The sequence below is a fragment of the Microbacterium sp. Ag1 genome (assembly GCF_001005635.1).
In the GTDB taxonomy this organism is placed as follows: Bacteria; Actinomycetota; Actinomycetes; order Actinomycetales; family Microbacteriaceae; genus Microbacterium; species Microbacterium oxydans.
The window spans coordinates 1-52,150 of the sequence record NZ_LBCR01000019.1 but is presented as its reverse complement, the minus strand read 5'-3'; the positions used below and the strand labels follow the sequence as shown (position 1 = coordinate 52,150).

At 69.4% G+C, this 52,150-nt stretch carries 34 protein-coding genes; 9 read left to right on the top strand and 25 right to left on the bottom strand.

Features of this window, described 5'->3' with window-relative positions; all coding sequences use genetic code 11:
- Positions 1–100: 100 nt before the first annotated feature.
- The 5 genes from AAY78_RS01670 to AAY78_RS19130 form a co-directional block, all read right to left on the bottom strand.
- Complete coding sequence (locus AAY78_RS01670) at positions 101–2,497, bottom strand: transglutaminase family protein (RefSeq protein WP_046746639.1); 2,397 nt, start codon at positions 2,495–2,497, stop codon at positions 101–103.
- Positions 2,494–3,756, bottom strand: a complete 1,263-nt coding sequence (locus tag AAY78_RS01665) for a DUF58 domain-containing protein (RefSeq protein ID WP_046746638.1) — start codon at positions 3,754–3,756, stop codon at positions 2,494–2,496. The genes AAY78_RS01670 and AAY78_RS01665 overlap by 4 nt, the downstream gene beginning before the upstream one ends.
- A complete protein-coding gene (locus tag AAY78_RS01660) occupies positions 3,756–4,727 on the bottom strand; it encodes an AAA family ATPase (RefSeq protein ID WP_046746637.1) in 972 nt (323 codons plus the stop codon). The genes AAY78_RS01665 and AAY78_RS01660 overlap by 1 nt, the downstream gene beginning before the upstream one ends.
- Before the next feature lie 61 nt (positions 4,728–4,788).
- Entirely contained in the window at positions 4,789–10,854 is a 6,066-nt protein-coding gene (locus AAY78_RS01655) for an Ig-like domain-containing protein (RefSeq protein ID WP_156172588.1), read from the bottom strand.
- Between the two features lie 203 nt (positions 10,855–11,057).
- Positions 11,058–13,898: a metallophosphoesterase family protein gene (locus AAY78_RS19130; RefSeq protein WP_052748600.1), complete on the bottom strand. Its 2,841-nt coding sequence runs from the start codon at positions 13,896–13,898 to the stop codon at positions 11,058–11,060.
- Positions 13,899–14,096: 198 nt separating this feature from the next.
- On the opposite strand from AAY78_RS19130, the gene AAY78_RS01645 reads away from it, so the two are divergent.
- Complete coding sequence (locus AAY78_RS01645) at positions 14,097–14,843, top strand: GntR family transcriptional regulator (RefSeq protein ID WP_046746635.1); 747 nt, start codon at positions 14,097–14,099, stop codon at positions 14,841–14,843.
- Between the two features lie 18 nt (positions 14,844–14,861).
- On the opposite strand, the gene AAY78_RS01640 is transcribed toward AAY78_RS01645, so the two are convergent.
- From AAY78_RS01640 to AAY78_RS01605, 8 genes are all read right to left on the bottom strand, one after another.
- Positions 14,862–15,431: a DNA-3-methyladenine glycosylase I gene (locus AAY78_RS01640; RefSeq protein WP_046746634.1), complete on the bottom strand. Its 570-nt coding sequence runs from the start codon at positions 15,429–15,431 to the stop codon at positions 14,862–14,864.
- Between the two features lie 68 nt (positions 15,432–15,499).
- Positions 15,500–16,543 carry an NAD(P)-dependent alcohol dehydrogenase gene (locus AAY78_RS01635; RefSeq protein WP_046746633.1) on the bottom strand — a complete coding sequence of 348 codons (1,044 nt, stop codon included), beginning with the start codon at positions 16,541–16,543 and terminating at the stop codon, positions 15,500–15,502.
- A gap of 108 nt (positions 16,544–16,651) precedes the next feature.
- Positions 16,652–18,718, bottom strand: a complete 2,067-nt coding sequence (locus AAY78_RS01630; protein ID WP_046746632.1) for an acyl-CoA dehydrogenase family protein — start codon at positions 18,716–18,718, stop codon at positions 16,652–16,654.
- A 120-nt stretch (positions 18,719–18,838) separates the two neighbouring features.
- The gene (locus tag AAY78_RS01625) at positions 18,839–20,074 is read right to left on the bottom strand and encodes an HTTM domain-containing protein (protein WP_046746631.1); all 1,236 of its coding nucleotides are present in this window, start codon (positions 20,072–20,074) and stop codon (positions 18,839–18,841) included.
- Positions 20,071–20,907 carry a DUF5819 family protein gene (locus AAY78_RS01620; RefSeq protein ID WP_046746630.1) on the bottom strand — a complete coding sequence of 279 codons (837 nt, stop codon included), beginning with the start codon at positions 20,905–20,907 and terminating at the stop codon, positions 20,071–20,073. The genes AAY78_RS01625 and AAY78_RS01620 overlap by 4 nt, the downstream gene beginning before the upstream one ends.
- 79 nt (positions 20,908–20,986) lie before the next feature.
- A complete protein-coding gene (locus AAY78_RS01615; protein ID WP_046746629.1) occupies positions 20,987–26,182 on the bottom strand; it encodes a choice-of-anchor G family protein in 5,196 nt (1,731 codons plus the stop codon).
- 261 nt (positions 26,183–26,443) lie between these two features.
- Positions 26,444–28,198: a glycoside hydrolase family 3 protein gene (locus tag AAY78_RS01610; protein WP_046746628.1), complete on the bottom strand. Its 1,755-nt coding sequence runs from the start codon at positions 28,196–28,198 to the stop codon at positions 26,444–26,446.
- A 2-nt stretch (positions 28,199–28,200) separates the two neighbouring features.
- Positions 28,201–29,499 carry an MFS transporter gene (locus tag AAY78_RS01605; protein ID WP_046746627.1) on the bottom strand — a complete coding sequence of 433 codons (1,299 nt, stop codon included), beginning with the start codon at positions 29,497–29,499 and terminating at the stop codon, positions 28,201–28,203.
- Between the two features lie 119 nt (positions 29,500–29,618).
- Here AAY78_RS01605 and AAY78_RS01600 point away from each other — a divergent pair, with 119 nt between their 5' ends.
- Complete coding sequence (locus tag AAY78_RS01600; protein ID WP_231589631.1) at positions 29,619–30,911, top strand: TetR/AcrR family transcriptional regulator; 1,293 nt, start codon at positions 29,619–29,621, stop codon at positions 30,909–30,911.
- Positions 30,912–30,927: 16 nt separating this feature from the next.
- Here the strand turns inward: AAY78_RS01600 and AAY78_RS01595 are convergent, their stop codons facing one another.
- The 4 genes from AAY78_RS01595 to recQ form a co-directional block, all read right to left on the bottom strand.
- The gene (locus AAY78_RS01595; protein ID WP_046746626.1) at positions 30,928–31,548 is read right to left on the bottom strand and encodes a dihydrofolate reductase family protein; all 621 of its coding nucleotides are present in this window, start codon (positions 31,546–31,548) and stop codon (positions 30,928–30,930) included.
- Positions 31,548–32,024 carry an SRPBCC family protein gene (locus tag AAY78_RS01590; RefSeq protein WP_046746625.1) on the bottom strand — a complete coding sequence of 159 codons (477 nt, stop codon included), beginning with the start codon at positions 32,022–32,024 and terminating at the stop codon, positions 31,548–31,550. The genes AAY78_RS01595 and AAY78_RS01590 overlap by 1 nt, the downstream gene beginning before the upstream one ends.
- 3 nt (positions 32,025–32,027) lie before the next feature.
- Positions 32,028–32,369, bottom strand: a complete 342-nt coding sequence (locus AAY78_RS01585) for an ArsR/SmtB family transcription factor (protein ID WP_046746624.1) — start codon at positions 32,367–32,369, stop codon at positions 32,028–32,030.
- Between the two features lie 84 nt (positions 32,370–32,453).
- Positions 32,454–34,505, bottom strand: a complete 2,052-nt coding sequence (recQ, locus tag AAY78_RS01580) for a DNA helicase RecQ (RefSeq protein ID WP_046746623.1) — start codon at positions 34,503–34,505, stop codon at positions 32,454–32,456.
- A gap of 207 nt (positions 34,506–34,712) precedes the next feature.
- Between recQ and AAY78_RS01575 the strand changes: the two genes are divergently transcribed.
- Both AAY78_RS01575 and AAY78_RS01570 read left to right on the top strand, forming a co-directional pair.
- A complete protein-coding gene (locus AAY78_RS01575; RefSeq protein ID WP_046746622.1) occupies positions 34,713–35,057 on the top strand; it encodes a GNAT family N-acetyltransferase in 345 nt (114 codons plus the stop codon).
- The gene (locus tag AAY78_RS01570; RefSeq protein ID WP_046746621.1) at positions 35,054–35,971 is read left to right on the top strand and encodes a pirin family protein; all 918 of its coding nucleotides are present in this window, start codon (positions 35,054–35,056) and stop codon (positions 35,969–35,971) included. The genes AAY78_RS01575 and AAY78_RS01570 overlap by 4 nt, the downstream gene beginning before the upstream one ends.
- Before the next feature lie 101 nt (positions 35,972–36,072).
- Here the strand turns inward: AAY78_RS01570 and AAY78_RS01565 are convergent, their stop codons facing one another.
- The 7 genes from AAY78_RS01565 to AAY78_RS01535 form a co-directional block, all read right to left on the bottom strand.
- The gene (locus AAY78_RS01565; protein ID WP_046746620.1) at positions 36,073–37,530 is read right to left on the bottom strand and encodes a sodium/solute symporter; all 1,458 of its coding nucleotides are present in this window, start codon (positions 37,528–37,530) and stop codon (positions 36,073–36,075) included.
- A complete protein-coding gene (locus AAY78_RS01560; RefSeq protein ID WP_046746619.1) occupies positions 37,527–37,907 on the bottom strand; it encodes a hypothetical protein in 381 nt (126 codons plus the stop codon). The genes AAY78_RS01565 and AAY78_RS01560 overlap by 4 nt, the downstream gene beginning before the upstream one ends.
- Positions 37,904–38,641, bottom strand: a complete 738-nt coding sequence (locus tag AAY78_RS01555) for a LytR/AlgR family response regulator transcription factor (protein WP_046746618.1) — start codon at positions 38,639–38,641, stop codon at positions 37,904–37,906. Before AAY78_RS01555 ends, AAY78_RS01560 begins: the two co-directional genes overlap by 4 nt.
- Positions 38,638–39,828 (bottom strand): sensor histidine kinase, encoded by a 1,191-nt coding sequence (locus AAY78_RS01550; RefSeq protein ID WP_046746617.1) that lies wholly within the window; start codon positions 39,826–39,828, stop codon positions 38,638–38,640. Before AAY78_RS01550 ends, AAY78_RS01555 begins: the two co-directional genes overlap by 4 nt.
- A 28-nt stretch (positions 39,829–39,856) precedes the next feature.
- Positions 39,857–40,102, bottom strand: a complete 246-nt coding sequence (locus AAY78_RS01545) for a YbdD/YjiX family protein (RefSeq protein ID WP_046746616.1) — start codon at positions 40,100–40,102, stop codon at positions 39,857–39,859.
- 15 nt (positions 40,103–40,117) lie between these two features.
- Positions 40,118–42,403, bottom strand: coding sequence for a carbon starvation CstA family protein (locus AAY78_RS01540; protein ID WP_046746615.1), 2,286 nt, complete (start codon positions 42,401–42,403; stop codon positions 40,118–40,120).
- A 279-nt stretch (positions 42,404–42,682) separates the two neighbouring features.
- Positions 42,683–45,892: a S8 family serine peptidase gene (locus tag AAY78_RS01535; protein ID WP_197077659.1), complete on the bottom strand. Its 3,210-nt coding sequence runs from the start codon at positions 45,890–45,892 to the stop codon at positions 42,683–42,685.
- A gap of 167 nt (positions 45,893–46,059) precedes the next feature.
- Here AAY78_RS01535 and AAY78_RS01530 point away from each other — a divergent pair, with 167 nt between their 5' ends.
- Entirely contained in the window at positions 46,060–46,605 is a 546-nt protein-coding gene (locus AAY78_RS01530) for an ECF transporter S component (RefSeq protein WP_045264328.1), read from the top strand.
- Here AAY78_RS01530 and AAY78_RS01525 read toward each other — a convergent pair.
- On the bottom strand, positions 46,577–47,914 hold the full coding sequence (locus AAY78_RS01525) for a heparan-alpha-glucosaminide N-acetyltransferase domain-containing protein (protein WP_082108534.1): 1,338 nt from the start codon (positions 47,912–47,914) through the stop codon (positions 46,577–46,579). The genes AAY78_RS01530 and AAY78_RS01525 overlap by 29 nt on opposite strands.
- Positions 47,915–48,096: 182 nt before the next feature.
- Here AAY78_RS01525 and AAY78_RS01520 point away from each other — a divergent pair, with 182 nt between their 5' ends.
- The 4 genes from AAY78_RS01520 to AAY78_RS01505 all read left to right on the top strand — a co-directional run.
- Complete coding sequence (locus AAY78_RS01520; protein WP_046746614.1) at positions 48,097–49,824, top strand: ABC transporter ATP-binding protein; 1,728 nt, start codon at positions 48,097–48,099, stop codon at positions 49,822–49,824.
- The gene (locus AAY78_RS01515; RefSeq protein ID WP_082108532.1) at positions 49,821–50,639 is read left to right on the top strand and encodes an energy-coupling factor transporter transmembrane component T; all 819 of its coding nucleotides are present in this window, start codon (positions 49,821–49,823) and stop codon (positions 50,637–50,639) included. Before AAY78_RS01520 ends, AAY78_RS01515 begins: the two co-directional genes overlap by 4 nt.
- A gap of 11 nt (positions 50,640–50,650) precedes the next feature.
- Complete coding sequence (locus tag AAY78_RS01510) at positions 50,651–51,526, top strand: siderophore-interacting protein (RefSeq protein WP_046746613.1); 876 nt, start codon at positions 50,651–50,653, stop codon at positions 51,524–51,526.
- On the top strand, positions 51,523–52,150 hold a 628-nt coding region (locus AAY78_RS01505; protein WP_231589630.1), incomplete at its 3' end, for an ECF transporter S component. The genes AAY78_RS01510 and AAY78_RS01505, both read left to right, overlap by 4 nt.

Below are 52,150 nucleotides of genomic sequence, written 5' to 3'. Positions count from 1 at the left end.
CCGCCGAGCACGATCGCGAGGCCCCCGGCGATCAGGGCGTCGATGAGGTAGGCGACGGCGCGACGGGAGACCGGCGCGATCTGGTCGGTCGCGGGCTGCGTCATGAGGTCTCGCTCTCGGAGGACGGGGGCGTCGTGCTGTTCTTGATGGTGCCAGGTTCACGGCGGACGCGCACGGCCGCCGCTTCCTTCAGATTCTGGAATCCGTTCGAGATGGCCGTGCCGCCGACCAGCGAGCGGATGCTCAGTCGCGCCTGAAGACGCTTCCAGAAGCCGGCTTCCTTGCCGAGGCCGCCCACGATGTCATCGACCTCGTGCCAGAAGGAATCGACGTCCTCCTGGCTCGGCTCGGCGGGACCGAACACGTCGGCATCGGCCCGCTCGGCGAGGGCGGTGACCTGCGGAACCGTCAACGAAGACGCCACGACCACCGCCTCCTCGATCCGCGTGCCGCCGGGAGGGATGCGCGCGCCGTAGTCCACGGCACGGTCGGTGAGCTCGTCCCATCCCCCGCTGATGCGGTCGGCGGTGCGTGCGGCCGCGCGTCGGGAACGACGCTTCGCCGCCTTCCACGCACCGATCACGATGAACGGCGATGCCAGGAGTGCGATCACTCCGAGGGAGATGCCACCGATCACGAGGATCGCGCCGATGATGCCCGCGATGTTGAGACTCTCGTCCTCGCCCTCGCGGTCGTCGGGCAGCGTGGGCGGCAGGTCGACGGGCTCCTGCGGCGGAGGCGGGGGCTGCAGCACCTGCGGCTTCGGGTCGACGCGCGGCTTGGTGTTCTGATCGTTCGGCACCTGGTCTTCGGGAGGGGTGGGGTTGAAGGCGATCCACCCGAGCCCCTCGAAGTTGACCTCGACCCAGGCATGCACGTCGTCGCCGGTGGCAGCGAACGTGGCTTCTCCCGCGTTCTCCTCGTCGGGGTAGTAGCCCATGACCACACGAGCGGGGATGTCGACCTGTCCGGCGAGCAGGGCCATCGCCACGGCGTACTGCTCGTCGTCGCCGATCATCTGCTCGCCGCCGACGAGGGTCGAGATGCGCTCGGCGGTGTGTCCAGCCCGGGAGATGACCTCCCCCTCGAGCCCGTGGCTGAAGAAGCCCTCCTTCGCCAGGAAGTTCTCGAGGGCGCGCACCCGCTCGATGGGCGTCTCCGCGCCGACCACCGTCTCGGCGGCGAGGGCTGTGAGCTCCTCCGGCACGTTGCTCGGCTTGGGCATCGAGACCTTGCCGAACGGCACCTCGGCGAGCTGCTCGTCGTCGGGAATGTTCGGCATCACGGCGTCCACCGTGTACTCGTCGCCCTTCGTCAGCTTCGTGGTGGAGACGGCAGTGCCCGTCTCGGTGTTCACGTAGGTGCCGCGGCGCAGCTGCTCGGCGTCATCGCCGGAGAACCTGATCTCGGACAGCTCGCCCGCGGTCGGCATCCACACACCGCGATAGGCACCGATCTCGACGTTGAGCGTCACCGGGACGCCCTCGGCATCCGGTGACATGTTCGAGCGCAGCGGGCTGAAGGCGCTCGACGAGGTGGGTCCGCGGTCGGTGACGTTGTAGACCATGCCGTCGAACTGATCCATGACGGCCGTGCGGATCCGCGCGCCCTTGGGCAGTCCCTGCACCGTGAAGAGCGTCTCGTCCGCCTCATCGCGCACGTTCTTGCGGAACGCCTGCAGGGGGCTCGGGTAGTCCCGGATGTCGAACGGCGGGATGATCACGTCGCGGAACACGTGCCGCGGCTGCGCCGGGTTCGCGACCGCGCTCGTGGCCACCCCCGCACCACCGGCGATCGCCAGCACGGCCACGCCCGCGAGCAGACGACGCGTGCGCATGTGCGAGGCCCTGGAGGGGTCGACCTCGCTGACGGAGATCGCCGTGTTCTGCGGCGCCCACAGCTGGCGAAGCGCGAGCCAGGACATGCTCACGACCGCGAACACGAGTCCCTGCACCAGCGGGAACGCGGGTTCAGGGGTGCCGAGGGCGATCACGAGCATGAGCAGCACGCCGGCCGGGATCAGCGCCCAGGCCACCTGCGACAGGCGCAGCGCGAGCGACGCGGTCACCGTCGTGAACACCAGCGCCAGGAGGAAGGGGACCACGAGGTGACCGTCCGCCGCGGCCACGGGCGCCACCGTGGTGAGCATCTGCTTCCACGCGGTGACCGTCCCGAGCGCGAGCTTCTGCAGCGTCTCCAGCGTCGGGATGAAGCCGAGGATCGAGGTCTGCGGCAGGGCGAACGCGCCGCCGAACACGAAGTAGGCGGCGAGCGTGAGGCCCGCGATGATCAGGATGCCCCAACGGCGCCAGGTCGTGACCGCCGCGATCGCGAGGCCGAGCACGACGCCGCCGATCACGGCGGGGAGGCAGGACGGACCGGCGAACGTCGGCCAGAAGCCGACCAGTGCGGTGACCACCAGGAGAGCGGAGGCACCGAGATCGAGGATCCAGCGACGCACGGGAAGACCGGCGAACGCGGCGGAGGATGCGGTCATGCGAGCACCTTCTGCAGGGCGAGGGGGATCTGCTCCAGCGCACCGACCGTCACGACGTCGGCATCGCCGATGCGGCGCAGGGCCGGAGCGGAGGCGGTGGTGTCGGCGACGACCACGAGCACGCGGGCGCCGAACGGAAGACGCGCACAGGCGAGACGGAGGTCGTCGGGCTTGACCCGCGCCCCGCACACGAGCACCACGACGCTCGCGAGCGGCATCGTCGCCGACACCACTCCGGCGAGCTCGGCGATGCCGCCCTCCTTGGGCTTGCTGTTCTCGACGGCCGAGAGGGAATCGAGCAGCTGCTTGCCCGTGCCTGCCGGCAGCTCGCGCCCCTGCACCCGCATGTCGACGCGCTGCGAGTCGCGGAGAGCACGCAGGCCGATCGACCCTGCGGCCGAGACTCCCAGCTCGAAGTCGTCGGGGGTGGCGTAGTCGGCGAGGGAGCGCGACAGACCGATCACGAAGTGCGAGCGCCGGGTCTCCTCGTACTGCCGGACCATCATGGTGCCGGTGCGGGCCGTCGAGCGCCAGTGCACGTGGCGGAGGTCGTCGCCCGGCTGGTACTCGAGCAGGGCGTGGAACGACACGTCGTCGCGGGACAGGTCGGCGGCGGGAAGACCCTCGAGGTCACGCAGGTATCCGAGGGACTGGCCGTCGAACAGCACCGTGCGCGGGTGCACGAAGAGGTCGACGGGGTCGTCGCGACGGTGCGCCCGCTCGAACAGGCCGAGGGGGTCGCCGCGCACGACGCTCACAGGGCCCACCTTGACCACACCACGCTTCTGGGTCGGGATCGCGAAGAGCTCCTCCGCCTCCTCCCCCGGCGCGAGCCGCTGGATGCCGAACTCGCCGCGCCCCGAACCGACAGGGAGCACCACTCGCGACGGCAGGATGGCCCTGCTGCCGCGGTTCGCGAGGGTCAGGGCGCCGACCGCGCGCTCTCCCACGACGACGCGGGTGCGGGCGAGGTCGAGGGCGACGTCGTAGGCGGTGCGGCCGATGAGGAACAGCGCGCACAGGGCGACGGCGATCGCGATGACGACCGCGGCGATCGTGAACTCCGACCACCCGGCGATCTGCCCGAGCACCCAGAAGCCGACCGCGAGCGCCATCAGCACCCACGCCAGCGGACGGATGGCGGAGGTGATCTTGCGGAGGCGCGTCAGGGCGCGCGCACCGAGGACGGCCGCGATGTCACGCCATCCGGCGTCGCGCTCCGTCTGCGGCGTCGACGCCGGAAGGGCCTCCGCGGTCATCAGGCCGCCGCTCGGGCCTGGGGGGCCGCAACGGCGTCGAGCACGCGGGCGATGACGGTGTCGCTGCTGGTGCCGGCGAACTCTGCCTCGGCGTCGAGCAGCAGACGGTGCTGCCACACCGGGCGGGCGAGCACCTTGATGTCGTCCGGGAGCACGAAGTGGCGTCCCTGAGCTGCGGCCCAGACCTTGGCGATGCGGATCATCGCGATCGCACCGCGCACCGAGACGCCGAGGCGGATGGCGCCGTCTTCGCGAGTCGCCTCGGCGAGCTCTGCCACGTAGCGGAGCACGGCGGGCTCGACGTGCACCGTCGCCGCGAGGTCGGCCATGTCGGCGACGGCACTGGTCGTGATGATCGCGGACAGACCTGCCGACGGGTTGCGGTCGGAGGCGCCGGCGAGGATGCTCTCGGTCACCGCGAGGTCGGGGTATCCGATCGAGGTCTTGATCAGGAAGCGGTCGAGCTGCGCCTCGGGCAGCTTGTAGGTTCCCGCCTGCTCGATGGGGTTCTGCGTGGCGATCACGAGGAACGGGCGCCCGGTCTCGTGAGTGACGCCGTCGACCGTGACGCGCGACTCCTCCATGACCTCGAGCAGTGCCGACTGGGTCTTCGGCGACGCGCGGTTGATCTCGTCGGCGAGCACGATCGACGCGAAGATCGGGCCCTTGTGGAACTCGAAGCGGTGCGACTGCTGGTCGTAGATCGTCACACCGGTCACGTCGGACGGCAGCAGGTCGGGGGTGAACTGGATGCGCGTGCTGGTGCCCTGCACGGTCGCGGCCAGCGCCTTGGCGAGGCTGGTCTTGCCCGTACCCGGTGCGTCCTCGAGGAGCACGTGCCCCTCGGCGAGCATCGAGGCCAGCACGAGGCCGACGATCTCCTGCTTGCCCTGCACGGCCTTGTCGATGTTCTCGACGAGGCGCTGGAAGGTGCCCTGGAACCAGGCGGCCTGCTCGGGGGTCATTGTCATGAGTGTGTCGTTCCTTGTTGTTGTTCAGAACCGGTGTTCACAGCGCGGATGGGGAGACGGGTCATTGCCAGAGGCGGTGCTCGAAAGCGGTGCCGTTGACCATCACCCAGGCCTCGATCACGCCACGGCGGTTGCCGAGGTAGCAACTGAGCCGGCCGCCGTAGTTGCCGTTGCCGTCCATGGTGATCGAGTACGGTCCACCCCAGACTCCGCCGTACGTCGCGTCGTTGTTGTTGCACCGCACGGAGATGGTCTGCCCCGGATCGAAGTCCTGAGCGTTCAGGTAGAAGTACGCGCAGGTGCCGTCGTTGCAGTTCGGCTGGCCGTTCGCGTTGCCGGTCGAGGTGATCCAGGCGCGCGGATTGGGCTTCGGGCCCGACGTGCCTGCTTCGCTCCGCGTGATCTTCTGCCCCGCGTCGTCCGTCACCTCGACGTCGATCGTGTGGCGCTGGCTGTAGCCGTCGCCCACGGTGGTGCTTCCGTTCGCACCGACGTGCGTCCACCCGCCGCCGTCGATCCGGATGCGCACGACCTTGATCCCCCGTCCGTTGGCCGAGACGTTCGCGTTCCATCCGAACGTCACGCTCTTCGGGTTCGAGTTCACCGTCACTGAGGGCTGCCTCAGCGGTCCATAGGGATTGCCGGACATCTGGTTCGAGGCGTCGCTCGAGTAGGTCTGGCCGTCGACCGTCGAGACGGCACGGACCCGCACGTTGTAGTTCGTGCCGTTCGAGAGGCCGGTGATGACGTTGTTGCCCGGCATCGCCGCCCAGTTGCCCCCGATGGAGTACTGGTACTGCACCTCGTTCGACCTCGCACCGTTGAGCGCGCCGGGAGACCAGGTGAGCGTGAGCGACCGATCGCCTTCGGCGACGTTCGACAGCGAGGGCGCACCCGGCTTGTTCACACCGCGGCGCGGTGCCGACATCGGGCTCCATTCACCCCAGCCCGCCTTGTTGTTCGCACGGATGCGGTACGTGTACGGCGTCTCCGAGGTCGGGACCTTCACCGCCTGCGACCTGGCGTCGGCTCCCGGCGTGATGGTGTTCCGCAGCGTGCCGCCCTCCCACACCTGCAGCTGGAACGAGTCGATCGGGTCGCCGTTCGCGTTCCCCGGCACCCAGTTCACCTGCATCTGCGCCTCGGTGCCCACGCCCTGCAGCTGTGTGACGGTGGGCGCCGCAGCGGGCATCGGCGGACCCGCCGGAACCTCGGACGCCGACCAGCCGCTCCAGCTCGACGGCTCGGGCGCGCGGTTGTGGGCCTGCACGCGCACCTGGTAGATGCCGCCGTTCTCGAGGCCCTCCCAGGTCATCGAGTTCCCGGTGGCCTGCTTCTGCGAGACCCCGGACGGCGGAGCCGGCGAGATCTCCAGCGTGTAGCTCTCCACCGGAGAGCCGGGAGTGGTCGGGGTGGCCCACGCGACCTTGAGCGACTTGTCGCCGAAGGTCAGCGTCGGCGGGGTCGGGGTGTCGGGACGGGCATCAGGACGGGCGACCGCCGAGGTGCCGGACGGCTTCGACTCGCCCACCCGGTTGGTCGCGGTCACCTGGAAGGTGTATTCCACGTTGTTGGTGAGGCCGTCGAGCGTGCACGTCGTCGAGCGGCATTCCTTCGAGTACGGGCTGCCGCCGACCGACTTCACCGTGTACTTGGTGATCTCGGCGCCGTTGTTCGACGGTGCGCCGTAGGAGACCACGACGGTGCGGTCCTGCACGCTCGACACCAGCGGGGTGCCCGGTGCCTCCGGCACGCCCTGCACGGTCACGATGATCTGGCCGTTGGCCTCGCGGTCGGGGTCCTTCGTCGCATCCTGGATGCGGTAGCGCACGACCATGGTCCCGACGAAGCTGGCGTCGGGCGTGACGACCACCTGATCGCCCTTCACGGCCGCGCCGCCGGAGCCCGACTCCGTGGCAGCAGTCATCAGCTTGAGCGGCGTCTCCGGGAACGGGTTGTAGTCGTTCGCGAGCACGGGCACCGTGATGCTCTTGCCCTGATCCGCTTCCGAGATCGTGTCGGTGTTGGCTGCCGGCAGCGGGCGGGTCGAGGCGCCGACGCGCACGGTCACCGTACCTTCGACGGCTTCCGTCGTCCCGTCGGTGATCTCCAGCTTCAGGGAGGACACCGTGCCCTTCTCGACGTCGGACGAGGCCTCGACGAGCAGCTTCGAGCCGTCGATCTTGGCGGTGATGCCCTTGCCCGCGCCGCTGACGTACTTGTACCTGTGCTTGCCCTCGTCCTCCGGATCGGGGTCGGCCGTGAGAGCGGCCAGGTCGAGAGTCGATGCCTTCTCGCCCGGAGCGACGATGACCTCTGCACCCGTGAACACCGGCTGCTGGTTCTCCGGGGGCAGCACGTTGATCGGGATGCTCAGCGTCGCCGTGCGGCCCTCGGGGTCGTCCGGCCCCGTGCCGTCGGTGACCTCGAACGTGAGCGAGTCCTGCCCGAAGTATCCCTCGGCCGACGTGTACACCAGGGTGGTCTCGTCCTTCACGAGGTCGTCGCCGTTGGCGTACACGGCGTTCACCTTGGCATGCTCGGTGATCCGCGCGGTCCCCCCGCCGGCGACGGTGACGAACTTCGAGAGCGGGATCTCCCTGGTCTCGCCGCTCATGACCTCGAGCGGCTTGGTCGAATCCAGGATCGGCCGCAGGTCGGACTCGGCCGGCACGAAGATGAACGCGGATGCGGCCAGATCGTCCTGATCGGTGATCGTGTAGCGGATGAGCTGCAGCTGCTCGGTGACGGTGACCCGCACCTTGCCGTTCTCCAGCTGGGTCGCGCCTTCTCCGAGCACGAGCTTCAGGCGATCGGTGGTTCCGTCCGGGTCCTCGTCGTTCTTGAGGATGTCGAGGTCCGCACTCATCGTGCCGTCGGTGAGGTCGGTCGGCCGCACACGGTCGTCACGCGCGACGGGCGCCTGCAGCGGGACGTCCTCGTCGACGGTGATCTGCAGCGCCGCGGTCGCCTCGGCGCCCCTCGCGTCACGGATCGTGTACTGCAGCGACGTCTCGAGCTCGCGGTTCGGCGCCTGCACCAGCACCCGATCACCCGAGACGCGGGCCGTGATGCCCGTCTCGGTCGGAACTTCGAGGCCGTCCTTCACGAGGATGATCTTGTCGCCCTCGGGGTCGGAGTCGTTCAGCATCACCGGCACCGAGATCTCGCGACCCGGCCGCACGACCACGGCATCCTTCACCGCGAACGGTCTCTGATTGATCTGCTCGCCCGGTGCGATGCCCACCCGGATCGTGGCGATGCCCTCCTTGCCGAGGCGGTCGCGCACGCGATAGCGGAACACGTCGACACCGGAGGAGTCGTCGAACGCCTCGTACGTGAAGTAGTTCTGCGCCGTCTCGGTGATGCGCCCCTTCTGCGGGCTGGAGGCGATATCGATCAGCTCGACCGAGTCGCCGTCGGCGTCGATGCCGTCGAGAGGGACGGCGATGTTCGCGGTCGACCCGGCGAGCACGCGGGCCACCAGGTCCTGCGGGCGCGGAGCGGCGTTCGTCTCCTCGTCGACCGGAAGGATCTGGATCGTGACGTAGCCGGCGTCCTTCTGCTGGCGCGAATCGACCGCCTCGTAGGTGAGGTAGACGGTCTTCGCGACGGGTCCGGCCTTGAACCGGATCGTGTCCTGCGAGACGAACGCCTCGCCGTCCTCCGGGTCGACCAGCGGCTCGACCAGCTCGGGAACGACGTGCATGACGTCGTCGTTCGGGTGCGTGTCGTTGTCGAGCACCGGGATGGTCACGACATCGCCCGCACGCACGATCGCCGTGTCGTCGTTCACGACGGGTTGCAGGAGCTTGTCCGGCGCGGGGATCGGGATGACCACCACCTCGCCCTCCGCCGACTTGGAGCCGTTGGAGATGCGGTACTTGATGCGCGCCTGGTCGGTGAGCGAGCCCTGATCGGTGATGCGAAGCGTCTCGTGGTTGATGACCGACACGGAGATGCCCGAGTCATCGTCGATCGAGACGGACTGCACCACCAGGATGCCGCCGGCGGGGTCGACGTCGTTCGCGAGCACGCCGATGAGCACATCGCCGCCCGTCGGCAGCAGCGCCACGTCGCGCACGGCGACCGGAGGGAGATCCGTCTCGCTCGCCTCGAGCACGTCGACGCGCACGATCCCCTCGCCGTTCTCGGGGCCGGCGGTCGCCAGGTACAGCACGTAGTAGGTGCCGGGAGCATCAGCGGTGAAGGAGAAGGTCTTGTTCGGCCCGTCCGTGACGATGGTCGCGCCGGGAACCTCGTTCACGCGGCCGAGTCGCAGCAGCTCGCGCCCCGAACTGGTGTCGTTGGCCAGCGGTGCCACGGTGACCTGCTCGCCGACGCGGGTCACGACGTGATCGGCGTTGGTCTTGGGCTTGGTCGAGCCCTCCGGTCGGACATCGAGGGTCACCGTCGCGGTGGCGCTCTCCCCGTATCCGTCGGCGACGGTGACCTGCACGTCCTTGCGTCCCTGCTGGCTCGCGGTCGCCTTGTACGTGATCTGGCCGTCGGTGCTGAAGTCGACCTCGTCGCCCGGCGCGGGGACGACCTCCTTGAGGTAGACATCGTCGCCCTCGGGGTCGATCCAGTCCGGGAGGATGTTGTACGAGATCGTTCCGCCGGTCTCCACGGTGAGACTGGTGTGCCGTTTGGGCACCGGAGCGGTGTTCACGCTCTTGTCGTACACGGTCAGCGTGACCGCTGCCGTGTCCTTCCCGCCGCGACCGTCATCGGCCTCGTAGGTGAAGGTGGTCGACCCTGTCGCGTCCTCGTCTACCGCGATCTGCAGGGATCCGCCGTTCTGCACCTGCTGGATCGTGCCGAGGGCGGGCTGGGCCTCGGCGAGGGTCGCGACCAGGACGTCGCCATCCGGATCGTTGTCGTTGTCGAGCACGGGGAGCATCGTCGTCACGCCGGGGCGCACACCGAACGTGTCGTCCTCGGCGATCGGAGGGGTGTTCTCCTCCTTGCGCTCGGGGAGCGTGGTCTCGACGGTCTCCTCGGTCGAGTCGTCCTCGTTCTCGGTCTCGCCCTCCGGCGGGGTGAGGTCGTTCCAGTTGTCGACGCGCTGCAGGCTCTCGTTCGCCAGCCAGGCCGCTCCGCCCACCGCGTCGTTGAGGATGATGACGTCGCGGTTGACGCGGAACACGAGGCTCTTCGAATCCTCGGCACCGTCGACGTTCGCGTTGACGTCGTTCGCCGACCCCGGGCATTCCCGGATGAACGTGGCCGTTCCTGCCCATGCGCCGTAGGTGCAGCCGCGCAGCCACACCGGCGCCGCCGGCACGCCGTCGCCACCCGCCTCGACCTCTGTCGGCTCGCCGCCGTCGAGGGGAACGCTCACCAGTGCGTTCGCGGTCGAGACCGCCACCGCGTCGGTGTTCTCGGAGGCCTGCTGCAGAACGGCCTTGTCCGCGCCGGGGATCTCGGTGCGGACGCCGCCCGGGGAGGTCACGACGCCGGCAGCGCGATCCAGCACGACCGGGGTGCGACCCACGGCGGTGATCGCGGGCTTGGCGGACGCGTCGAGTTCGCCGACCGACGCGGCGGAGGCGTCGAGCGCCTCCCCCTCGTTGTCGACGGGGACGGTGACCACCTCGCCGCGCTCCGGGGCGAGTCCGAAGACGGTGCCGTCCTTGGCCACGGCGACATCGGCGCCAGCGCCCAACTCGGCCACCGGCTCGTTGACCTCGGCCTCGAAGGACGCGACGCCCTGCGCCGGCACGACCCAGAGCTCGCCGGTCTTCTGATCGAGGATCGCAGCCGTGCGGTTGCCCAGTGCGACCTTCGAGGAGGACGGGACCTTCGCCGAATCGCCGAGCGAGACGCGTGCAGGATCGACGGCTGTGAGTGTCGACGCGTTCTCGTCGACGACCAGGATGTTGTTCGTGTCCTGCAGGATGTCGTAGTTCTCACCCGTGGTGCGCAGCCCGCCGTCGAGCACCGTCGACTCGTGGTTGAAGTGCCCCACGAGAAGGCTCGACGTCTTGGTGATCCAGACGCCGCCGTCGTTCAGATCGACCTTGGTGGTCGGGAACCCCTCATAGGTGAAGGCCATCGTGGTGATGGCGATCACGCCGACGGTGACACCGGCCGCTGACGCCAGCGTCTTCGGTCGTGCGCGCATCCATGACAACGCCTTCATACCCGGTTCCCCCCCAGGGTGACACTCTCTGTTCTCCTCGATCGCGACCCGACGGGCCCACGAAGCACCCGTTCATCCTAACTGCGTCCTGGAATACCGCTCGATGGGGAGTTTTGCCCATCGAGCGGGGCGACGTCGAGAAGACCTCGAAGCCGCCCCGCCGATGGAGCATGAGGGCGCGTGCGTCAGCTGCGACCTCGACGCCGTCGGAGGACGAGCGCGCCACCGAGGCTCAGAAACAGCAGAGCGCCGCCGACGAGGTACCAGCCGGGTGCACCGCCCGTCGTGGCGAGGTCACCGCCCGTGGACGATGCATCCGCTCCGCCACTGGATCCCGAGCCGGGGGCTGTGCCCGTCCCCGTTCCCGGTGCGACGCCGCCGGAGCCGTCCCCGGCGCGGGTGACCGTGATCGGCGCGGTCGCCTCGGTCCCGTCGGGGAGGATCACCGCCAGTGTGTGCGCACCGGCCGGCGTCTTCGCGGGGATCGTGACAGCGGTCCGGAACGACCCGTCGGCATCGGCGGTCGCGACGCCCACCCGTACCGGTGTGGAACGCAACTCGATCGCGAGCTCCGCAGCCTCGGGGAATCCGGTTCCGGAGATCGTGACCCGGCCTCCGGCCGCGACCGTCTGCGTGCTCAGCGCCACAGCCGGGTCGACGGGATCGACCGGGTCCACCGGGTCCACCGGATCCACGGGGGCGTCGGTGGGACGCGGGATGTCGACGTGCTTGATCTCCGTCGCTCCGGCCGTCGAGAAGGAGTACACCGTGACGCGCACGCGGTCGTCGTACAGTGCGGCGCGCAGCCCGACGGGGTCGGCACCGCCGACGGCCTTCTCCTCCCAGTCCCCGCTCGGTCCGTACATCGTGGTGACGGCTCCGGTGTTCACGACCGTGGGGCCGCTGGCGCGCGTCGGATCCGGCCGCAGCTCTGTACTCCAGTCGTTCAACGTCGGCGACCAGTGCGTGTGGCTGTTGAACATGATGACGTTCGGGTTCTGTGCGAGCAGGGCGGCGAACCGGGCCTCCTCCTGCCCGAAGTCGTTCTCGTAGAACCGCGCGTACGATCCGGAGACCGAGTACGGCAGCAGGTGGTGCGAGAAGAGCAGCACCGGCTGGTCCTGGGCGCGCCAGTGGGCGAGCCGATCACGCAGCCAGGTGAACTGCTCCTCGCTGAAGTCGACGAACGGGCCTGCGCCGGTCTTCGCCGTGTAGTCGTAGAACTCGCTGCCGATCCAGATCAGGGGAAGCTGACCGTCCACGAGCACCTCACCCCACAGCCCACCCTGGCCACCGATGTCGCGCATCCCCGTCGAATCGAGGAAGCGCTCCCGGTACACCGCCGATCCCTCGCTGCCGTAGTACTCGTGATTGCCGATCGTCGAGACGACCGTGCCGTACTCGCCGCCGCCACCCGCCGCGAGCGCCGACAGATAGGAGGTGTAGTTCGCGGTCGATCCGTTGCTGACCAGGTCGCCGTTGGACACGAGCACGTCCGCCGTCTGCGCCATCGCGCGGAACCCCGGCAGCACGTTCTGGCTCAGTCTCGTCGTCGCCCCCTGCACGTCGCTGAAGATGTCGACCACGGTGTTGGCCTCGACTCCTTCGGCGAGTGCCGCGAGCGGGCGCACCACCTGCACGTCGTCGAGCATCCACGATCCCGCGGCGCCGGGGGCGTCGAAGACGAACCGCAGGGTCATCGCGGATGCGCCCGCCGGCACCGTGACCGGCAACCGGAGCTGCGCTGACTCCTCGTCGGCATCGGAGAGCTCGCGCAGCACGGTCTCCGTTCCCTCGTCGAACACCGCCGTCACGGTGCCATGTTGGGTTCCGCCCCTCTTGCGGTAGTGGCTGTCGAGGCGCACCTCCAGCGCATCCCCCGCCTTCACGGCGATCGGAGAGGAGGCGAGGCTGCCGGCGAATGCCCCGCTCGTCGCCTCCGCCACGGCGATCCGCCCCGAAGCGCGGGTGAATGCGTGTCGGCGATCGGTGCCGTACTGGGCGATCACGCTGTCGAGGTTCGACAGCGTCCACGCCCCCTCGCTCGTCCAGCTGTCCGTCTCGAAACCGTCGAACCAGAGCAGCTGCTCGGTGGTCGAGGTGTCCGGGTCATCGGCGGCGAGCACGGTGATCACGAGCCGGGTCGACACGATGCCGGCGCCACCGAGAGACAGCGTCACCGAGCCGGGCGCGAGGTCAGCGGGCAGCGCGACCGAGAACGACGTCTCCCCCGCGGCGTCAGCGACCGGGATACCGGGAACCGCCGCCCCGGCATCGCCGAACGACGCCGTCAGCTGCTGACCGGGGCGCAGTCCGCCGACCTTCACCGGAACCGTCGCACCTGCTCTGGCGACGGGCTTCGCGGCGGAGAGGATGCGCGGTGCTGCGTCGGCCGGCGGGGCTTCGCTGATCTGCACGTCGTCGATCATCCAGAACCAGTTGTTGCTGCTCTCGGCGTATGACCAGCCCACCGTGACGGCATCGGTCCCCGCAGGCACCGGGATCGAGACGTCCACCTGCTCGTCGAGACGGTTCCGGGCGAACGACTCGACCACCACCGGCGCTGCGTCGTCGAAGCGAGCGACGAGCTGCGCGGTCTGCGGCGACTGCCCCTGCTTGTAGTGGCTGTCGAAGCGCACCCGCACCGCCCCGTCCTGACTCTGCAGGTCGACGGCGGGTGCCCACAGCACGGAGCCGAAGCGCCCGTCCGTCGGCCGGTTGGCGTCGGAGTGCACGACCGCGGTGACACCGTCCGCACGTGTGAAGGAGCCGCGATCGCCGCTGTTCCCCCAGGTCGACACGACCTCGGCCGAGGTGTGGAACGACCAGCCCTGCCAGTCCGCCCGCATACCGGTCACGTTGGTGTTGTCGATCGACCATCCGGCAGGGGGCTGCGAGGCCGTCGCGTCGGTGAAGCCTTCGGTCAGCGGCGGGGCTGCAGCGAAGGCGGGCGTCGCCGCCGCGCCGACGAGCAGCGTGAGGGCGCACGTCACGGCGATGGCGCCGATTCCGTGTCTGGTTCTCATGTCTCTTCCTAGGGGTTGGTCGACCGCTCATGTCGGCCGAGGCAGGGGGATTCCGTCTCTTCCGAGCATGAGGAGCGAAAGTAGTCATGACAACTTTTTCTACGGAAATTCCCCGATTGTTCACCGATGTGCGTCAGAGTGAACATGTCGCGGTCGCCGCGGGGATGAGAAGTCACGACAACAGGAGCACGAACGAGAATGCCCAGACCTCTGCACGAGCAGCTCTACGAGCGGATGCTCGATCGCATCAGAAGCGGCGAATGGCCGGAGGGCGAACGTGTGCCGAGTGAGCACTCCCTGATCGCCGAGTTCGGGACCTCTCGCGGACCGATCAGGCAGGCTCTCGCGACGCTGCGAGCCGAAGGTGCTGTCGACGGCGGGAGAGGCGCACCGCCTCGGGTGCGGCGAATCGTGCCGACGCAGTCGTTCCAGACCTTCGTCTCGTTCACCGACTGGGCACGTTCGATCGGACGACGCCCCGGCCAACGCGTGCTCGAGGCCGCACGCCGACCCGCCTCGGAAGCGATCGCCGATGACCTCGGAATCGAGACGGGCGCCGCGATCGTGGAGATCGTACGGCTGCGACTGCTCGACGACGAACCGGCGATGCTCGAACGCTCGGCGTTCCCTCTCCCCGTCGGCAGACTGCTGCTCGCCGCCGACCTCGACGCGGGGAGCATCTACCAGGCGATGCAGGAGCATGGCCTGGCGCCCGTTCGCGCACGTCATGTCTTCGACGCGGTACCGGCGGACGAGATCGATGCGGCGGCACTGGCGGTGTCCGTGTCCACACCGCTGCTGCGCGTACGACGAACGGGATGGGCGGCCGACGGTTCCCTCGTCGAGGTGGCGGACGACCGCTACCTGCCGACGATGGCCACCTTCGCCGTCGAGAACACCTCCGACGCGCGCTCAGCGCTCACCCGGGAGGCTGCCGGGCACTGAGCGCCGACGGAGCCGACATCACGCTCTCCAGCACCCCGCGATGTGGTCGTCGACCATCCCACCCGACTGCATCAGGGCGTACATGGTGGTCGGCCCGACGAAACGGAACCCGCGACGGCGCAGTTCTTTGCTCAGAGCGGTCGATTCCGGTGTGACGGCCGGGACGTCGGCGAACGATGCCGGGCGCTCACCGGAGACCGCAGGAGCGAACGACCACATCAGCTCGTCGAACTCGCCATCGGCCATGCCACGGACGATGCGGGCGTTGCCGATCGTGGCCTCGATCTTCGCGCGGTTGCGGATGATGCCGGCATCCCCCATCAGACGTTCGACATCGGACTCGTCGAACTCCGAGACGATCTCGGGCACGAACCCCTCGAACACCTCCCGGAACCGCGGACGCTTGCGCAGGATCGTGATCCAGGAGAGCCCGGCCTGGAACCCCTCCAGCGCCATCTTCTCGAACAGCGCGCGGTCGCCGTGCAACGGCGTGCCCCACTCCTCGTCGTGGTAGCGGCGGTACTCGTCGTCGTCGCCCACCCAGGCGCAGCGGTCGCGGGCGTCGGGGCCCGTGAGAAGAGAGGTCATGCGCTCAGGCTATCCGCGGCGACCGACACCGGATGCCCTCGCGCCTCGCGGCTGCGAACGGCGAACGCTCAGGCGAAGGTGGCGGCGTCGATCACGAACCGGTACCGCACGTCGGAGGCCAGCACGCGCTCGTAGGCGGTGTTGATGTCGGAGGCGGGGATGACCTCGATCTCTGCCGCGATGCCGTGCTCGGCACAGAAGTCGAGCATCTCCTGCGTCTCGCCGATGCCGCCGATGTTGCTGCCGGCAAGCGAGCGCCGACCACCGATCAGCGACATCACGCCCACCTCCAGGGGTTCGCCGGGAGCGCCGACGCACACCATGGCTCCGCCGACGTCGAGCAGGCTCAGGTAGGAGCGCAGATCGATCACGGCGCTCACGGTGTTGAGGATCACATCGAACGATGAGCGCAGCTCGCGGAAGGTCTCCCGGTCGCTGGTGGCGCGATAGTGGTCGGCGCCGAGCCGCAGACCGTCGTCCTTCTTGCTCAGGGTCTGCGAGAGCACGGTCACCTCCGCGCCGAGAGCATGGGCGATCTGCACTCCCATGTGCCCGAGGCCGCCGAGCCCGACGACCGCGACGCGTGTGCCGGGTCCGACGTTCCAGTGCCGCAGCGGCGAATAGGTCGTGATGCCCGCGCACAACAGCGGTGCGGCGACGTCCAGCGGCAGAGCGTCGGGGATGCGCAGCACGAAGGCCTCGGTCACGACCACCTGCTCGGAGTAGCCGCCCTGGGTGACGGTGCCGTCGCGATCGATGCCGCCGTAGGTGAGCACGGCCCCCTGGGTGCAGAACTGCTCTTCACCACGCAGACAGTTGCGGCACTCCCCGCAGGAGTTCACCAGGCATCCGACGCCGACACGATCGCCGACCGCATACCGGGTGACGCCCTCGCCGACCGCAGCGACTGTGCCGGTGATCTCGTGCCCGGGAGCGAGCGGATACTGCTGCGGACCCCAATCGCCGCGGACGGTGTGGATGTCCGAGTGGCAGATCCCGGCGAAGGCGATGTCGATCAGCACGTCGAGCGGGCCGAGTTCGCGTCGCTGGATGACGGTCTTCTCCAGCGGGGCTGCTTCACGGGGTGCGGCATAGGCGTTCACGGCAGGCATCTCGGACTCCTCGGATCGGGTACCTGCCGAGACTACCCAGCGCGGGAGGTGAATCAGCCGTGCCGCGCGAGTCGACGGTCGTCGAGAGGAGAGCGAGCCGCGGGCGGGTCAGCGCTGCTTCTTCTTGAGCGCCTTCTCCTGGATGGGGGCCTGTCCGCTCGCCTCGAGGTCGGCGTAGTACGCACGGGCCTCGTCCTGCCGCCGCTTCTCCAGGCCGCTCGCGATGGGAGCGCGCACGTGCTCGGGCTCGTAGCCGAACGCGTTCACGAGGTCGAGGGAGTACGGGCGCAGACGGGCGCACAGGCGGTCGATGTAGCTCGACACCGCCGCGCCGCGCTGCATCGACAGACGTCCGTGGATCAGATGCCAGGCGAGGTGCTTCTCGATGAGCTGCAGGCCGAACAGGTCGCGCAGCCAGGTGAGCACCTTCTTGGTGTCCTCGTCGTCGATCTGGTGCACGGCGTCGGTGAACGCCTCCCACTGCAGCAGCTCTCCGTGCGCACGGGCGGCCTCGATGAGCTCGGCCTGGTTCTCGTTGAACAGGCGAGCGCCGAGGGCCTTGTCCTTCGCACCGGGGCGGAGGCGCGAGGCGATGTCGGCCACCATCTGCTGCACACGTCCGGCGAGCAGATCGTGCTGCTGCTCCTCGCGCAGGCCCCGCTCGACCGATCGGCTCACCTGACCGAAGTCGGAGACGGCCTGACCGAGCTGACGCAGGCCCGCACCGTGGAACAGCTTGCCCGCGGTCATGCCCACGGCGAACTTGGCGAGGGCCGCCGCATCCTTGCCCTGGAACTGCTTCGCGTAGTCGGTCAGCAGACGCTTGCCCACCAGCTGCAGCAGCACGTTGTTGTCGCCCTCGAAGGTGACGTAGATGTCGAGGTCGGCACGAAGCCCGACCAGACGGTTCTCGAACATGAAGCCGGCACCGCCGGTGGCCTCTCGGGCCTCCTGGAGGGTGTCGAGCGCATGCCACGTCGACAGCGGCTTGAGGGCGGCGGCCAAGGTCTCCAGGTCTTCCCGGTCCGCCGGGGTGTCGGTCCGGCCGGAGAAGACACCGTCGAACTTCTGCAGGAACTCGTCGTGCGCGAAGATCTGCGCGTAGGTGGTCGCCAGGCGCGGCAGCAGACGGCGCTGGTGCTTGCCGTAGTCCATCAGCACCACCTCCTGCCCATCAGCACCGTCGAACTGACGGCGCTGGGTGGCGTAGGTGATCGCGATGTGCAGACCGAGGGCGGAGGCCCAGGAGGCCGCGCCGTCGAGGGACACCCGCCCCTGCACGAGGGTGCCGAGCATCGTGAAGAAGCGGCGGCCAGGGCTGTCGATCGCACTGGAGTAGGTGCCGTCAGCCGCGACGTCGCCGTAGCGGTTGAGCAGGTTGGTCCGCGGGATCCGCACGTGGTCGAAGGAGAGGCGCCCGTTGTCGATGCCGTTGAGTCCGCCCTTGAGACCGTCGTCCTCGCGGCCGATGCCGGGGAGGTCCACCCCGTCCTCACCGCGCAGCGGCACATAGAAGCAGTGCACGCCGTGGTTCACGCCGTTCGTGATCAGCTGCGCGAAGACGGTCGCCGCTACGCCGTGCAGTGCGGCGTTTCCGAGGTACTCCTTCGTCGCCCCGCGGAACGGGGTGTTGATGACGAACTCCTCCGTCTCCGGGTCGTACGTGGCCGTGGTGCCGACCGCAGCGACGTCGGAGCCGTGGCCGATCTCGGTCATCGCGAAGGCACCGGGGATCGAGAGGTCCATCACTCCGGGGAGCCACTTCGCGTGGTGCTCCTCCGTACCCAGCTGCAGGATCGCCGATCCGAAGAGACCCCACTGCACACCCGACTTGATCTGCAGGCTGGGGTCGGCCACCACGAGCTCCTCGAAGCCCGCGATGTTCGCGCCGTTGTTCTCCTCGCCGCCGAGCGACTTCGGGAACGCGCGATGCACGGCCTTGTTCTCCACCAGCAGGTGCAGCTGGCTGAGCACGCGCTCGCGGTGCTCGTCCTTGCCGAGTTCGTCCTTGCGCCAGAACGCCGAGTCCTTGATCATCTCGCGGGCCTGACGACGCACGTCACCCCACGTGCCCATCAGGGCGTCGTTCACGCGGGCGACATCGAGACGCGGGGTGGCGTCAGCGTTGTCGGGGGAGGTGCGGGTCGTCTTCGGACGGACGGCGGCGTCGACCATGAGCGTTCCTCTCAGAGGGAAGTGGGAATACTGCCATGGTAGGTCTGCCACAACGGGAGTCCTACTGCCCTGTCCACTTCCTCCAATGCGCTGCGGGGGCATCTCCCCGTCGGCTTGTCGTCAGACCACAGTCCGGACCGGCGGCGCATCTTCCGGCACGGTAGGCGGTGGCGCTCCTGCCTCCCGCCAACGCCGCTTCGTCCCCGCGCTCAGACGCGCCCACGTGCGATCGCGGATGAAGATCGCATCGATCGCGATCATCGTCAGCGAGAACCACGGCAGCCCCATGAGCACGGCGATGCCGATGTGGAACGACAGGATGCCCAGCAGTCCGATCAACCGCGTGGGACGGGTGAGCAGCATGAGCGGGAACGCCACCTGCAGGATGATCGAACCCCAGCTGGCGACGGTGACCATCGGTCCCCATGTCGTGACGAGGTCGCTCAGCACCGGCCAGGTGCCGAACCGGGCGGTCTGCAGCGGGTTGTAGACCGCATACCCCTCTTCCCACGGCGCGCCGCCCGCCTTGTAGAGAGCGCCGGAGGCGTAGACGAAGCAGACCTGGGCCGTGAGAGCCACGAGCGCCAGGTTGTGGAACATGGTTCCCAGCAGCGCCGGCTGGCTGTTCGGGGCGAACCACTCCCCCGACTTCGCCCGACGCCGGGCATCCAGCGACCAGCGCGCCGCCGGGTCGGCGAAGAACAGCAGCAGCAGAGCGATGCGGAACATGTTGTCGCCCTGATCGCCCACCATGTCGTTCGCCTCGATGAACCCCACCCAGAGGCAGAAGAAGATCGGCAGCACGATCCGGAAGCGCCACCCGAGCACGAACAGCACGGCGAGCACTCCGAGCAGAAGGTAGAGCGCCGTGTAGAGCGCATCGTTCCCCATCGCGGCATGGAACGCACTGAACACCCAGATCCTGGGGAACTCGCTCACCGGCTCCGCGAGCTCGCCGTTCCAGGCCGACCCCGATCCGAACGTGTAGAGCCGGGTGCTGAAGTTCGAGATCAGCAGGCCGATCGCGGTGAGTCCGAAGAGGATGCGCGTGACCGCGAGTCCGTAGAGCGCCTTCTTCCCGTGGAAGAGCCAGTCGCCGACGAACGCCGAGATGCGGTCGATCGCCGACAGCACCATCGACCAGAGACCACCGATCATCGACGACACGAAGGTCAGCAGCCGTGTGACGAACGACCGCGGCGGCACGGTGCTCGCCGGAGCCGGTGCCGGGGCGGGTTCGCGAGGAGGGGTGGGCGGCGCGGACGCCGGGGCCGGAGCGGTGATGGTGCTCCGTGGCGCGGAGTCCTTCTTCTTCGCGTCCTTCCGGCGGTCCGCGGTCTTGACCGGCGCGCTCACGGCTGGATCCTCTCGAACTGGCCGCGGAAGGTGTTCGCGAAGTTCTCGCGACTCTGCCCTTCCTCTTCTATGGGCAGACGCCATCCGGTCGTCGAGAACGTCGGGTCGGGGCGCTGCGCGCCGGGGTCGTTGCGATCCTTGTAGGGGACCACGTTCTGGCGGCTCACGCGGTACTGCACCGCGACCACCGCATCCGCCCCCCAGATCGCGTAGGCCACCTGGGTCGCGTACGCGGTCGAGAGGTGCTCCTCGGCCATGTAGGCCTCGGTCGATGGATTGTCTTCACCCTGCAGTTCGTCGAAGGAGCGCACCATCCACTCCTCCCAGTCGTCCTTCATGAAGTCCAGGCCGATGACGGCCTGCTGGTCGGCGTTCAGCTTGTTGTAGGCGTTCATCTGTCCGCTCGCCACCTCACTCGACTGGATGCCAGCCCGAGGAGGGAAGAGGTTGTACCGGATCATCGAGAGCTCCACGTCGGTGGCGCTGACCCACCCGGTCTCGACCTGTTCGCCGTCCTTCTCGATGAGGGCGCGGACGTTGAAGTGATAGTCGCCGTTGATGGGCTCCGGAGCGAACACGCTCCAGGACTGACCGAACATCGGCAGCATGTACCCGGCGAGGACCTGCTGGGTGGGGATCTCCCGCAGCGCGGAGTATGGCGCTATCCACAGGAACGAGGCGCCGATGTGCCACAGCGTCAGGAGGCAGGCCGCGAAGGCGATGAGCTTCACCCACCACGTCGGCCGTGGCCGCGCGGCTGCCGAGGGTTCCGGCTCGACCGCGTCGGAACCTGCCGCGTCGGAGTGCGGTGCGGACTCGAGTCTGGTGCTCATTCACTTCCCTCCATACCGCCGAGGGGTCGGGACCGCCGTGGGGAAACGGTCCCGACCACTCAGCGTTCCTGCATCGCGATCACTCCGTACGGATCAGTCGCCGTCGGGATGTCGCGAGTCTCATCGTCCCCAGGCCGAGGACGAGGAGCAGTGCGGCCAGGGCGATCCAGCCGCCCTGCACCTGTCCACCGGTCGTGGCCAGGCCAGAGGCGACCACCTGGAACGAGGCCGATACGCTGCCCGAGGTCGCCCCGGTCAGTGTCACGGTGTGCGATCCGAGGTCGGTGGCGGTCGGCACGGTCCAGGTGAAGGTGACCGTGCCCTGCGCGTTCGCGACCTGGCTGCCCAGCGCGACCGGATCGGAGGCCATCACGCCGGTGACCTTCTCTCCGGGCTTGAAGCCGGTGCCGACGGCGGTCTGCTGCTGTCCGCGTTCCAGGACCGGCGACCGGAGGGCGATCGCGATGTTCCCGGTCGGGTCGGCTGCCGCGTCCGCCGAAGCGCTCGCGGTGGCGGATGCGGATGCCTCCGCGGTGGCTTCGGCCGAGGCGTCGGCCGCAGCCGATGCCGATGCCGTCGCCGACGAGGACGCGTTGGCCGCTGCGGCCGCAGAGGCGTTCGGGTCCGCATCGGCCGCAGCCGAGGCATCCGCCGCGCTCGTCGAGGTCGCATCGTTCTGCGCCGCCGCCTGAGCCGCCGCAGCCGCGGAGGCGTTCGCCGCCGTGGTGGCCGTGGTCGAGGCATCGGTGGAGGCATCGGTGGTCGCCGCCGCCTGAGCCGCTGCGTTGGCCGACACGTCGGCCGCCGCGGATGCCTGGCTGGTCGCGTCCGCGAGTGCCGCAGCCACTGCCGCGGCCTCAGCCGAGGCGTTGCTGTCGTCGTCAGCCTGGGCGGAGGCCGCTGCCGACGCGGACGCGTTGGTGTTGATCTCCGCCGACGCGTCAGCCGAGGCGACCGCGTCGGACGAGGCATCGGTCGAGGCGTTCGCGATCGCCGCCGCGCTCGCGTTCGCCGCAGCGCTCGTGCTGGCATCCGACGTCGCGGTGGCGTCAGCCGCCGTGTTCGTCGTGGCGTCGGCGAGGGCCGCGGCCTGGGCCGCGATTGCCGCGCCGGCGTTCGCCGCCGAGGTGGCATCAGCCGTCGCCGCCGTGGACGAGGTCGCCGTCGCCGCCGACTCCGATGCGGCGTCCGCTGCCGGGTCGGCCGCCGCCGAGCCCTGCGCTGTCGCATCCGCGAAGGCCGCTGCCTGCGCGGACGCTTCCGCGACGGCCGCGGTGGTGGCGTCGGCGTTCGCCGAAGCGGATGCCGAGGCAGCCGCATTCGCGTTGGTCGAGGCTTCCGAGGATGCGTCGGTGGAGGAGTCGGAGGTCGCTGCGGACTCCGACGAGGCCGCGGAGTTCGCTTCCGCTGCCGCCGAGGCTGCGGCGTTCGCGTTCGTCGAGGCATCAGCCAGCGCCGCGGCCTGGGCGGCGACGGCCGCGGAGGCGTTGGCGGTCGATGTCGAGTCGGTCGACGCTGTCGTCGATGCCGTCGTCGTCGCCGCAGCCTCGGCGGCCGCGGTCGCGTCAGCGGTGGCGGCTGCCGATGCGGACGAGGTGGCATCGGCCAGAGCAGCCGCCTCCGCAGCGGCCTGGGCCGACGGGTCGCCGTCCGCGGTCGCGTCCGCCGAGGCCGACGCCGACGCGGCTGCGTTGGTGTTGACATCGGAGGGACCGCCGGGCGCCGTCACCTCGGTGGAGTCCGTCGCGGTGACGGCACCGGCGGTCGCGGTCAGCGTGTATCCGGTTCCGGGAGTGGTGCCCGCCGGTACGGGATAGTTCGCAGTGAAGGCTCCCGAAGCATCGGTCGTCGCCGTCACCGGGCCGCCGACGTTCGCGCCTCCGCCCGGAGCTGTCAGCTGCAGCGAGACCGAGGAGCTCACGGGCCATCCAGAGCCGGTCACGGCGAGGTTGCTGCCCGCCGGAACCTGGGCGGCCGCGTCGACCACGACGGGAGCCGCGGTGACCTCCGTCGTGTCCGTCGCCGTCTGCGCACCGACCGAGGCCGTGACCGTGTAGCCGGTGCCTGCCGGGGTGCCGGCCGGGACCGGGTAGTCGAGCGCGAAGCCGCCGAGCGCGCCGGTCGTGGCCGTGCGCGGGGTACCGACGGCCGCGCCGCCGGGTGCGCTCAGCTGCACCGAAACCTGCGTGTTCGCCGGCCAGTTCGCTCCGGTGACGGGCAGATCGTCCCCTGCCTGCACCGTCGCCGCCGCGTCGACCGTGGCCGCCGCAGTCACGGTGGTCGTGTCGGTCGCGGTCTGGGTGCCGACGGTCGCCGTCACCGTGTAGCCCGCGCCGGGCGTCGCGGAAGCGGGAACCGGGTAGTCGAGCGTGAACCCACCAGACGCGTCGGTCGTGGCCGTCACCGGACCACCGACGTTTCCGCCACCCGGCGCCGTCAACTGCACGGACACCTGCGTGCTCGCCGGCCAGTTCGTACCGGTCACCGGAAGGCTCGTGCCCGCCTGCACCGTGTCAGCGGCATCGACAGCCGCGGCGGCCGTGACCTCCGTGGTGTCGGTCGCGGTCTGGGTGCCGACGGTCGCCGTCACCGTGTAGCCCGCGCCGGGCGTGGCCGAAGCCGGAACCGGGTAGTCGAGCGTGAACCCGCCAGACGCGTCGGTCGTGGCCGTCACCGGACCGCCGACGTTCCCGCCACCCGGCGCCGTCAGCTGCACCGAGACCTGCGTGCTCGCCGGCCAGTTCGTACCGGTCACCGGAAGGCTCGTGCCCGCCTGCACCGTGTCAGCGGCATCGACAGCCGCGGCGGCCGTGACCTCCGTGGTGTCGATCGCCGTGACGGCACCTGCGGTCGCCGTGACGGTGTATGCCGCACCCGGAGCCGCAGAAGCGGGAACCGGGTAGTCGAGCGTGAAGTCACCCGAGGCGTTCGTGGTCGCCGTGACAGGGCCGCCGACGTTCGCGCCGCCGCCCGGAGCTGTCAGCTGCACGGACACCTGGGTGTTCCCCGGCCAGTTCGATCCCGTGACCGGAAGGCTGGTGCCCGCCTGCACGGTGGCTGCGGCATCGACGGCGGCCACGGGGGCGTCCGTCACCTCGGTGGTGTCGGTCGCCGTCTGCGTGCCCACCGATGCCGTCACCGTGTAGCCGGTGGCCGCGGGTGTGCCGGCCGGAACAGGGTAGGCGACCGTGAAGGTGCCGGAACCGTCGGTGGTGACCAGTACGGGGCCGCCCACGTTCGGGCCGGAAGCCGGAGCCGACAGCTGCACCGAGACCTGGGTGTTCGCAGGCCAGTTGGCACCGGAGACCGCGAGATCCGTCCCCGCCTGCACGGCGGGGGCGGCATCGACCGTCGCCGCGGCCGTCACCTCGGTCGTATCCGTCGCCGAGACGGCGCCTGCCGTCGCGGTGACCGTGTACCCGGTGCCCACCGTCGTCGCGGTCGGGACGAAGTAATCGACCGTGAATGCACCGTTGCCGTCGGTCGTGACCGGAACAGGGTCGTTCACGATCCCCCCGCCGGGTGCGGTCACCTGCACGGAGACCTGCGTGTTCGCGGGCCAGCCGGAGCCGGTCACGGGCAGGTTCGTCCCCGCCTGGACGGTCGGGGCCGCGTCGATAGCCGCCACAGCTGCCGCGGCAGCCTTGACCGTCGAGGAACCGAGGTCGAGAGCGACCCCGCCTCCGACGGCCGGGAGCAGGTTCACTCCGAGCGCACGCACCGTGAAGCTGCCGCCCGGGATGTCTCCCGTCGCCGGCTGCTCGTTGATGGTGATGGTCGCGATGTCCGACAGCACGCCCTGGAGCACGGGATCGAGCGTCGTCAGCACGGGACCCGTGAGAGTGGCGAGTGCCGGCTGCACGAGCGGGATCACGCTGGTCAACGCGGTGTTCACGAGCGGACCCGTCGTCGTGGCGACCGCATTCGTCACCGTCGCGACCACCGGGTTCAGGAGCACGCCGATGTTGAGGCCGGCCAGGGTGATGTCGGTCGCGACCGTGGGAACGGGAGTGGCGGTGCCGGCGAACTGCGCCAGTGAACCCTTGACCGTGACGTCGCCCGACACGAGCGGCGTCCCGGTGAGCGGCACCGTGAGGTCGACGCCGACCGTGATCGTCACCTGGAGGGCGTCGAGCGTCGACTTCAGGATCGTGGAGACCTTGCCGTTCAGGCTGTTCGGGTGCGTGCCCGTGAGTGCGGAGGTGATCCCCTGCTGGATGGCGGAGATCGTCGTGGCGGAGAGCACCGGGGTGTTCGCCGGCAGTGTGTTGAGGTTCGCGCCCGCGCCGGTCTCGACGAGGATCTTGGCGAGATCGACCGAGACCGTGCCGGTGCTCAGGTCGACGAGAACCGAACCGGTCGTGTTCTCGACCGGGGTCTGCAGCACCTGCGTCGTCACGGTCTGCCCGACCGTGTCGAGCCCCGCGATCGAGACGGTGCCCCCTGTCGCGGTGAAGGCGGCGACGAGCGGCACATCGGGGATCGCGTTGATCGTGTTGACGATCGTGGTGGTGAGGGCGGTCAGCGCGCCGCCGGGACCGGCGAGGTTGCTCACGGGAGTGACGGTGCCCTGGATCGCGGAGGCGAGGGTGCCGGAGAGCCCGGCGACCAGGTTGCTGTGCAGATCGAGGTTCAGGTCGGCGATGCGGTACTCGGACGTCACCGTTCCCGCGTTCGACTCGGCACGCGACGCGAGGACGCCGATGCCGATGGAGGCCTGGTCGAGGACCGCATCGGTCAGACCCGCCACGGCGAGCTGGTCGAAGAGGTCTGTGAGCTCGAGGGTGCCGGGGTTCACGCTGCCGTCGATGGCGCCGGTGTCGACAGCCCCACCCGAGGTGATCGTGCCCGACGAGGCGATCGACTGGGTCTGCGTCGGCGAGGAGCTGAAGCTCTGCGCAGCGCCCAGGTCGCCGAGCCGCAGCAGACCCGGCGTGGTGCCGTCGGTCAGCAGCGGCACGTTGAGGGTGCCCACGTCGATGTTGAGCGCCTCGAGCAGTCCGAGGTTCAGTCCGCCGAGCTCCGAGCCAGGGGCGGCCGGGTTGCTCGTCAGCGTGTGACCGAGCGCGGCGATGTCGAGTCCGCCGAGCAGTGCGGCCGGCAGCTGGATGATCTGCCCCTGCGCGACGGACGGATCGTTCGGATTCGCCGCGTCCAGCGCATTCGCCGCTGTCGGCACCAGTGCACTTGCGAGGATCACCGCGCCGACGGTGACGCCGGCGATGCTTCCTCCTGCTGCTCTGCGTCGCCGCAGAGTCCTCTCCTGCAATTCCATTCGCTACTCCCGTGTGATGCGATCTTCCGCGTCACATGGCCCCCCCACGGGTCGACGTCAGTCGGCCGAGCGATGTTGAGGACAGTTCTACGGGATACGGGACGCGTTGTCCAGCATTCGTCCAGAGAACTTTTCAGCCATCGTCATCGTCCGAGACGCTTCGCCATCGGCCGACATCGAACCCGCGATCGAGGAGTCGACGGCACGACGAAACGCCCCGCGGCCGAAGCCGTCGAGGCGTTTCGCGAATGCCCTCGGGTGTTACAGCGAGAGCCCGTGACCGAAGCGGAACAGCGGGTCGGTCGTGTCGAACGGGACGTCGGGACGCGAGGCCTCGACAGCCGCCATCGATCGCGGCAGGTCGAAGGGCAGTCGACCCTGCGCGGGGAACGCACCGCTGAGCACGTCCAGCAGCGCCGTCCCGGAAGCGCCCCAGTTCACCGTGATCGCAGCCGCCACCTCGGCGAGCGGCGTCAGGATCGGCGGGCGATCGGCGAGCACGTCGACCACTGTGGGCACGACGGCCGCGACCTCGCCGACATGGGCGATCACGTCATCCGGGAAGTCGAGGGAACCGGCGTGGAAGAAGTTCTCGAACATGGTCGCGCGCTCCTCGAACGGAGCCTGCAGCCGGATGATCGCCAGATCGGCTTCCGACGGCGTCTCGACGACGTCGGCGAACTTTTCAGCCACGGCGACGTCGATGCCCTCGACGTAGAGCTTCGCCCCTCGGGCGAAGGGCAGCGCGCCGTCGTTCGCGAGCACTGTGATCGACGCACGCTGGGCATCCTCCCCCGCGGCACGGAAGTCGGCACGACCCACGATCTCGTCGGCGGCGTCCTCGTCGACGTAAGGGTTCTCGAACAGTCCGAGCTCGAACTTCTCGCGCAGGATGCGTCGTGCGGAGATGTCCAGCCGGGCCTCGGTGATCTCGCCGTCGGCGACGAGCTCGAGCAGCAGCTCCGGGTTCGCCTCGCCGCCGAACTGATCGGCGCCCGCATCGAGCACCTTCTTGATCCGCTCGCGAGGGGTGAGATCTTCCACACCCCAGGCACGTGCAGGGAACGGCTGCCCGAATATCTCGGAATCGCTGATCAGACCCCAGTCCGTGCACACCAGACCGTCGAAGCCGTAGCGCTCGCGGAGCAGACCCGTGATCACCGACTTGTTGAAGCCGAAACCCACCTCCTCGTACTCCGTGCCGACGGGCATCCCGTAATACGGCATCATCTGCCGGGTACCCGCGGCGAGCGCGTCTTCGAACGGCTTCAGGTGAAGCTCGAACTCGCCGCCAGGATAGACCTGCTCGCGGCCGTACGGGAAGTGCGGATCCTCGCCGTCCTTCTGGGGGCCGCCGCCGGGGAAGTGCTTCGTCATGGTCGATACCGAGCCAGGCCCGAACGACTTCCCCTGGAAGCCGCGGATGTAGGCCGCGCCGAGCTTTCCCGACAGCTCGGCGTCTTCGCCGAACGTCGCCGTCTGGCGCGCCCAGCGCGGCTCGGTCGCGAGGTCGACCTGCGGGTGCAGTGCCACGCGCAGACCGACGGCCGTGTACTCCTGGCGGGCGATGTCGGCGAAGCGCTCGACGAGCTCCTCGTCGCGGGTGGCCGCGAGGCCGAGCGTCTCCGGCCACTGCGAGAAGGGCCCTGCCAGGATCGACGCTCCCGGATTCTCGCTGAACGAGTGCCGGGGGTCGGTGGAGAGCGTGACCGGGATGCCGAGGCGCGTGGACGCCGCGAGCTGCTGCAGGGCGTTCTGCCACGCGGCGATCTCCCGGCCGGTGGGCGCGGCACCCAGCAGGTTGAAGTGCGTCATCTGCTTGGACTCGAGGAACTCGCGGGCCGACGGCGTCGCGAACACCGGGTTGGGCTCCTCGAGGTCGCCGATCGCGATCATGGTGTGGAAGAAGAGCCCTGCCTTCTCCTCGATGGTCATGGCATCGAGCAGCAGCTGCACCCGCTCGTCGACCGAGAGGTCGGTGTCGAGCCAGGGGCGCGCGATGGTGGTCTCTGTCATGGTCACTTGACTCCCTTGATGCGGTAGACGAGCACGGCACCGGCCAGCGCGACGACCGCACCGAACAGGTACCACGTGGTGTAGCCGCCCAGCGGCGTGGCCGCCCCGATGGCGATGATGCCCGGCGCGATCGCGGGGGCGATCGACTGCGGCAGCGCGTTGGCGATGTTCAGCACCCCGAGGTCCTTCGCCACGTCGTCCGGGTTGGGCAGCACCTCGGTGGCGAGGGCGAGGTCGACCGAGAGGAACGATCCGGCCCCGAGCCCGATGATGGCCTGGGCGATGATGACGGTCGTGACATCGGGGGCGATGGCGAGGATGACCAGACCGACCACCATGATCACACCGGCGACGGCGACGAAGGGACGGCGCTTGCCGATCTTGTCGGAGAGGAAGCCGCCGAGCGGGGAGGAGATCGCCATCGCCGCCATCGAGGCGAGATTGGCCGCGAGGATGACGCCCACCGCACCCTGCTCGTCGAGGCCGAACTTGGTGACGAGGTACAGCGGCAGGAAGGTGGCGATGCCGGCATAGCCGAACATCACGAAGAACTTGGTGAGCCAGGTCCAGCCGAAGTCGGGGTGCTTGCGCGGGTTGAACACGAACGAGCCGAAGAACATCCCGATCGTGAACTTCTCGGCGGGCTTCTCGGAGAGGCGGCGGTCCTTCAGGATCAGGACGAAGACGACCACCAGGATCAGCGCGATCACGCCGGGCACGACGAAGCGCTCGAAATCGCCGGGCAGGAAGTTCACCAGGAAGCTGCCGGCGAGGATGCCGATCGGGGTCGTGATGCCGATGATGCCCGACACCTTGCCACGGCTCGTCACCGGCACCTGATCGGGCAGCGTGGCGTTGGCCGCGGCGAGCACGGCGTTCATCGCGGTCTGCACGAGGCACCAGGCGAGCAGGACCATCCAGACGGAGTTCGCGGACCCGATGAGGAAGAACCCGCCGAGGCCGACGACGGCACCGCCCAGGATCCACGGACGACGCATGCCCCAGCGCGAGGTCGTGCGGTCGGAGAGCCTGCCGACGAGGGGGTTCGCCACGAGGGCGAAGATCGCACCGACGCCCATCACGAGTCCGAGGCTTCCCTCGGTGTTGACGGGGTCGATGTGCTGGATCTTGAACGCCATGGACACCATCACCGGGGTGAGAAGCGCCAGGAAGACACCGAAGTTCACCGCGGCGAGGCCGGGGGTGTAGCCGCGCGGGGTCTTGTGCGGCGTGGTCCCTGGGGCCTTGAATCCCGTGGTGCCCACCGCGGCCGCGTTGGCGGCGGATGACAGCTCTGTCATGACAGTCCTTTCGATTCACCGCACATCTTCGGGCGATGCGGTTCTGGCATGACAGTACACCAATCTCGACCGGTTGGTAAGTCAAACCAGACCGATTGGTAATGAGCGAGGATAGAGTGATGACGGAGGATGCGATGACGATGACGGCGACCGGCACCCGTCACTCGCGCGCCGTCGCGACGAGGCAGCGCATCCTCACCGCCGCGCACGATCTGTTCGTGACCCGCGGTTACCGATCCACGTCGCTGCGCGACATCGCCGCAGCCGCCTCCGTCAGCCACCCGGGGCTCCTCGGGCACTTCGCCTCGAAGGACGATCTGCTCGGAGAGGTGGTCGCCGGGCTCGAAGCCGAGAACGAGTCCGTGTTCAGCGCGATCTCGGCCGCATCCGAACCGGGCGAGCTGGTCTTCGCCGGCATCGCCGAGCGCAATGCGCGCACCGCCGGCTACCTCGAGCTGTTCGCGGCCCTCACCGGGGAGGCCTCGGCGCCGGACCACCCCGCGCACGAGCGGATGCGCGAGCGCTACTGCCGGATCCGCGCACTCAGCAACGACGTGCTCGAGGATGCCCAGTACCACGGGGTGGTCGCGGCAGACCGCGATGTCGACGGCGAGGCCGTCCGGCACACGGCGGGGTGGGACGGGCTGCAGCTGCTCTCGCAGTACCTGCCCGATCGGGTGGACGTCGTCGAGATGCTCGAGGAGCGCGAGAACCTGTGGGCGCTGCCGCACGCGTGGCGGGACCCCGACGACGAGCCCTCATCCGGGCCCGCGACGGCCGCCGGCCCCCTCCCACGACTGCGCGCCACCAGTGTCGCCGACACCGACCCCGGCTACGCGGTCGGCCGCCGCAGGCGCGCACAGATCGTCTCCGATGCGATGCGCCTGTTCGCCCGCGACGGCTACGGCGACACCAGCCTGCAGGACATCGCCACCGCGGTCGGAGTGTCGAAGTCGACGCTGCTGCACCACTACGCGTCGAAGGAGCTGCTGCTGAGCGCCGTGCTCACGGAACGCGACAGCGCCATCAACGAGAACCAGATGTTCACGAGCACCGCGTCGGCTGCCACGGTGCTCCGCAGCATTCCCGAGGGCGCGGCGCTCAGCGCACGGGACGAACCGGGACTGATCGAGGTCTACGCGGTGCTGTCGTGCGAGGCCGTCCCCGTCGCACACCCCGCACACGACTACTTCACGATGCGGTTCGCGAACGCCCTCGACTACTTCGCTGAGCTCTTCCGCCTCGCCCAGGTGGACGGCGACCTGCCAGCGCACCGCGATCCCGTGCACGAGGCCACTTGGCTCATCGCGATGTGGGACGGGCTGCAGTACCAGTGGCTGTACGACCGCGACAGGGTCGACATCGCCACGCACCTGCGGGCTCATCTCGACGACGTGCTGCCACCGCACTGAGACGATGCCGCGCGGATCAGCGCAGACGGACGGCGTAGCGCAGATGCGTCGTCTGCGGGGAATCCTCCGCGCCCACCAGGTCGAGCGAGAGGCGTTCCCCGTCCACACCGTCGAACAGGCGCACTCCTGCCCCGAACAGCACAGGTGAGAGAGCGATGTGGAACTCGTCGACCAGACCGGCATTGAGGAACTGGACGATCGTCTCACCGCCGCCCGAGATGCGGACGTCGAGGTCGCCGGCAGCAGCGCGCGCCTGGTCGAGCGCCGACTCGATGCCGTCGGTCACGAAGTGGAACGTGGTGCCGCCGCGGCGCTCCCACGGCTCGCGCTCCTCATGGGTGACGACGAAGACCGGCGTATGGAACGGCGGGTCCTCCGGCCACGCGTGCTCGCCGGCGTCGAACATCCGCTTCCCCATCACACTCGCCCCGGTGCGCTCGAACGTCTCGCGCACGATGTCGTTGTCGCGTCCCTCGTCCCCACCTTCGCCCAGGTGCAGATTCTCGCGGAAGGACCGCAGCCGGAACACCCACTTCTGCAGCTCCATCCACTGCCGACCCATCAACTCGTCCGGCGACTCGGGGGCGATGAACCCGTCGAGAGACATCGAGACGCTGAAGAACACCGCTCCGGCCATCAGCGCTCCCCTCGCGCGATCGCCATCTCCGCGACGTGGACGGCGAGGTTGTCCAGTGTCTGCCGGCCACCCTCGAGTGCGCCATGCCGCTCGATCGCCCGGTCGCGCAGCTCCGGTGTCGGGAACACCGTGCGCATCTCGATGCGGGTCCGATCGCCGTCCAGCACGAACGTGAGGTGTGATTCGAATGCCTCAGGATCGTCGCGGTGCTCACCATGGAGCATCACGATCCGCTCCGGCGCGACGATGTCGGTCCACACGATCCACTCCGGGTAGTCGGTGCCGTCCGGTCCGCGCATCACGAACTCCCATTCGCCCCCGACACGGAACTCGAACGATCGCGTCGTCGTGGTGAAACCGTCGGGGCCCCACCACCTCGAGAGGTGCTGCACCGTGGTGAACGCCTCGAACACCAGCGCCGGCGCGGCGTCGATCACGCGCGAGATCACGATCTCGCGATCAATCGTCGTATCCATCCACTACTCCTGCCTTCTTTCCGCTTTCAGGTCCTGCACGTAGGCGTCGAGCCGGTCGAAGCTCTCGTTCCAGAACTGCTCGAAGCCGCCCGTCCACTCATGGACGGCCCGGAGCCCCGTGGCGTCGAGCCCGTAGACCCGCTGCTTGCCCTCCCGGCGGTCGCGCACGAGACCGACCTCGCGCAGCACACGCAGGTGCTTGGAGGCACCCGGCTGAGTCATCCCCAGCACCTCGGACACCTCGGTCACGGGGCGGTCGCCACTGCGCAGCAGCGTCAGGATGTCCCGGCGTCGCGGTTCGGCGATCGCGTTGAAGACATCGGATGTGGTTGCCGCTCGCGCCATGTGATCAACATATACCCATATGGGCAAGTGTTCAAGACGCCACGATCCGGAGTACGCCCGAAGGCGAGGCGTCGGGCGTCGGCGTCAGGCGCCGGCGATCACCGCGAGCACGCCCTCGCCGTACGCCTCGCGCTTCTTCGCACCGATGCCGGTGATGCCGTCGAGGTCGGCGAGAGCAGCAGGGCGGCGCTCCGCGAGCGCGCGCAGCGTCGCGTCACCGAACACGATGTACGCGGGCACGCCCTGCTCGCGAGCGGTCTCGGCACGCCATGCACGCAGTGCCTCGAACAGTGGCCGATCCCCCGCGTCCAGGGCATCGGCGGCGCTGGCCTTGCGGGCGCGGCCCGACGAGGTCGGACGCCCGATCGTGTCCTTGCGCAGGGGCACAGCGGTCTCACCACGCAGTACTCCTGCCGCCTGCTCTCCGGGCGCGAGGGTGCCGTAGTCACCCTGCGCGACGAGAATGCCGCGGGCCAGGAGCTGACGGACGACGCTGCGCCAATCCTGATCCGAGAGGTCGTTTCCGATGCCGTAGGTCGCGAGCTTGTCGTGGCCCTGCTGCCTGATGCGCTCTGTCGAGGCCCCGCGGAGGATGTCGATCAGGTGCCCGGCGCCGAACGCCTGATTGCGCTCGCGCTTCAACCGCACGATCGTCGAGAGCAGCTTCTGCGCCGGGACGAGCCCGTCGAACGTCTCGGTGTCGTCGAGGCAGGTGTCGCAGTTGCCGCACGGCTGCGACTCCTGGCCGAAGTAGCCGAGCAGGTTCTGCCGACGACACTCCACGGTCTCGCACAGCGCGAGCATGGCGTCGAGGTGCTGCCCCATGCGCATCTTGAACGTGCGATCACCCGGGCTCTGGTCGATGAGCCTGCGCTGCTGCACGACGTCGCCGAGCCCGTATGCCATCCAGGCCACCGAGGGTTCGCCGTCTCGACCGGCGCGCCCGGTCTCCTGGTAATAGCCCTCCACGGACTTCGGCAGATCGACGTGCGCGACGAAGCGCACATCCGGCTTGTCGATGCCCATCCCGAATGCGATGGTGGCGACCATGACGACGCCGTCCTCGCGGAGGAAGCGCGCCTGGTTCGCGGCGCGCACCTCGCCGGGCAGACCCGCGTGGTACGGCAGGGCGTCGAACCCCTGGGCGGCGAGATAGGTAGCCGTCTGCTCGACCGACTTCCGGCTGAGCGCGTACACGATGCCCGCCGCGCCCTCCGGCTGCGAGCGGATGAACTGGACGAGCTGCTTGCGCGGATCGACCTTCGGCACGATGCGGTACTGGATGTTCGGGCGGTCGAAACTCGCCACGAAGTGCGCTGCGCCGTCGAGGTGCAGGCGCTCGGTGATCTCCTTGTGCGTCGCCGCGGTGGCCGTCGCCGTGAGAGCCATGCGCGGCACCCCGGGGAACCGCTCGCCCAGGTCGCCGAGGGTCAGGTAGTCGGGGCGGAAGTCATGACCCCACTGCGACACACAGTGCGCCTCGTCGATCGCGATCACGCTGAGCGTTCCGCGCTGGAGCAGCGCCGTGGTCTGAGAGTTGGAGAGACGCTCTGGCGCCACGTAGATGAGGTCGAGCTCGCCGGCGACATAGGCCCGTTCCACCTCGCGACGCTCGTCGATAGCCTGGGTGGAGTTGAGATAGGCGGCCTTCACGCCGTTGGCGCGCAGCGCATCGACCTGGTCGTGCATGAGCGCGATGAGCGGGCTGATGACGAGACCCGTGCCCTCGCGCACCAGCGCGGGCACCTGGTACGTGATGCTCTTTCCGCCTCCGGTCGGCATCAGCACCACGGCGTCTCCGCCCGCGATGACCTGTTCGACGATCTCGGCCTGGTCGCCGCGGAAGTCGTCGTATCCGAACACCGTGTGCAGCGCGTCGCGCGCCGTGGCATAGCGGCTCGGCGTCGCGCGGCGCTCGACGGGCGGGCGCACGGTACTAGAAGAGGTGGTGGAAGAGGTGGCGCTAGAGGTGACCGGCGTGACCGGACCCTGACCCCAGTCCAGCGGCGGCTCGAACCCGGCCCCCTGCGGCTCCCAGTCCATCGGCTCCGGCGGGTAGGAGGACTCCCAGCCGTCGTCGTAGGGCTCGTCGGCGTACGGCAGGTCCGCGTACGGGTCACGGGGAGTCTGCGGCATCCCTCCAGCGTAACGACCCCCGCCGACGGCAGCTGCGTGTCATCCACAGGCGCGGTCGCCCCTGCCGCCGAAACCCAGACCACCCGCTGCCCCTGCGGAGTGTCGCGCTCCGACGCGCCGGCGCGGCATCGGACGGTCTGGGTTTCCGCCGGGCCCGACCCCGCACGTGGGGCGTAGGTTGGAGGCATCCGTTCGAAGGAGCAGCCGATGACCGACATCACCGTGACCCGCAACGACGAAGACTCGCGCTTCGAGATCCGCTCCGACGACGTGCTCGCCGGCTTCGCGGCATTCGACCTGCGCCCCGGATCCATCCGCTTCCTGCACACTGAGGTCGACCCGGCGTTCCAGGGCCAGGGGCTGGCGGGCAAGCTCGCGTCCGAGGCCTTGGCGGATGCTGTCGGACGCGGTGAGGCGATCGTCCCGCTGTGCCCGTACATCGCGAAGTACCTCGAGACGCACGACGTGCCGGGTGCCGAGATCCGCTGGCCGAAGTCCCCGTCCGGATCCGCCGGCTCCGCGGGCGAGGACCCGACGGGCCGGGCGGAATGATCGGACAGCACCGCCTGCTCATCGAGCCGCGCGAAGTGCCCCTCGGCGGAGTGCGCGGCATGAACGTGCTGCGAGCGCTTCCCCATCGCAACCTCCCCACCATCGGAGCCTGGTGCTTCCTCGATCGGTTCGGGCCCGCTGACACGAAGATGCGGGTCGAGCCGCACCCGCACATCGGGCTGCAGACCGTGACCTGGCCGCTCGTGGGAGAGATCCGTCACCGCGACTCGCTCGGCAGCGACGCCGACCTGCGCCGCGGGCAGCTGAACCTGATGACCGCCGGCAACGGGATCTCGCACTCGGAGTACTCGATCGGCGACGAGCCGGTGCCCCTCGACGCCCTGCAGTTCTGGGTGGTGCTGCCCGAGTCGAGCCGACACGGCGATGCGGGCTTCGAACGGCACACCGACTTGCCGGGGGTCACGCTTCCGGCGGACGAGGGTGCCGTGGCCGAGGCCACCGTCGTGCTCGGCGACTTCGCGGGGGCGCACTCCCCCGCCACCGTGCACACCCCCATCGTGGGAGCGGAGATCGTGCTCGCCCCCGGTTCCCGCGTGCGCCTGCCACTTCGTTCGGAATGGGAGCACGCGCTGATGCTCGTCGAGGGCGATGCCGTGGTGGCGCAGCATCCGCTCGATCGCAACGCCCTGCTTTACGTGGGCGACTCGCGCGATGAGATCGAGGTGTCGAGCGACGACGGCGCACTGCTCTTCCTACTCGGTGGCGAACCCTTCGAAGCGGACATCGTGATGTGGTGGAACTTCGCCGGCCGCTCGCACGACGAGATCGTGGAGGCGCGCGAGCAGTGGGAGGCGGCGTCGGACCGCTTCGGGATCGTGGCCGGACACGACGTGCGCATCCCGGCCCCTCCACTCCCTCCCGTTCGGCTCATGCCCCGCAGCCGCAAGCTCTGACATCCGCTCGGGTCGCGCATCTGCTGCTCCGGTCGCGATATGGCAGCTTGCTGCGCCAGCCGGGCTGTCATATCGCGACGGGAGCGCCAGACGCCGTGCGGTCAGCCGCGCTCGGGGGTGTGCACACGCGCGAGGAAGCGCTCGGTGCGCGGCGACGGACCCCGCGGATCCAGCAGCGAGACGACGACCGTGACCGCTGTGGCGAGCGGGATCGTCCATGCGGCGGGCTGCGCGAGATAGGGCGCCGCTGCTCCGATGCCGCCGACCGCCGCGTGCACCAGCAGGGCGAGTCCCGCAGCGCACCCACCCGACACCATTCCGGCCACCGCACCTCGTGCGGTGAGCCCCCGCCACCACACGCCGAGCAGCACGACCGGCGAGAGGGTCGACGCCGCAACCACGAACACGACACCCACGCTCGACCCGAGGCCCGCCGGGGCCGTGAGCAGCGCCACGGCGAGCGGCACCAGGGCACAGAGCACCGCCGACAGCCGGAACGACCGTACGGATCCGGAGAACACGTCCTGGCTGATCACGCCGGCGAGCGACACGACGAGGCCGGCCGATGTCGCCAGGAACGCTGCGAACGCTCCGGCGACGATCAGCGCGGTCAACAGTTCACCGAACGCCCCGGGGAAGACGCGCGAGGGGAGCAGCAGCACCGCCGTGTCCGCGACTCCAGGCACCGCCAGGTCCGGAGCGGCGATGCGCGCGAGCAGCCCCATCGTGCTCGACACGGCGTAGAACGCGCTGACCATGCCGATCACGATCACCGTCGTGCGCCGTGCGGACACCCCGGTCGGACTCGTGTAGAAGCGCACCAGCACGTGCGGTAGACCCATCGTGCCCAGCAGCAGCGCGAGCAGGAGCGAGGCGGTCTCGTAGGCGTCGAACCCCGAGGGCCCGGCCTCGACCGGGAACACCAGCGCTGGATCGAAGTCGTGCGGCCCGCCGCTGAGCGCGAACGCGATGAAGACCACGGGAACGAGGAGCGCGGTGAGCTTGAGCCAGTACTGGAAAGCCTGCACGTAGGTGATGGCGCGCATGCCCCCGGCCGCGACCGCTGCGGCGACGAGCACCGCGACGGTGACGGCTCCCACCCACTCCGGCAGCCCGGCGACGACCAGCAGGGTCAGCCCCGCTCCGTGCAGCTGCGGCACGATGTAGAGCCAGCCGATGACCAGCACCGCGACGCTCGTGACCCGGCGCGCCGACGGCGACTCCAACCGCGCCTCGATGAAGTCCGGGATCGTGTAGGCCCCGCTGCGCCGAAGGGGTGCCGCGACGAATGCCAGGACCAGGAGATAGCCGGCCGCGTAGCCGATGGGGAACCAGAAGCCACGGGCGCCGTCGAGCAGCACGAGGCCGGACAGCCCGAGGAACGTGCCGGCCGAGAGGTACTCGCCGCTGATCGCCGAGGCGTTCCATACCGGCCGCACGGTGCGGGACGCGACGAAGAAGTCGCCGGTCGTGCGCGAGATGCGCAGACCGTAGATGCCGATCAGCAGCGTCGCGACGATCACGAGCGCGACGCCGATGAGGTCGAGCACCGCATTCATTCGCGATCCCGGAGGGCACGATATCGACGTTCGTTGCGCGCTGCGGTGCGCACGTAGAGCACCGCGAACACCACGATGATCGGATAGAACGCGTACGCCTGCAGCAGCCATGACAACGGCAGGCCCCAGACCATGACCTGCCCGATCTCCGGGATGAGCGCGATCGCCAGAGTCAGCGCGATGACGACGATCACGAACCCGGCGACCGTTCCGAGTGCGAGTCGCAGCTGACTGCGCATGAGAGCCCTGGCGTAGACGGCATCCGCCTCGTCGACGGGTGCGCCCGGCAGCGCGATTCCCCGGGTGAAGGCCGCCGGCCGACGATCAGGCAGATCAGCGGTCACCCGCACCCGCACGCGCTTCGGCTTCTCCGTCATCCCCCGACCTCCCCGCGCAACAGGGCATCGCGCACCGCTGGCACCAGGCGTCTGCTCACCGGCAGCGAGACGGCGCCGATCGAAACCGAGGGTTCAGCGCCGGAGAGCCGGGCCTCGGACACGACGGCGATGCGCACGAGCGAGGAGCGATGGATGCGCAGGAACCCGGCTTCCGCCCACCGCGTCTCGAGTTCCGAGATGGGCGTGCGCACCAGGTGCCCCGCACCGTCGCCGGTGTGCAACCGGGAATAGTCCCCCTGGGCCTGCACCCAGCGCACCTCGCTGCGACGCACGAACCGCACCACGGATCCGATCGTGACCGGCAGCATCTCGTCGTCGCCGGGCGTGGGAGCCTCCGCGACCTCGACCACCCGTCCGACCGCCTGTCGGAGCCGCTCGATGCGCACGGGCTTGAGGAGGTAGTCGGCGGCACGCAGCTCGAACGCCTCCACCGCCCTGGCGTCGTCGGCGGTCACGAACACGACAGCCGGTGGTTCCGCGAGGGCGAGCAGCGCACGCGCGAGCTCCATCCCGCCGAGCCCCGGCATGTGGATGTCGAGGAATGCGATCCGTACGGCCCGCTCCGACAGCAGCCGCAGGGCTTCCGCACCCGATGATGCGGTGACGATCGCGCCGATGCGCGCGTCCGTGCGCAGCAGATGGACCAGCTCATCCAGGGCGGGTCTCTCGTCGTCCGCGACGAGCACATCGATCGGCTGCACGCTTCTGGTCATGCTCGGCCGTCGCCGTCCGGGTCGTGCTGCGGCTGGGACTTCGGGACCCGCATGCGCACCAGGGTACCGGCGCCCGTGTTCGTCTCGACCACCAGAGCGCCGTCCGCCCCGTAGAGCTGGCGGAGCCGGGTGTCGACGTTGCGGAGTCCCACGTGGACCCCGTCGTCGCCGGCGGTGAGCGTCGCATGAAGAGCCTCGGGGTCCATGCCCACCCCGTCGTCCTCGACCGTGATCTCGGTGTGGGTGCCGTCGTCGCGTGAGGCGATGCGGATCTCCCCTCCCCCTTCGCCGGGCTCGAGCCCGTGACGGACGGCGTTCTCGACCAGCGGCTGCACCGAGAGGAACGGGATGACGGTGGCCAGCGTCTCCGGTGCGATCTGCAGCGTCACGCGCAGACGGTCCCCGAACCGCGCTCGTTCGAGCTCGAGATACGAGTGGATGCTGCCGAGCTCGTCGGCCACCGTCGTGAACTCCCCCTGGCGCCGGAAGGAGTAGCGGGTGAAGTCGGCGAACTCCAGCACCAGCTCGCGCGCGCGTGCGGGGTCGGTGAGCACGAAGGAGGCGATCGCCGTGAGGGCGTTGTAGATGAAATGCGGCGAGATCTGCGCACGCAGCGAGCGCAGCTCCGCTTCGGCCAGCTGCGTCCTGGACGCGTCGAGTCCGCCGAGCTCGACCTGCGCGGCACACCAGTCGGCCACCTCCTCCGAGGCACGCACCAGCGCGGCACGGACGGGCGCCGCGAAGGCGACCACGACGCCGATCACGCGTCCATCGACCAGGATGGGCGCCCCGACGGCCTCGAGGTCGTCGTCGGCACCGGGCGCGGGGAAGACCTGCCTGCGTCCCGACTCCCCGACCCTGGCGGCGATGCGGCGGGCAGCAGATTCCAGTCCGTCGGACGGCCCGTCGAACGACACCGTGCCCTCGGCGCTGACGATCGCGACCGCCGCGCTGCCGAGGAGCACCCGCAGGTGACGCGCGGCCTTGACGACGTCGGGGGCGGACAGTCCAGCGCGCAGATGCGGTGCCGCCAGACTCGCCTGATGCAGCACGGTGAGGGCGGCCTGTTCGGCGTCGCTCCCCAGCTCGGCGGCGCCGCGGGCGAGTCGACGTGCGAGCAGGAGGAGCACCGAGAGGACGATGCCGCCGAGCACGCCGAGGATCGCTGCGAGAACGACGTCGGTCATGGGTTCAGCCTACGGAGCCGCGCACGCCTCAGCAGCAGCGGGCACCGGGGTTGCGATCCTGGTCGTCCATCCGCTGCCGCCAGAACTGCCGCTCGGTCAGCGGCTCCTCGCCGGGATGCACGCGACCGTGATGGGCGACGTACGTCGCGTAGGCGCTGTCGCCCATCAGGGTCGTGATGTACCAGCGGATGCCGCGGCCGGCCCGCACCGCGGCGCTGAGCAGCGTCCGCAGGAGGGTGGTCGCGGCATCCGTCCGACTCGTGGTGTCAGCCATCTCAGTGTCTCGACATCAGTGGGTCGACGCCTTGCGCTCGTCGGCGAGGATCGGCTCCCACTGCTTCTCGAGCTCGCGTTCTTCGGCGCTGGGCAGGAACCCGGCCGGGGCGAAGCGGCGCGAGGCCACGGGTGCGTCCTCGGTGTTCTCGCCACCACCGTTGCGGATCGCCCTGATCGTGACGGTCACGGCCGCCACCATCACGATGATCGCCAGGGTCACGAAGATGATCGACAGCGTGCCCTGCACGGCGGTGTTGCGGATGACCGCATCGAGCACCGCCGGCTCGCCGAGCGAGGTGTCTCCGCTGTCGCGGGCGGCGACGTAGCGGAAGTGATTCGCCCAATAGCCGATGGCCGGCACGGGAGAGGCGATCTTGTACAGCGACGCCGTGATCGTGACCACCGCGGTGAAGGCCAGAGGCAGCCCGATGATCCACAGCCACTTGATGTAGCTCTTGCCGCGCTTGGCGACGATGGCCATCACCACGGCGAGCGCGATCGCGGCGAGCAGCTGGTTCGCGATGCCGAACAGCGGGAAGAAGGTGTTGATGCCGCCGAGCGGGTCGGTGACGCCGAGGATGAGGATCGCTCCCCAGCCGGCCACCATGATCGCGGTGCAGATCCACACCCCGGGGCGCCAGGAGACGTCGCGGAACTTGGGGAACCAGGCGCCGATCGAGTCCTGCAGCATGAACCGGGCGACGCGGGTTCCTGCATCGACGGCCGTGAGGATGAACAGCGCCTCGAACATGATCGCGAAGTGGTACCAGAACGCCATGAGGGCCTGGCCACCGAGAGCCTGTTGCATGATGTGCGCGAGACCGAGCGCCAGGGTGGGGGCACCACCGGTGCGCGAGACGATCGACTCCTCCCCGACAGCCGCTGCCGTGCCTGTGAGCATGTCGGGCGTCAGGTTCACCCCCGTCAGGCCGAGCGAGTTCACGAAGGCCACGGCCCCCTCGACCGTGCCCCCTGTGGCGGCGGTCGGTGCGTTCATCGCGAAGTAGATGCCCTGGTCGATCGAGATCGCGGCGACGAGTGCCATGATCGCGACGAACGACTCCATGAGCATGCCGCCGTAGCCGATGAAGCGCGTCTGACGCTCCTTCTCGATGAGCTTCGGGGTGGTGCCGGAGGCGATCAGGGCGTGGAAGCCCGACAGCGCTCCGCAGGCGATCGTGACGAACAGGAAGGGGAACAGCGGACCGGCGAACACCGGCCCCATGCCGTTCTCACCGAAGATGCTGATGGCGGGGACGGTGATCTCGGGACGGACCAGCACGATGGCCCCGGCGAGCATCACGATCACGCCGATCTTCATGAAGGTCGACAGGTAGTCGCGGGGGGCGAGCAGCAGCCACACCGGGAGCACCGCGGCGATGAAGCCGTAGATGATGATGCCCCAGGCGATCGTGGTGCGGTCGAGGTGGAAGATCGCCTGGCCCCACTCGGTGCCGGCGACCCAGCCCCCGCCGATGATCGCGGCCATGAGCAGCACGAAGCCGATGATCGAGACCTCGGTCACCTTGCCCGGGCGCAGGTAGCGCAGGTACACGCCCATGAACAACGCGATCGGGATGGTCATCGCGACCGAGAAGACGCCCCACGGGCTCTCGCCCAGCGCGTTGACGACGACGAGGGCGAGGATCGCGACGATGATCAGCATGATCAGCAGCGAGGCGATGATCGCGGCTGTGCCACCGATCTTGCCGAGTTCCTGACGGGCCATCTGCCCGATCGTGCGACCACCGCGTCGCATCGAGAAGAAGAGCACCGTGTAGTCCTGCACGGCGCCTGCGAGCACGACGCCGACGATGATCCAGATCGTGCCGGGGAGGTACCCCATCTGCGCCGCGAGCACGGGGCCGACGAGCGGGCCGGCACCGGCGATCGCGGCGAAGTGGTGACCGTAGAGCACCCGGCGGTCGGTGGGGACGTAGTCCTTGCCGTCCTGCTTCACCTCGGCGGGGGTGGCCCGGCGGTCGTCGGGGCGCGTGATGTAGCGCTCGATGACCTTGGAGTAGAACCGGTAGCCGATCAGGTATGTGCAGACCGCGGCGAACACGAACCAGATCGCGTTGACCGTCTCGCCGCGGACGATCGCGAGCATGGTCCAGGCGACGGCACCCAGCAGGGCGATCGCGGCCCACAGGATGATCTTCGGTAGGGTCCAGCGGTTCGCCTTCTCGTGGTGCTCTTCGGTGAGGGCCACGGGAGGGAGGTTCGGGTCGGTGACGATGATGGGCTCGTCGTCGACGAGTCCGGCGCCGTCGCGGCGGCGCGACGAAGGTGCGGTCATGGGGGTCTCCTCGGGATACGCGACGTTGCGTTCCCCCACGTTAGGAAGATCCCGCTCCCGACATGACCGCTCGCCGCGGTTGCTGCGACGAGCGGCGCGGATGGCGCGATGAACGGATACCGGGGATGTCCGTTCGCCCCGCCGCATCAGGCCCTCCCGCCACATCAGGCGGCTGCCTCGTGAATCGGCCTGTCTCCGCGGGATCGCCTGTTTCCGAGCGCCACGCACACGACGCCCCGCGGAAGGGAGACCGCGGGGCGTCGTGTGTGTGTGGAGGGGCTACTCCGGCTTCGCCGTCTCCGGCGCACTCGTCGGAGGCGCGCCCGTCGGCGATGCCTCGGGTGCCGGGGTCTCCGGAGCCGGGGTCTCCGGTGCCTTCGTCTCCGGTGCCGGGGTCTCCGGTGCCTTCGTCTCGGGCGCCGGAGTCTCCGGAGCCTTCGCCGCCGGCACGTCGACCGTCAGGACGGTGCGCACGTCGGATTCGCCGTACTGCACGACCCCGAGGTAGCGGGTGCCGGCGGTCAGGCCGGTCCAGCCGAGGTTGTACGACGTCTTCTTGCCGCGCACCGCGGCGAGCGGGTTCGGCGTGGCCGTGAGGTCACCCTCGCCGTCGGCCAGCACGTTGGCGTAGGTCATGTCCCACGTCATCGGGCCCGTCGTCGAGTAGATGTTCGCCACCAACAGGTAGGTTCCGGCCTTCGGCGACGGGATCGTGACCTGTTCGTCCGCCGAGCCGGTGGCCGAACGCCAGCGCTCGTAGTACTGCAGGTCGTCCGGGCTCACCACCCGGTACACGGTGAGGTCGAGGTCGCTGCCCTTGTCGTCCGACGAATCGAGGTCGAACCGCGAGAGGGTCGTGCCCTCGGGTACGTTCACGATCCACGAGACGTCCTTGTTGGCGTCGCCCGACTTCTCGTCACCCGAGTGCCCCTCGACGGGGTTGTCCGCGTCGGCGAGCAGTTCGAACGGCGTCAGACCCGAGAGTCCGAGCGCGAGGTCACCGGTGAGACCGGGGGTGATCTCGACAGCGGTGCTGCCGTCGACGCCACTGCCCGTGACCTCGGCCGGCGCATCGGCTGTGACCGGGAACAGCGCGATCGGCGAGCGCACCGAGTTCTTCGCACTCGTCCAGGTGAGCGAACCCGTGGCCCACTGCTCCACCGGAGCCGTGGCGTTGTCGAAGGTCACCGTGAACGTCTTGGTCTGGCCCGGACGGTCGAACTTCAACTGCTGCGGCGTGACCTTGATGTTCACTCCGGGCACCGAGGCCTTGGCCGTGAAGGTGCCCTTCTCGGTCGAGGTCACCGTGCGGGTGACGGTCTGTGCGCTGGTCAGGGAGCCGATCGAGATCGACGCCTGGTTCAGGTCGCTGCCGTCGATGGGGTCGATGCCGGGGAAGTCCGAGAGTCCCTTCCCGTCGAGGAACGCCGCCCAGTCCTTCACACCGTTGAGGTAGAGCAGACCCGGGTTCAGGTAGCGCTTCGGGTCGACCTGGCCTGCACCCTGCTCGAACGGATTCGTGTTCTTCGATCCGTCGGGCAGCACGGTGTCGTAGGCGGTGGTCATCATCGCCGACTTGATCTCCGCTGGCGTCGCCTTGGGGTGCTCGCCGAGGTACAGCGCGGCGAGGCCGGCCACGTGCGGGGAGGCCATCGACGTGCCGGAGAGGATGCCGAACGTCGGCTTCTCCCCCGGAGCGTTCTCGGTCGCCGCGAGGATCGCGACACCGGGAGCCGCGACATCCGGCTTCATCACGTCGCTGCCGTCGGCCAGCATGGGTCCGCGGCTCGAGAATCCCGCGATCTGCGGGGTCGGGGTGACGACGCCGGTGGTGTTCTCACCCACGAGGGTGATGGGACGATCCACGCCGCCCTGCACATACGCGAGCACGGCCGCGCGGTGCACGGCGTTCAGGTGCACGGTCGGCACCGCGTGGAAGTCGTTGTCGAGCGAGTCGGCGCCGCCGGGCACGTTCACGAGCACCATGCCCATGCCGCCGGCGTCCTTCACGACCTGCGACTTCTCGGCGCGGGCGTTGCCGCCACGGTCGCAGACCACGATGTGTCCGGCGACCTTGGCAGGATCGAGGGTGCCGGGCAGGCAGAGCTGCGGGGTGACGGCGCCCGCCGCCGCGGCGTCGACTGCGGCGATCGACGGGCCGGTGACCTTCTGACCGAACGGCACGCTCACCGAGGCTCCGGCCTGCGCGAACCCGTCGAACTGCACGGTGCCCTCCCAGGTCGGGATGGTCGATGCGGCCACCGTGGTGTACCAGGGCGAGGCGTGGTCGGCCGTGACCGGGTCAGGTCCGTCGTTGCCGGCGCTCGTCGCCACGAAGACGCCTGCTGCTGCGGCGTTGAAGAACGCGAGGTCCTCCGGGGCCATCACGGTGCTCGCAGCTCCGCCGCCGATGGAGTAGTTGATCACGTCGACGCCGTCGGCGACGGCCTGGTCGATCGCGGCGATCAGGTCGCTCTGCGCGCAGATGTCGTCGGTGGTGACCGTCGTGTCGGGGCCGACGTAGCAGGCCTTGTACGCCGAGATCTTCGCGGCCGGTGCGACACCCGAGATCGTGCCGAAATCGACGTTCTCGATGCTGGCCTTGACCTTGAAGTTGCCCGCCGCCGTGCTCGCGGTGTGCGAGCCGTGGCCGTCGCCGTCACGCGGCGAGAGGTAGTCGTACTGGAAGTCGAAGCCGGCGGCCTCGGCCCCGGCGTAGAAGTACTGTCCGCCGATGAGCTTCGAGGAGTAGTCGCTGGTGTCCCAGTCCTGACCCTCGACCATCGCGGCCTGGAACTGCCCGCCGTCGGACTTGTCGAAGTAGACGTAGGTGCCGTCGGTGTAGGGCTGCCCGCCCTTGTTGCGGTTGTGCTGCTTCTTCTGCTTCTTGATCTTCTTCCCCTCGAAGGAGGGGTGCTCGGGGGCGATGCCGGTGTCGATCACACCGACGACGACGCCCTCTCCGGCGGTCGCGACCCCTCCGGTCTGCTGCCACACTCCGCCCTTGCCCTTGCGGTCGTCACCGAGGCCGAGGTAGTCGGTCGAGCTCTGCGCGTCGGGGTGACGGATCTCATCCGGGTAGACGCCGAGGACGTCCTTCGAGGCGCGGAGCGCATCGACCTGCTCGCCGCTGAGGTCGGCGCTGAAGCCGTTGAGGACGACCTGATATGTGGTGTCCGGCGTGACCCCGATGTCGCTGACGAGGTCTTCCTGCTCGGTCTGGAGATGTTCGACGTAGCGCTGCGAATCCTGCGACTGCGTCTCGAGCTGGGCGCCTTCGGCGGGCTTGGTGGCCTTCAGACCCTTGACATCGCCCTCGTAGGTGGCGAGCGGATCCGACTTCATCACCACGATGTAGTGCCCTGGTGTGCCTGCGACGGGGACGGGGTGCGTCACCTCCTCCGTCGCGTAGCCCGCGGTTGCCGTCGATGCGATGAACAGCGTGGCCAGGGTGGTGGCTGCCGCCATCCGGAGGGGTGTTCGACCCATGTGGTGCTCCCGATGATCACGGTGCGGCCCTCTTGCTGCACCGCGGCCAACATATGCCCGACCCTGGCGATTCTCAGGAAGTCTGGCCGATCGGTCACCCGGCATTCGCCGATCGGCCAGGGTTATCCACGGCGGCCCTCGCGATACGTCGACAGTAAGCTGGAGAGGTGGCCCGCACCTCTGTCCTGACGACCCGCGTCCTGCTCGTATGCGCGGCCATCGGGGTCGCCACGGGCATCCTCGCCGGTATAGCCGGGTGGGTGACTCCGGTGCTGCTGGCGAGCCCCCTGCTGTTCCTCTACGGCCTGGTCCTCGGCTCGCACGTGCTGCCGGGCATCATCGCGCAGGAGGTGCTGCGCCTCCCGCTCGTCGCGCTGATCACCCATGTGTTCGCCGCTCTGATCGCGAGCGCCTTCAACCCGGCCTGGGCGTTGCGGTTCATCGGCACCGCTCTGCTGTTCGGCCTGATCCAGGAGGGGGTGGCCGCCCTCACCCGCTACCGCTCCTGGGGCCCGTGGCGCTTCTTCCTCTCGGCGGCGATCATCGGCGTCTTCGTGGCGGTCGTGGTGTTCTTCGCCGCCCACCTCTCGGTGATGCCGCTGTGGGCGCAGATCCTCTACCTCGCGATCTCGGTGCTCGGGCCGATCGCGTGGACAGCCATCGGCCTCGCGATCGGCTCGGCACTCAGCCGCGCCGGCGTCGCCCGCCGCTAGGCACTCCGCCCAGCCGCCGCGCGACGGCGCCCGAGACCGAGCTCACGAGCGCCTCGAGCGGACCGCGACGCTTCAGCGCCGCCAGGATCGCGCCGATGACGATCGCGCCCAGGATGTGGACACCGAGGATCGCCGGCCCCAGGTACCACCACGGGAGATCCGTCGACGCGTCGACCGCACCGGAGAGCAGCACGAACGAGGTGGCCGCCGCGGCGAGCACGTGCACCGTGTAGACCGTGAGCGGAGCGGCCCCCGCCGCCCTGACGGGCTCGAGCACGCGAAGCGCGGACTTGGGGAGGACTCGGGCGAGGAACAGCATGCTCGCGATGACGAAGAGGGCGATGCCGACCCCCCGCAGGATGTCGAGGGTCGTCCCCGTGTGCGGCGTCTGCAGCACGAGCGCCCACCACTGCGGAGAGAGCGGAGCGCCGAAGCCCGGCGTGCCGATGATGCTCTCGGTGGCGGCAGCCGCCTCGGGCGGCAGGGTCGCGACGAGGACCGCGCGCCCGAAGAACTCGTAGACGAGGGCGCTGGTCGACACGGCGAACACGGCGAGGAAGGCGCCGATGCCGGCCGTCCACGCGAGGAATCGCTTCTCCGTCCCGTTGCGCCGAGCGGCGATCAGCAGTGTGGCGACGGCCATCCCCACGAGAACGTAGACGATCCAGGTCACGACGGGATAGGTGCCGGTGACGAAGATCGCGCGCAGCGCCACCGCCGGCTCCCCCCACTGCGGCCAGGACACTCCGCCGCCCTCCCCGATGACCCCCAGGGCCTGTCGCAGGAAGGCGTTGAGGATCGGCCCCGCGATCGCGAGGATCGCCGCGGAGACGAGCAACCAGCGCGGACTCACTCTGAGGAACGGGATGCTGCACAGCATGGCGACACCGAAGTAGACGAGGACGACCACGATGCTTCCCGGCGCCAGGGCGAGCGTCGCCCCGATGAGGATGACGAGCACACCCCGCACAGCCATCGCCCACCGTGCGGCGGCGACGTGGCCGCGTTCCAGGTAGGAGCGGGTGGCGAGCACGACGCTGATCCCGCCGACGACGGCGAACAGGGTCGAGGCGTTCCCGTCGACGATGGTCGACACCCCTTCGACGTGGCCTGGCAGGCCGGCCGGCGGGAGCAGGTGGGCGCAGAACATGCCGATGATCGCCAGGAAGCGCGCGAAGTCGATGCCGACCATCCGGCCGAGCTCGCCGCGACGACGTGCCGCGTCCGACTCGGGTGGAGGCGTCGGCTGCTCCCTCCGCGCCGTACGGTGCGGTCGGGCGATCGTGTGCGTGTTCGTGTCTTGTGGCACGGTGCTCCCTCGTTCCTGCGGCGCCCGGTCGGCGCCTCTACGACGATGCCGGTTCTTCGGCCGCTCCACGTCCGTCCACCGGATGATCGATGTCATCCGCCGGAGGGCTTCTGTGCGCGTGGATAATCAGGTAAGCCTCAGCTAAGTTAGAAGGGTACGATCCGCCGACCCGGGACTCCGCCGTGCGCCCATCCGCGCCCCTGCTGAGCGTGCGTGACCTCTCCCTCACCCACGCCGATGCGGCGCACCCCTCTCCGCGCGATGTGACCTTCGACATCGATGCAGGAGAGGTCGTGCTCCTGCTCGGGCCCTCCGGTTCGGGCAAGTCGACGCTCACCCTCGCCCTCAACGGGCTCATCCCGCACGCCCTCCCCACAGCCATGATCGGCACGGTGGAGGCGGGCGGCATCGACACGGCGAGCGCCCCGACCGCGACGCTGAGCACCCGCGTGGCGATGGTGTTCCAAGACCCCGATGCGCAGATCGTCACCGGCAGTGTGTACGACGAGGTCGCGTTCGGCCCCGAGAACCTGCGGCTGCCGCTCGACGTGGTGGAGAGTCGTGTCGAGGAGGCACTGCGCCGCGTCGGGCTCTGGGAACGGCGCACGGTGAACCCCGACCACCTCTCCGGCGGCGGACGGCAGCGACTCGCGATCGCCGGTGCCCTCGCGATGGGCTCACCCCTCATCGTGCTCGACGAACCGACCGCGAACCTCGATGCCCAGGGCATCGACGACGTGTACGCCGCGCTCGCTGAGGTGGTCGCTGCGGGTGACCGCGCCATCCTGCTCGTGGAGCACAACCTCGATGCGGCTATGTCGTTCGTCACACGGACGATCGTGCTCGACCGCGAGGGTCGGGTGGCTTTCGACGGACCGGCGGCCGAGATCATCCGCGAGAACGCCGACGAGCTGGTCCGGATGGGCGTGTGGCTTCCGGCCGCCACCCTGACGGCGCTCCGACTCCGGGGTCAGGGGTTCACGCTCGATCCGCTGCCGCTGTCTCCCCAGGAACTCGCCGTCGCACTCGAAGGTCAGCCGGTCTCGTCCCTGCCACCGAGCCGTACGACGTCATCGAGCCATATGACGTCACCGAGCCGCACGACGTCGTCCGCCGCGACGACGAGGAGAGACGCCACGACACGGGTCGAGCCGATCATCCGCGCGCGAGGGCTGACGGTGCGCCGGCGTCGCGCCGAGATCCTCCACAGTGTCGACCTCGACCTCGCCCCCGGCAGTCTCACGGCCATCGTGGGTGCGAACGGGGCGGGCAAGACCACGCTGATCCAGGCACTCGCGGGCGTCGTACCGCCACCGCGTGGACAGGTGTCGGTCGACGGCATCGACCCGGGGACCGCGTCTCCCCGCGACCTCGCCGCGCGGATCGGGTTCGTGTTCCAGAATCCCGAGCACCAGTTCATCGCCCCGACGGTGTTCGACGAGCTCGCCCATGGGCTGCGGCTGCGCCATGTGCCCGACGCCGAGATCACGGCGAGAGTCGACGAGATGCTCACGCGCTTCGGACTCGAGCACAAGACGGACGTGCATCCGTTCCTGCTCTCGGGCGGTGAGAAGCGGCGCCTGTCGGTGGGCACGGCGCTGATCACCCGGCCCCGTGTGCTGGCGCTCGATGAGCCGACCTTCGGACAGGACCGTGCGAGAGCCGCCGAGCTGCTCGATCTGCTGCAGGGGCTGCGCGCGGACGGGACGACCATCCTGATCGTCACGCACGACCTGCAGTTGGTGGCCGAGCACGCCAGCCACGTCGTGCTCCTCGCCGAGGGTCGGGTGCGGGCGACCGGGCCCACCGCCGCGCTCCTGCAGGACGAACTGCTGTTCACGGATGCAGGGCTGCAGCTGCCGGCCCTGCAACGCGTGCTGGCGTCCGCCGGCCTCGGGGTGAGCTCATGACCGCGGCGACGTTCGACCCCTATGCACGCATGACGGCGACGTCGCGCCGGCAGTTCCTCTACACACTGAATCCGCTCGCGAAAGTCGCCGGCTTCGCACCCGCGATGGTGCTGCTCGTCTTCGTGCGGGATCTGGCGACCCCCGCCGCGTTCCTGGCGCTCGCCTATGCGCTGATCCTGGTCGGCGCGCGTCTCACCGTGCGGCTCCTCGCCCTGCTGCTGCTCGCTCTCCCCGCCGGGATGCTCCTGATCGGCATCGGCTTCTCCCTGTGGGTCGACACCGGACTGGTCCACGACACCACCCCGGTCGTGCACATCGGGGACTGGACGCTCTACAGCGGGGCTCTGCTCCTCGGCTTCGCGACCGCGCTGCGGCTCGGCTCGATCGTCGCTCTCGCGCTCGTCGGCGGGCTCACCACCAGCGGACCCGACCTGGTGCGAGCCGGCGTGCAGCAGCTGCGGGTGCCGTATCGGATCGGGTACACGGCCCTGGCTGCCTTCCGCTTCGTGCCGCGGTTCGGGCACGAGCTCTCCGTGATCAGGGCGGCCCATCGGGTGCGCGGGTATCACGGCGGTCGCGGACCCCTCGCGCGCATCGCCCGGGGGTGGGGGTACATCGTGCCGCTGCTCGCCGGCGCGATCCGCCACGCCGAGCGCGTCGCGTTGGCCATGGACTCGCGGGCGTTCGGTGCACATCCGACGCGCACCGAGCGGCACCTGGTCCCGTTCCGAACGCGAGACACCGTCTTCACGGTCGCGACCCTGCTGGCCTCTGCAGCCATCTTCGTCGTCTTCTTCCCCTGGCAGCTTCCCTGAAAGGCGTCCTGATGGCGTTCAGCAAGATGGTCAAGCCCGAGTCGTCCGAACTCCTCCATCTGACGGTGCTGCGCACGGAGCAGCTCTCGGCGCACTGGATCCGGGTGACGCTCGGCGGTGGTGACATCGAGAAGTTCCGGCCGATGGGGTTCGACCAGTGGTTCCGATTGTTCCTGCCGATCGGAGGGGATGCCGGGCTTGACCGGGTGCCGGCGAAGGCGAACAAGGTGTTCGGGTACCTGAAGTTCCTGCGCATCCCCGACGGTGAGCGTCCGGTGATGCGCAACTACAGCGTGCGCGCGTACCGTCCGGCGACCGCGGAGGCCGGCGCCGAGATCGACGTGGACTTCGTGCTGCACGGCTCGGCCGCGGACGGCACCGCCGGCCCCGCGTCGCGATGGGCGGAGACCTGCGAGCCTGGCGAGCACGTGCTGATCATCGACGAAGGCCTCACGTTCAACCCGCAGCGCGGGGTGGAGCGGGTCGTGCTGGTCGGCGACGAGACCGCCCTGCCCGCGATCTCCTCCATCTGCGCCTCGCTGCCTGCCACTGCGACGGGCACCGCGATCGTGGAGGTGCCGAGCGACGACGACGCTCTCGCGTTCACGCATCCCTCGGGCGTCGAGGTCGTGTGGATCGTGCGGCCGCATGGCATCGCTCCCGGGGCACTCGCCCTGGAGACGCTGGCACGCGCTGCCCTGCCGGATGCGCCGTTCCACGCGTATGCGGCGGGCGAGCAGGCACTCGCCTCAGGGGCGCGCAAGCATCTCGTGGGCACGCGCGGGGTCGACAAGAATGCCGTGAGCTTCTGCGGCTACTGGAAGATCGGCGCCTCATCCCCCGCCTCGAAGGCCGCGCGCGACGCTGCAGCGGAGCCCCTCGCGTGAGCGGAACGGATGCAGCCGATGGCCTCGCCTCCAGGGGGTCAGTGGGAGATGCTCCCGCAGCAGCAGCAGCCGGACATCGCGCGTCAGTCGCCGGTGGACGATTCCGCTTCCCCACCGCCATCCTGCTGACCTGTGCCGCGCTCGGCGTCGCCGGGGCGGTGCTGCTCGCGCCGATGAACTGGTTCTCGACGCTGCTGACCGGGCCGCTGCCCTTCGTCGGCATGGCCCTCGCCGGCCTGTGGCTGTTGCCGTCCGTGATCGCGCTGAGGCTGCTGCGGAAGCCGCTGGTCGGACTCCTCGTCGCGCTGATCGCCGGCCTCGTGATGGTCCCGTTCTCCGGGTACGGTTTCAGCAGCGTGCTGACGAATCTCTGGTGGGCGGCGTTCACGGAGCTGCCGTTCCTGTTCGTGCTCTGGCGCTACTGGGGAACGTGGATGCACTACGTCGGCGCCGTCGTCGTAGGCGTCGTCTACCCGATCTCGGCGTGGGCCTGGTTCGATCTCGGATCCATGTCTCTCTTCGCCCAGGTCGCCTTCTTCGCCGTGACGATCGCCAGCTGCGTCGGCGGCACCGCCCTCGGCATCCTGATCGCCGACCGTCTGCGCAGGGCAGGAGTGGGCAGGG

Coding starts and splice junctions, on each gene's coding strand:
- AAY78_RS01670 (WP_046746639.1), bottom strand. CDS start 2,497: ATGACCGCATCCTCCGCCGCGTTCGCCGGTCTTCCCGTGCGTCGCTGG.
- AAY78_RS01665 (WP_046746638.1), bottom strand. CDS start 3,756: ATGACCGCGGAGGCCCTTCCGGCGTCGACGCCGCAGACGGAGCGCGAC.
- AAY78_RS01660 (WP_046746637.1), bottom strand. CDS start 4,727: ATGACAATGACCCCCGAGCAGGCCGCCTGGTTCCAGGGCACCTTCCAG.
- AAY78_RS01655 (WP_156172588.1), bottom strand. CDS start 10,854: ATGCGCGCACGACCGAAGACGCTGGCGTCAGCGGCCGGTGTCACCGTC.
- AAY78_RS19130 (WP_052748600.1), bottom strand. CDS start 13,898: ATGAGAACCAGACACGGAATCGGCGCCATCGCCGTGACGTGCGCCCTC.
- AAY78_RS01645 (WP_046746635.1), top strand. CDS start 14,097: ATGCCCAGACCTCTGCACGAGCAGCTCTACGAGCGGATGCTCGATCGC.
- AAY78_RS01640 (WP_046746634.1), bottom strand. CDS start 15,431: ATGACCTCTCTTCTCACGGGCCCCGACGCCCGCGACCGCTGCGCCTGG.
- AAY78_RS01635 (WP_046746633.1), bottom strand. CDS start 16,543: ATGCCTGCCGTGAACGCCTATGCCGCACCCCGTGAAGCAGCCCCGCTG.
- AAY78_RS01630 (WP_046746632.1), bottom strand. CDS start 18,718: ATGGTCGACGCCGCCGTCCGTCCGAAGACGACCCGCACCTCCCCCGAC.
- AAY78_RS01620 (WP_046746630.1), bottom strand. CDS start 20,907: ATGAGCACCAGACTCGAGTCCGCACCGCACTCCGACGCGGCAGGTTCC.
- AAY78_RS01615 (WP_046746629.1), bottom strand. CDS start 26,182: ATGGAATTGCAGGAGAGGACTCTGCGGCGACGCAGAGCAGCAGGAGGA.
- AAY78_RS01610 (WP_046746628.1), bottom strand. CDS start 28,198: ATGACAGAGACCACCATCGCGCGCCCCTGGCTCGACACCGACCTCTCG.
- AAY78_RS01605 (WP_046746627.1), bottom strand. CDS start 29,499: ATGACAGAGCTGTCATCCGCCGCCAACGCGGCCGCGGTGGGCACCACG.
- AAY78_RS01600 (WP_231589631.1), top strand. CDS start 29,619: ATGACGGAGGATGCGATGACGATGACGGCGACCGGCACCCGTCACTCG.
- AAY78_RS01595 (WP_046746626.1), bottom strand. CDS start 31,548: ATGGCCGGAGCGGTGTTCTTCAGCGTCTCGATGTCTCTCGACGGGTTC.
- AAY78_RS01590 (WP_046746625.1), bottom strand. CDS start 32,024: ATGGATACGACGATTGATCGCGAGATCGTGATCTCGCGCGTGATCGAC.
- AAY78_RS01585 (WP_046746624.1), bottom strand. CDS start 32,369: ATGGCGCGAGCGGCAACCACATCCGATGTCTTCAACGCGATCGCCGAA.
- recQ (WP_046746623.1), bottom strand. CDS start 34,505: ATGCCGCAGACTCCCCGTGACCCGTACGCGGACCTGCCGTACGCCGAC.
- AAY78_RS01575 (WP_046746622.1), top strand. CDS start 34,713: ATGACCGACATCACCGTGACCCGCAACGACGAAGACTCGCGCTTCGAG.
- AAY78_RS01570 (WP_046746621.1), top strand. CDS start 35,054: ATGATCGGACAGCACCGCCTGCTCATCGAGCCGCGCGAAGTGCCCCTC.
- AAY78_RS01565 (WP_046746620.1), bottom strand. CDS start 37,530: ATGAATGCGGTGCTCGACCTCATCGGCGTCGCGCTCGTGATCGTCGCG.
- AAY78_RS01560 (WP_046746619.1), bottom strand. CDS start 37,907: ATGACGGAGAAGCCGAAGCGCGTGCGGGTGCGGGTGACCGCTGATCTG.
- AAY78_RS01555 (WP_046746618.1), bottom strand. CDS start 38,641: ATGACCAGAAGCGTGCAGCCGATCGATGTGCTCGTCGCGGACGACGAG.
- AAY78_RS01550 (WP_046746617.1), bottom strand. CDS start 39,828: ATGACCGACGTCGTTCTCGCAGCGATCCTCGGCGTGCTCGGCGGCATC.
- AAY78_RS01545 (WP_046746616.1), bottom strand. CDS start 40,102: ATGGCTGACACCACGAGTCGGACGGATGCCGCGACCACCCTCCTGCGG.
- AAY78_RS01540 (WP_046746615.1), bottom strand. CDS start 42,403: ATGACCGCACCTTCGTCGCGCCGCCGCGACGGCGCCGGACTCGTCGAC.
- AAY78_RS01535 (WP_197077659.1), bottom strand. CDS start 45,892: ATGGGTCGAACACCCCTCCGGATGGCGGCAGCCACCACCCTGGCCACG.
- AAY78_RS01515 (WP_082108532.1), top strand. CDS start 49,821: ATGACCGCGGCGACGTTCGACCCCTATGCACGCATGACGGCGACGTCG.
- AAY78_RS01510 (WP_046746613.1), top strand. CDS start 50,651: ATGGCGTTCAGCAAGATGGTCAAGCCCGAGTCGTCCGAACTCCTCCAT.